44 protein-coding genes (1 of these 44 cut by a window edge) are annotated in these 57671 nt (G+C 71.4%); 21 read left to right on the top strand and 23 right to left on the bottom strand.

Features of this window, described 5'->3' with window-relative positions; genetic code table 11:
* Together recN and ACIBLA_RS14010 are read left to right on the top strand one after the other, a co-directional pair.
* A protein-coding gene (gene recN / locus ACIBLA_RS14015; RefSeq protein WP_399198676.1) for a DNA repair protein RecN crosses the window boundary here: on the top strand, positions 1-114 show its end. 1608 nt of this gene lie to the left of the window's left edge; 114 of the gene's 1722 nt are visible here — the last part of the coding sequence; the start codon falls outside the window, past its left edge; its stop codon occupies positions 112-114.
* A 179-nt stretch (positions 115-293) separates the two neighbouring features.
* Positions 294-1400 carry a glycosyltransferase family 4 protein gene (locus ACIBLA_RS14010; protein ID WP_363246815.1) on the top strand — a complete coding sequence of 369 codons (1107 nt, stop codon included), beginning with the start codon at positions 294-296 and terminating at the stop codon, positions 1398-1400.
* Positions 1401-1560: 160 nt separating this feature from the next.
* On the opposite strand, the gene ACIBLA_RS14005 is transcribed toward ACIBLA_RS14010, so the two are convergent.
* From ACIBLA_RS14005 to ACIBLA_RS13900, 22 genes are all read right to left on the bottom strand, one after another.
* Positions 1561-3177, bottom strand: a complete 1617-nt coding sequence (locus ACIBLA_RS14005; RefSeq protein WP_399198665.1) for a PucR family transcriptional regulator — start codon at positions 3175-3177, stop codon at positions 1561-1563.
* 93 nt (positions 3178-3270) lie between these two features.
* Complete coding sequence (locus ACIBLA_RS14000; RefSeq protein WP_363245682.1) at positions 3271-4155, bottom strand: peptidoglycan-binding protein; 885 nt, start codon at positions 4153-4155, stop codon at positions 3271-3273.
* Positions 4155-5717: a DUF6519 domain-containing protein gene (locus ACIBLA_RS13995; protein ID WP_399198664.1), complete on the bottom strand. Its 1563-nt coding sequence runs from the start codon at positions 5715-5717 to the stop codon at positions 4155-4157. The genes ACIBLA_RS14000 and ACIBLA_RS13995 overlap by 1 nt, the downstream gene beginning before the upstream one ends.
* A 54-nt stretch (positions 5718-5771) precedes the next feature.
* Positions 5772-7955 (bottom strand): hypothetical protein, encoded by a 2184-nt coding sequence (locus ACIBLA_RS13990; RefSeq protein ID WP_399198663.1) that lies wholly within the window; start codon positions 7953-7955, stop codon positions 5772-5774.
* The gene (locus tag ACIBLA_RS13985; protein WP_399198662.1) at positions 7955-11782 is read right to left on the bottom strand and encodes a putative baseplate assembly protein; all 3828 of its coding nucleotides are present in this window, start codon (positions 11780-11782) and stop codon (positions 7955-7957) included. The genes ACIBLA_RS13990 and ACIBLA_RS13985 overlap by 1 nt, the downstream gene beginning before the upstream one ends.
* Complete coding sequence (locus ACIBLA_RS13980) at positions 11779-14919, bottom strand: putative baseplate assembly protein (RefSeq protein ID WP_399198661.1); 3141 nt, start codon at positions 14917-14919, stop codon at positions 11779-11781. The genes ACIBLA_RS13985 and ACIBLA_RS13980 overlap by 4 nt, the downstream gene beginning before the upstream one ends.
* Positions 14916-15314 (bottom strand): GPW/gp25 family protein, encoded by a 399-nt coding sequence (locus tag ACIBLA_RS13975; protein ID WP_399198660.1) that lies wholly within the window; start codon positions 15312-15314, stop codon positions 14916-14918. Before ACIBLA_RS13975 ends, ACIBLA_RS13980 begins: the two co-directional genes overlap by 4 nt.
* Positions 15311-15655 (bottom strand): hypothetical protein, encoded by a 345-nt coding sequence (locus ACIBLA_RS13970; RefSeq protein ID WP_363245688.1) that lies wholly within the window; start codon positions 15653-15655, stop codon positions 15311-15313. The genes ACIBLA_RS13975 and ACIBLA_RS13970 overlap by 4 nt, the downstream gene beginning before the upstream one ends.
* Before the next feature lie 18 nt (positions 15656-15673).
* The gene (locus ACIBLA_RS13965) at positions 15674-16213 is read right to left on the bottom strand and encodes a phage baseplate assembly protein V (RefSeq protein WP_363245689.1); all 540 of its coding nucleotides are present in this window, start codon (positions 16211-16213) and stop codon (positions 15674-15676) included.
* Positions 16214-16274: 61 nt separating this feature from the next.
* Positions 16275-17414 carry a hypothetical protein gene (locus ACIBLA_RS13960; RefSeq protein WP_399198659.1) on the bottom strand — a complete coding sequence of 380 codons (1140 nt, stop codon included), beginning with the start codon at positions 17412-17414 and terminating at the stop codon, positions 16275-16277.
* Complete coding sequence (locus ACIBLA_RS13955; protein ID WP_363245691.1) at positions 17407-17778, bottom strand: hypothetical protein; 372 nt, start codon at positions 17776-17778, stop codon at positions 17407-17409. The genes ACIBLA_RS13960 and ACIBLA_RS13955 overlap by 8 nt, the downstream gene beginning before the upstream one ends.
* Positions 17779-17799: 21 nt before the next feature.
* Entirely contained in the window at positions 17800-18468 is a 669-nt protein-coding gene (locus ACIBLA_RS13950) for a hypothetical protein (protein ID WP_363245692.1), read from the bottom strand.
* A gap of 6 nt (positions 18469-18474) precedes the next feature.
* Positions 18475-19074 (bottom strand): HEAT repeat domain-containing protein, encoded by a 600-nt coding sequence (locus ACIBLA_RS13945; RefSeq protein WP_399198658.1) that lies wholly within the window; start codon positions 19072-19074, stop codon positions 18475-18477.
* A 2-nt stretch (positions 19075-19076) separates the two neighbouring features.
* The gene (locus ACIBLA_RS13940) at positions 19077-25571 is read right to left on the bottom strand and encodes a DUF4157 domain-containing protein (RefSeq protein WP_399198657.1); all 6495 of its coding nucleotides are present in this window, start codon (positions 25569-25571) and stop codon (positions 19077-19079) included.
* Positions 25568-25915, bottom strand: coding sequence for a hypothetical protein (locus tag ACIBLA_RS13935; RefSeq protein ID WP_399198655.1), 348 nt, complete (start codon positions 25913-25915; stop codon positions 25568-25570). Before ACIBLA_RS13935 ends, ACIBLA_RS13940 begins: the two co-directional genes overlap by 4 nt.
* Positions 25906-27879: an ATP-binding protein gene (locus tag ACIBLA_RS13930; protein ID WP_399198654.1), complete on the bottom strand. Its 1974-nt coding sequence runs from the start codon at positions 27877-27879 to the stop codon at positions 25906-25908. Before ACIBLA_RS13930 ends, ACIBLA_RS13935 begins: the two co-directional genes overlap by 10 nt.
* A 33-nt stretch (positions 27880-27912) precedes the next feature.
* Positions 27913-28773: a DUF4255 domain-containing protein gene (locus tag ACIBLA_RS13925; RefSeq protein ID WP_363245698.1), complete on the bottom strand. Its 861-nt coding sequence runs from the start codon at positions 28771-28773 to the stop codon at positions 27913-27915.
* 70 nt (positions 28774-28843) lie between these two features.
* A complete protein-coding gene (locus tag ACIBLA_RS13920) occupies positions 28844-29596 on the bottom strand; it encodes a hypothetical protein (RefSeq protein ID WP_399198653.1) in 753 nt (250 codons plus the stop codon).
* Entirely contained in the window at positions 29589-30323 is a 735-nt protein-coding gene (locus ACIBLA_RS13915; RefSeq protein WP_363245700.1) for a hypothetical protein, read from the bottom strand. The genes ACIBLA_RS13920 and ACIBLA_RS13915 overlap by 8 nt, the downstream gene beginning before the upstream one ends.
* A 178-nt stretch (positions 30324-30501) precedes the next feature.
* Complete coding sequence (locus tag ACIBLA_RS13910; protein ID WP_363245701.1) at positions 30502-31026, bottom strand: phage tail protein; 525 nt, start codon at positions 31024-31026, stop codon at positions 30502-30504.
* Between the two features lie 34 nt (positions 31027-31060).
* Positions 31061-32926, bottom strand: a complete 1866-nt coding sequence (locus ACIBLA_RS13905) for a phage tail sheath subtilisin-like domain-containing protein (protein WP_363245702.1) — start codon at positions 32924-32926, stop codon at positions 31061-31063.
* Positions 32927-33555: 629 nt separating this feature from the next.
* On the bottom strand, positions 33556-35364 hold the full coding sequence (locus tag ACIBLA_RS13900) for a glycoside hydrolase family 15 protein (RefSeq protein ID WP_363245720.1): 1809 nt from the start codon (positions 35362-35364) through the stop codon (positions 33556-33558).
* A 710-nt stretch (positions 35365-36074) separates the two neighbouring features.
* On the opposite strand from ACIBLA_RS13900, the gene ACIBLA_RS13895 reads away from it, so the two are divergent.
* The 14 genes from ACIBLA_RS13895 to ACIBLA_RS13830 all read left to right on the top strand — a co-directional run bounded on the left by ACIBLA_RS13895 (position 36075) and on the right by ACIBLA_RS13830 (position 52170).
* Positions 36075-37733, top strand: coding sequence for a CTP synthase (locus ACIBLA_RS13895; protein ID WP_363245703.1), 1659 nt, complete (start codon positions 36075-36077; stop codon positions 37731-37733).
* Positions 37734-37835: 102 nt separating this feature from the next.
* Positions 37836-38462: an NUDIX hydrolase gene (locus tag ACIBLA_RS13890; protein WP_363245704.1), complete on the top strand. Its 627-nt coding sequence runs from the start codon at positions 37836-37838 to the stop codon at positions 38460-38462.
* 935 nt (positions 38463-39397) lie between these two features.
* Positions 39398-41344 (top strand): tetratricopeptide repeat protein, encoded by a 1947-nt coding sequence (locus tag ACIBLA_RS13885; protein ID WP_399198675.1) that lies wholly within the window; start codon positions 39398-39400, stop codon positions 41342-41344.
* Positions 41345-41485: 141 nt separating this feature from the next.
* Positions 41486-42601: an alanine dehydrogenase gene (ald, locus tag ACIBLA_RS13880; RefSeq protein ID WP_363245722.1), complete on the top strand. Its 1116-nt coding sequence runs from the start codon at positions 41486-41488 to the stop codon at positions 42599-42601.
* Positions 42602-42970: 369 nt separating this feature from the next.
* Positions 42971-44095: a ParA family protein gene (locus ACIBLA_RS13875; protein ID WP_363245705.1), complete on the top strand. Its 1125-nt coding sequence runs from the start codon at positions 42971-42973 to the stop codon at positions 44093-44095.
* Positions 44092-44679, top strand: a complete 588-nt coding sequence (locus ACIBLA_RS13870) for a hypothetical protein (RefSeq protein ID WP_363245706.1) — start codon at positions 44092-44094, stop codon at positions 44677-44679. The genes ACIBLA_RS13875 and ACIBLA_RS13870 overlap by 4 nt, the downstream gene beginning before the upstream one ends.
* 51 nt (positions 44680-44730) lie before the next feature.
* On the top strand, positions 44731-45879 hold the full coding sequence (locus ACIBLA_RS13865; RefSeq protein ID WP_399198651.1) for a segregation and condensation protein A: 1149 nt from the start codon (positions 44731-44733) through the stop codon (positions 45877-45879).
* On the top strand, positions 45876-46511 hold the full coding sequence (gene scpB / locus ACIBLA_RS13860; RefSeq protein ID WP_363245708.1) for an SMC-Scp complex subunit ScpB: 636 nt from the start codon (positions 45876-45878) through the stop codon (positions 46509-46511). Before ACIBLA_RS13865 ends, scpB begins: the two co-directional genes overlap by 4 nt.
* Positions 46511-47689, top strand: a complete 1179-nt coding sequence (locus tag ACIBLA_RS13855; protein ID WP_399198650.1) for a pseudouridine synthase — start codon at positions 46511-46513, stop codon at positions 47687-47689. The genes scpB and ACIBLA_RS13855 overlap by 1 nt, the downstream gene beginning before the upstream one ends.
* Positions 47690-47794: 105 nt before the next feature.
* The gene (pnuC, locus tag ACIBLA_RS13850) at positions 47795-48448 is read left to right on the top strand and encodes a nicotinamide riboside transporter PnuC (protein ID WP_399198648.1); all 654 of its coding nucleotides are present in this window, start codon (positions 47795-47797) and stop codon (positions 48446-48448) included.
* Positions 48449-48464: 16 nt separating this feature from the next.
* Complete coding sequence (locus tag ACIBLA_RS13845) at positions 48465-49547, top strand: AAA family ATPase (RefSeq protein WP_399198647.1); 1083 nt, start codon at positions 48465-48467, stop codon at positions 49545-49547.
* Positions 49544-50305: an NUDIX hydrolase gene (locus ACIBLA_RS13840; RefSeq protein ID WP_399198646.1), complete on the top strand. Its 762-nt coding sequence runs from the start codon at positions 49544-49546 to the stop codon at positions 50303-50305. Before ACIBLA_RS13845 ends, ACIBLA_RS13840 begins: the two co-directional genes overlap by 4 nt.
* Positions 50302-51324, top strand: a complete 1023-nt coding sequence (locus ACIBLA_RS13835; protein ID WP_399198645.1) for an ADP-ribosylglycohydrolase family protein — start codon at positions 50302-50304, stop codon at positions 51322-51324. The genes ACIBLA_RS13840 and ACIBLA_RS13835 overlap by 4 nt, the downstream gene beginning before the upstream one ends.
* Positions 51325-51327: 3 nt before the next feature.
* Positions 51328-52170, top strand: coding sequence for a DNA polymerase beta superfamily protein (locus ACIBLA_RS13830; protein ID WP_363245715.1), 843 nt, complete (start codon positions 51328-51330; stop codon positions 52168-52170).
* On the opposite strand, the gene ACIBLA_RS13825 is transcribed toward ACIBLA_RS13830, so the two are convergent.
* Entirely contained in the window at positions 52102-52839 is a 738-nt protein-coding gene (locus ACIBLA_RS13825; RefSeq protein ID WP_363245716.1) for a DNA polymerase beta superfamily protein, read from the bottom strand. The two genes, ACIBLA_RS13830 and ACIBLA_RS13825, sit on opposite strands and share 69 nt — an antisense overlap.
* A gap of 136 nt (positions 52840-52975) precedes the next feature.
* On the opposite strand from ACIBLA_RS13825, the gene aroH reads away from it, so the two are divergent.
* The 5 genes from aroH to der all read left to right on the top strand — a co-directional run bounded on the left by aroH (position 52976) and on the right by der (position 57526).
* Positions 52976-53338 carry a chorismate mutase gene (gene aroH / locus ACIBLA_RS13820; RefSeq protein WP_363245723.1) on the top strand — a complete coding sequence of 121 codons (363 nt, stop codon included), beginning with the start codon at positions 52976-52978 and terminating at the stop codon, positions 53336-53338.
* On the top strand, positions 53335-54420 hold the full coding sequence (locus ACIBLA_RS13815) for a prephenate dehydrogenase (protein ID WP_363245717.1): 1086 nt from the start codon (positions 53335-53337) through the stop codon (positions 54418-54420). Before aroH ends, ACIBLA_RS13815 begins: the two co-directional genes overlap by 4 nt.
* Before the next feature lie 206 nt (positions 54421-54626).
* Complete coding sequence (gene cmk / locus ACIBLA_RS13810; protein ID WP_363245718.1) at positions 54627-55352, top strand: (d)CMP kinase; 726 nt, start codon at positions 54627-54629, stop codon at positions 55350-55352.
* Positions 55310-56008: a lysophospholipid acyltransferase family protein gene (locus ACIBLA_RS13805; RefSeq protein ID WP_399198644.1), complete on the top strand. Its 699-nt coding sequence runs from the start codon at positions 55310-55312 to the stop codon at positions 56006-56008. The genes cmk and ACIBLA_RS13805 overlap by 43 nt, the downstream gene beginning before the upstream one ends.
* 51 nt (positions 56009-56059) lie before the next feature.
* Complete coding sequence (gene der / locus ACIBLA_RS13800) at positions 56060-57526, top strand: ribosome biogenesis GTPase Der (RefSeq protein WP_399198643.1); 1467 nt, start codon at positions 56060-56062, stop codon at positions 57524-57526.
* Positions 57527-57671: the final 145 nt, after the last annotated feature.

Here is a 57671-nt window from a genome sequence, read left to right as displayed (position 1 = left end):
GAAGGCGAGGACCGGGTACGGGAGTTGTCCCGGATGCTGGCGGGCCAGGAGGACTCCGAGACGGCCCGCGCCCACGCGGAGGAGCTGCTGGCGACGGCCCGCGCGGACGTGTAGGACCGGGTGTCGCGGCGGCGGTACCGTGGTGGTGCGCGCCGCGAGGTCACTCGTGTGAGTGATCCTGCGCGGGGAGTCGCGACGACCGACACACCCGCGACGTCTCTCGGTGCCGGAAGGTCCGTACCGGCTGGCATCCTTGGCGCAGCACACACCACCGGAACAGGAGCCTTGGACACGTGACACAGCTGCGTACGGTCCAAGTGCTCGGCGGTGGCAGCGCGGGCAGCAGCGCGCACGTCAGATCGCTGGCGGCGGGGCTTGTCGCACGGGGCGTACGCGTCACCGTCTGCGCGCCGGACTCGCTGGAGCGGGTGTACGACTTCCGGGGCTCCGGCGCCGACCATGTGCCGGTGGCCCGGCGCGGTGACCCCGTCTCCCTCGGGGCGCTGCGGACCGCCTGCGCCGCCGCCGACGTGGTGCACGCGCACGGACTGCACGCCGCCGTACGTGCGGCCGTCGCCCTCGGCGGGCAGCGCGTGCCGCTCGTCGTCACGTGGCACACCCGCGTGCACGCGGACGGACCGCGCGGTCATCTGCTGCGGCTGCTGGAGCGAAGGGCGGTCCGGGCGGCGGCCGTTGTGCTCGGCGCCTCGTCCGAGCTGGTCGACCGGGCCCGTCTGCGCGGTGCCCGCGACGCGCGCCTCGCCCCGGTCGCGTTCCCGACACCGCGCCGGGCCCCGGTCTTCGGCGACGACGCCGAACACGACGCGGGGGACAAGGCCCGTGCCGAACTGGGCGCGGTGGGGCGGCCGTTGCTGATGGCGGTCGGCAGCCTCGTACCCGACCGGGGTTACGGCACCCTCCTGGACGCCGCGAGGCAGTGGCGGGCCCTCGACCCCGTACCGCTGCTGGTCATCGCGGGCGAGGGCCGCGAACGGGCCGCGCTCCAGGGGCGGATCGACACGGAGGGGCTGCCGGTCAGCCTCGTCGGCCGCCGCGACGACGTGACCGAACTGCTCGCCGCCGCGGACATCGCGCTGCTGCCCAGCCGCTGGGAGGCCCGGTCGCTGCTGGCCCAGGAGGCGCTGCGGCTCGGTGTCCCCCTGGTCGCCACGGCGGTCGGTGCCGTCCCCGAACTGGTCGGCGACGCGGCGGAGTTGATCCCGTACGGCGACGCCGCCGCCCTCGCGGACACGGTGACGCGCCTGCTGGCGGAACCCGACCGCCGCGCCGAACTCGCGACGGCCGGCCCGGTGCGCGCGGCGACATGGCCGACGGAGGACCACACGATCGCCCAAGTCCTGAGCGTCTACGACGAACTGACGCAGTCTCCGCTGCGGTGACGGGGCCTCCGGCGGATCGTCGAGCGGGGGATGGGGCTCGCGTGCTGTCCGGTCGACCCGACTCCGAACGGTTCCCCGCAGCGCGCCCTCACCGGTGCGGCCGATGCCGGCTTCCGGGCACGGGAGTCGCCCCCTGCGCGGCCGACATCCTCCGCCCGCCTCAGCGCACGTGCCGCCGCGCCCGCAGGGCCAGGCTGAGGGACAGGACCGTCCGCGGGTCGTCCAGGTTCGTGCCGAGCAGTTCGGAGATACGGGCCAGCCGGTTGTAGAGCGTCTGCCGGTTCAGATGCAGCTCGCGCGCCGTCTCCGCCTTGCGGCCCGCGTGGTCCAGGAATGTCGTCAGTGTCGGCAGCAACGGGGCGCGGGACGCGCGGTCGTGGGTGAGCAGCGGGCCGATCGCGCGGTGCACGAACGCCGACAGGTCCGGGTGGTCCCGCAGCCGCCACAGCAGCAGGTCGACATCCAGCCGCCCCGCGTCGTGCCACGGCCTCTCCGGCAGGCCGCCCGCCGCCGCCGCGGTCTCCGCCGCGTGGCGCAGCCCCGCGCCCGCCGCCGCCCAGCCGCCCGGCACGCCGACGACCACCACGGGGCGCCGGCCGCCGGCCCGTTCGACGCCCGCCCGCAGCGCCGCGGCCACCCGGTCGGCCACCGCCGAGCGTTCGGACTCGGAGCGCAGCCCGAGCAGCAGCGGGATCCGGCCCTCCGTAGGACGTACGCCCAGCAGCACCGGCACACCCACACACGCCAGCTCCTCCAGCACGGCCCGCACCAGTGGCGCCCAGTTGGCCGACGGAGCCGGCTCCGGGCCCAGCCGCATCACGACCGGCAGCAGCGGCCCCTCGCCCGGCCGGAAGCCCAGCACACCGGCCTGCGCGGGCGCGTCGGCCGCCGCGATGCGGCCCTCCGCGAGGTCGGTGAGGAAATCGCCCCGGCCCCGCGCGGCCAGCTCCTCCTCCTGGCGCGCCTGCATCAGGACCACCGCCAGGGTGCCCGCCGCCCGCTCGGCCGCCATCCGGTGCACCGGAAGCAGCGGGGCCGACACCGGAGGCAGTACGAGCTTGGCGCGTACGGCTCCGGCTCCGTGCCTGCCACCGGGCACGTCCACCAGCACCGTGCCCGCCGGCGGCCCCGCCTCACGGTCGGCCCGCTGCGCCCGCAGCCCCTCCCAGACCTGAAGCGGCTCAGCGGCCGTCGGTGGACCCGTCGCGCCGGCCGCCGCGTACAGCAACTGCCCGTCGGCGGTCTCCAGGAAGACCGGGTTACCGGCGAAGTCGGCGAGGATACGCAGCACCTGGGGGACGCCACCGCCCTGGAGCAGTGCGTCCGTGCACCGCCGGTGGACCTCCTCGGCCTGGCGCAGCAGCGCGTAGTGCCCGTTGACGATCTCGGTGTGGACCTCCTCGGTCACCGACACGAACGGCACCTCGCGGTGCAGCTGCACCAGCGGCAGCCCGGCCGCCCGCGCCGCTTCCACGACCGCGGCGGGCAGCCGCCCGAACCGCGGCCCCAGCTCCACCACGAGGGCCGCGATCCCGCGATCGGCCAGCCCGCGCACGAACGCGCGCTGTTCGGCGGGGCGGGTGCCCAGACCGATGCCCGTGGTGAGCAGCAGTTCGCCGCCCTTGAGGAGGGACGCGATGTTCGGCACCTCGCCCGCGTGCGCCCAGCGCACGGTGCGGTGCAGCCGGTCGGCCCCGGCGACGACCTCCGGGAGCCCGGCACGGAGCCCCGGCAGCTCCAGGGCCCGTCGCACGGTGATTCCGGCCTGATCGTCCATGGGCCGGACGCTACCCGGCCCGCGCGCCGGTGTCCCGCGCGGGCCGTCGGGCGGAGCCGGGAGCGGGGGAGGAGCCCGGCCGGGGACAGGCTCTCAACGCGGGACCTTCAGCTTGTCCCAGCTCGTCCTGCCCGGAATGCCGTCCGCGTCCTTGCCCTTGAAGCCGAGCTTCTGCTGCCAGGCCTGGTAGGACTTGCGGTCGGCGTCGGTCCACTCGGGGCCGGGCCCCTCCGCGTAACGGTCGCAGCCCTCGGCGACCAGCCGGCGGCCCATGGCGGTGATGACCGCGGACCTCTGGCCGGCGTGGAAGAAGCCGGCACCGGGAAACTTCACGTACGACGGTTTGGACGGCTTGGGGTCCGGGTCGGGCGCGGGGCCGGGCGCCTTTCCGTCCAGCCGGTCGGCGATCCGCTTGCGCATGCCGTCCATCGTGAAGCCGCGCGGGTCCACCTTGCCCGGCTGCCACTCCTTGTGGCCGATGACCGACCGCTCGCTCCAGCCGTGGTGACGGCAGATCGCGGCGGACGCCCTCTCGATGGCCTCCTTCTGCGCGGCGGGCCAGGGGTCCTTGCCGTCGCCGAGGTTGACGCACTCGAAGCCGTAGAAGTGCCGGTTGCCGTCGGTGTCGGACTCGTTGTCGGGCGGCAGTTTCGTCTCGTTGACGACGGCGCGCAGGACGTCGCTGTCGCCCAGCCCCGCATGGTTGGCCCGGCCGTTGCCGACCAGATGGACATGGCCCTTCTTGTCGATGACGCCGTGGCACAGCGGCCCCGGCAGTCCCGAGTAGCCGTTGTAGCAGATGTTCACGGAGGCGTCCGTGCCCGAGGTGACGGTGTGATGGATCATCACACCGTTCACCGGACCCCACGGACCTTTCGAATTGCGGTTGTGGGTACGCCAGTTGCGCACCTCGTGGACCGTCAGGCCCTCCGCGCGCAGGATCTTCACCAGTTGGGACGCGCTCAGAGGTGTGGCCATCACTCGTCTCCTTCCACGGCGGGCTCCGCTTCCGCGGCGGTCCGCGACTTTCCGTCCGAGGCCTCTTCGGCCGCGACTTCCTCGCTGCGTGCCTGTTCCTCCGCCGCCAGGGTCGCGTCGTCGGCGGCCGGGATGCCGCTCGCGAGCGGGGCGAAGGCCAGACGCAGATCGACAGCGCCCTCCTCGCCCTTGACCAGGGCCAGCGGGGCGAAGTGGCGGGCGATGCCGGCGGGCCCCTTGAGCAGCGCGCGGCGCGCCGGGTCCCTGGGCCATTCGACGCCGCCGGTGGCGGTGCGGGCCGGGATGAGCCAGTGGTCGCCGGTGCGGTAGGTGCCGTCCTTGGCGAAGTACACCTCGACGCCGTCCTCCAGCGGCAGCCATTCCCCCTCGGCGACGGGAACGGCGCCGCCCTTCAGAGCCGCCTTACGGCCCTTGCGCCTCGGGCCCTCGTGATGGTCCCAGCGGCGCAGGAACGGGTGCAGGTGCGGCAGCCGGCCGACGCCGGGTCCGGGCTCGGCGGACAGGCGGACGCCGCGGCCCGGCAGGTCCAGCTCCTCGACCCGCAGCAGGGGCAGGGCTTCCAGCCGGGAGGCGTAGGCGGTGTCCGTGAACTCGACGAGGTCGCCGACATCCAGGTCCAGTTTGTCGTCGTGGCCGAGGGACGCCAACCGCACCCAGGTGCCGTCGAGTTCGTCGACCGGGAAGACGACCGAACCGTTCTCGCGCGACCACTTGAAGGTGGCGTCCTTCGCCTCGCCGCCGGCATGGACCTCGACCCGGTACAGCTGGTTCTCCGTTCCGCGGTAGCGCGCGTCGGGCTTGACCAGGCACGGGTCCTCGTCCGCGTGGTCGGGCCGCTCGCTGCGGGCGGCCAGCCGGGCGGTGGCCGCCGCCTCGTTCCGAGCCCATTTCTCGAAAGCGTCGCGGACGGCGTCCCTCGACGGGTCGGTGTCCTCGATCGCCAGCTCCGCGAGGGACAGCGGCAGCACCTGCCAGACCACCTTGACGCGGGCCGCGGTGTCCGGCATCGACGCTCCGAGGGCGACCTCCCGCAGCGCCGGGTCCTCGGCCGCGTTCACCGACCGCTCCCACACGTTCAGGTAGACCACGAACGGCGACTGCGTGGGGGAGGGCAGCCGGTCTCCGGGCCTCTCCGGGTCGCGGTAGGCGTCAGGTTGGTCCCAGTAGGTCCAGTGGGTCGGCGGCGCGGCGGTGTCCTGATCCGCGTCCGAGGCGTCGGCGGCGTTGTCGTCCGGCACGGGCGTGCCGGGCGCCGGGCGGTCCGCGTCGGCCGCGATGCCGTCGACGTAGTAGCGGCCACCGTGGATGTGGAGGGTGTCGATGTCGTGCTTGCCGCCCTTGTACTCGATACGGAAGCCCGCCGCGCCGAGTGGCCCGCCGTGGCGGCCGATCAGGTCCGCGGCGAGGGTGCGGGCCTGGTGGAGCTGGATCGCGGTCTGCTCGTTGGCGTCGGCGTCGAGCTGGACGCGGCCCTGCTGGGCGACGACCGCGGAGTAGCGCAGCTCCGGTCGGAAGGTGAGACGGGAGAGGTCAGCGTGCATGAAAGGGGTCCCCCAGGTTCAGAAAGGTGCGGGTGGGTCGTACGGCGGCACTGTTCACGTCACGAAGAAGATTCCGGCGTCCGTACCAGCGGGCGTGTACTCCGCGAGCCGTGCGCGCAGACCGTCCTCGCGCTGTGGCCGGTACAGGTCGTGGAAGGCGCCCATCTCGGCACCGTCGTCCGCGCCGCGACGGATCCACTCGGGGCAGCGATCGGCCAACTGCCCGTACCAGGGCGTCCCGTAACGCACGGCGGCGAACAACGGCCGTACGCCGGGGGTGAGATCGGGCTGGCAGCGGTACCGTCGCGGCGTGCGTGAGCCGGCGGGGACGTAACTGTGGCGCAGACAGCCGATGCCGCGCCGCGCCACGTGGAGCCTTCCCGTGAACAGGGAGTTCTCGGCGATCGCCACGGCGTGCGTGTGGACTTCGCCGATGACGGTGGTGCGGTGCACATGCAGCACGGCGTGGGCGTGGCGGCAGTCGGGTGCGGAAAGCGCCTCGCGGTCGTGCCCGGTGGCGTCGAGGATGCTGTCGCGGAGGTGGATGTCGAGGGGGTCCTCGCTCACCTCGTCACCGATGACCTCGATGGTCCCGAGCACGCTGTGTTCGATCTGGAGGCAGGCGGTGGTGCGGTCCAGGACGATGCTGGGCTCCTCGGGCGAGTGCGGCTCGCACTCGGGCTCCAGGGACCAGCCGGGTACGAGCGTGGTGTGCCGGACGACGACGGCTGCCATCGGTCCGGTGACGTTGATGCCGCGCCCGGCGACCAGCAGCCCGTCGAGGACGACACGGGGCCGCTCGTGCGGGGCGCAGTCGTCCGCCACGGCGCGGATGTTGAGGGCGTCGGGCCGGTTGCTGTACCAGTCCAGCAGGCGGATCACCGGCCGCGTGCCCTCGGCCGCCCGCAGCTCCAGCCGGTCGCCGGGGTCGAGGTCGAAGTCCAGCTGCTCCTGGTAGGCACCACTGTGCGTGATCTCGATGATGCCGTCGGGCCCGGTACGGCCCGCCCGGCGGTCGTGCTGCCAGGCCCGGTACGCGTCCATGATCTGGCGGTACGGCTGCGCGGGGCCGACCCGGTAGAAGGCGGCGTCGGGCCGCTCCACGCGGTCGGGCCGCTCGTACTCGCCGCCGCCCATGTCGGCGCCGTACGCGTAGTGGTAGTCCACCCACACACCCTGCCGGGGCGCCGACCGCGCCCCGAACGCGATCCGCCCCAGCTCGGGATCGACGGCGACCTGACCGCGCTTGGGCCGGTAGCGCCAGTCGGAGAGGTCGGTGACCACGATGTCGGACGGCGGCACGGGCTTGTCCTCGCCGTCGCGCCGGATGACGAAGCTCTTGCCGGGGCCGTAGTGGTCCAGAAGCCGGTCGTGGAGCAGACGGCGGGTGATGAACGCCGGAACGTTGTCGGCGGTGGCGATATGGGTGGCGGACGGCTCCGGGACCGGCTTGGTCACCAGGGGGCTGTCATTGCCGAGGATCGAGAACGTGTAGAGGTTGCGGGCGCGGTCGACGCAGTACGCCGGGGAGGAGGTCAGGGAGTGGGCCCTGAGCCGCCAGACGAAGAGGGCGACCCCGGCCGGGGTCCAACCGCCCTGTGTGCGGCTGGAGTCGGCGCGGCGGACATCGACGGTACGGGCCGCGGTCTCGAACGGTCCGCCCGCGAGGGCGAGTGCGGAACCGTCGCGGAGGTCGACGAGACGGCCGCGGTCGCCGCGACGGGCTTGGGCTCCCGAGGTGCCGTACAGCTTCACCGGCTGGGTGTGGGACACGTGCCGGGACCGTTCGACGGCGCGTGCGGGCCAGCCGGTGACCTGCTCGGAGATCTCCTCCAGGAGATGGAGGGTGCCCTTGCGGCGGCGGTTGGCGACGGTGGCGGCCACGTCTGCGCGCGGGGCGACGGCCTCGGCCAGCTCGTCCCGGCCGCCGCCGTGCAGATCCGTGGTGAGGACGCGTTCGTAGCCCGGCAGGGTGCGGTAGCCCACGAGGTCGCCGAGGTACGGCAGCACCCAGGGGGCCGCGGTCTCCACGAACAGGTCCTCGTATCCCTGGGCCACGCCGTCGCGCACGCGGTCGAGTTGCTCGGAGACGACCGCGAGCAGGGCGCGCAGCGGTTCGCCCTCCTCGCTGTCACGCAGCAGGTGCCAGCGGGGCAGCAGGGCGGCCAGACCGTCGGGTTCCCTGGACGCCGCGGGGGACTCGGTCTCGAAGGGGACATCCGCCGAGTTCGCAGCCATCACTTGACCTCCGTCAGAATCAGTGTGTCCGCGGCCTTCGGCGACAGCAGCGCGAGCTGCGCCGGGCGAATGCCGCGGAAGACGAACAACGACCGGCCCTTCGCCAGGCGCCGGGTGTCGGTGATGTCGGGGTTGAGGCGCAGGAGTTCGGCGAGCGGGACGCCGTGCCGGGCGCTGATGGAGGACAGCGTCTCGCCTTCCTCGGCGCGTACGACGTGGGTCTTCTCGTCGTACGTCGCGGGGTGTGCCGGGACCGTCGGCCGCGCGGGTCCGGGGCGGGTGAGCAGCGCGGTGAGTTCCTCGGGCGTGGCGGACGCGGGGACGCCCGTGAAGATGTCGACGTCCACGTAGTCGACACCGGGCACGGTGTGAGCCGCTGCCAGGGCGTCGGAGAGCCGGGCCGGCTGCCCCAGCTCCCGCCCCTCGAAGCCGAGGCGGCGCAGCAGCGCCTGACGCAGCCGCGGTTCGACGATCTCCCAGGCGTGGTCCGGAGCCACCTTCACCTTGGCGGCGACGAGCAGCAGGACGAGTTCGCGCACGTCCACCCGGACGGGGAGGCCGGGGTCCCCGTACTCGGTGAGGGCGCCGCGCAGGGCGCGCAGCGTGGATGAGTTCTCGCCGTCGTCGGCGATCGGGACGTCGTCCGTTCCCGCGACCGTCACATGCAGCACACGCCGCCGTCCGTCGAAGAGTTCGCGGGCGGCGGCCCTGCCGATGCCGGCGCGGGAGCGGGCGAAGTCCTCGTAGTCGGCGGCGGATACGAGTCGGTCGAGGGCGGAGACGGCGAGTGGGATGGTTCGCCGGGTCAGGCCGGGGCCGTCCGCGTCCGCGCCGCCCGTGGCCGCGCGCGGGTTGGTGACGCGGGAGACACCGAGCGGCCGGGTGAGCGGCTGGGTGACGCGGTCGGCGGCGACGTTGGCCGCCTTGCCGGTGCCGAAGCGGTACCGGGCGCGGACGTTCTCGTGGCCGGTGGGCAGGCGGGCGCCGTGGATGCCGTCGCCGAAGGTGACGGTGGTACGTCCGTCGGCGGTGGAGCCGGTGATGTGGACGCGCTCGCGCGGGCCGCGTCCGGCGAGGCTGTCGACCTCGTGCCACAGGACGCCGTCCACCCGGATCTCCAGCACGGGTGTGGCGCCGAGGGGGTTGTCGTCGGCGAGCCAGGTGAGCGGGGACTGCCACAGAGCGAACGTCTGGTTGACGCGGTCCGAGTCGCCGCTGCCGATCGCCTCCTCCCGGCCCTCCCCGTGGGTGGCCTCGACGACGTTGCCGAGGATGCGGACGGTCTCGCGGCGGTAGCGGTGGGCGAGGTCGGCGGTCAGGGTCAGCCGGGTGTGGGTGTGGTCGCCCGGGAGCCGGGGGTCGACGGCCGGGTCGGCGGTGGCGATCGTCACGACCTCGGTGGCCGTCACCCCGGCCACCGACGGGATGTCGCTGCGCTCGCCGCCGATGATCAGGGTGCGTCCGGGCCGAAGTCCGTCGTACAGCTCGGCGAGTTCGATCTCGTTGCCGTGCACGTCCTCGCCGAGCGGTTCGTCCGCCAGACGCAGGGGCTCGCCCGCCGCGTGCACGGTGGTGTCGCGGATGTGGGAGAGCAGGACGTCGAACTCGTCCAGCCAGGGGTCGGCGAGTGTGAGTTCGGTGCCGCGGCCGGTGATGCCGTAGTTGGAGTAGGCGGCCGTGCGCGCGGCCACGACCTGCGTGGTGACGCAAGCGAGCTTCTTGTCGCCGGGGATGCCGTTCTCGGCGCCCTTGGCGGGGCGCTGGATCGCGACCCAGCTGCCGACGGTGATGCCGGTGTGCACTGTGTCGAGCTGGAGCACGCGGCGGTCGACGCCGTCGCGCCGGCTCGCGATGACCACCTCGACGTTGGGCTCGGTGCTGCCCGTCGAGTACCGGAGGCTGAACTCGTCCTCGCCGAGGTGGAGCGGCTTGGTGTCGCCCGGACGCAGGGGGACCGGGGCCTGGTCGCCGACGGTCACATGGACGAGCCCGTCGTCGCCGGGCCGTGACACGAACAGGTGGTACTCGGGGAGGCCCTGGCGGAGATGGGCGGTGACGCCGGGTTCCTGGGAGTCGGCGGGACGGCGGTTCAGCCAGTTCAGATCGCGGTCCTGGGCCACCCGCGTGGACAGCTCGACCTCACCCGTGCCGAGGCGGAAGACGACCGGCTGTGCCGTACGCAGATCCTCGGCGCGCTGGTCGGAGCTGCTGCCCTCGACGTACTGGAACTCCGCCCGGACCGGAGCCCTGCCCCCCGTGTCGAACACGACGCGCATGCTGACGAGGACCGCACCCGTGAGCGGCCAGTCCGCGGTGCGGATGACCCGGCCCCGGTCGTCCTGGACCGGCTTGAGCGGGGCCGTGGCGCCGAAGGGGGCGGCCGTGACACGCATCGCGAGCAGTTCGCGCAGGAGTTGCGGCGTACTCGGGGCCGCGGTGGTGCGCCAGGCCGGGTAGAGGCCGCTCAGGCCGGGGTTGAGGGCCGCGAGCAGCCGCGCGGTGTCCGTACCGGGAAGCTGGGCGCGGGTGCCGCCGCGTGGCGCGGGGGCGGCGGCGCGCAGAGCGGGCAGGACGTCGCTCAGGGCCCGGAGGGCGGCTTCGCGGGGTGCGAGGCCGGCCGCCGCTTCCGCGGCTTTCGTCTGTGGCTTCGAGGGCGCCCCGGTCCCGTTCGGATCTTCCGGCTCCTCCGGTTCGGACCGTGCCGGGGCCAGCTCCAGGGCCCGCTCGGCGAGTTCCGCGAGTACGGCCTCCAACTGCTCGAACCACGCGGCCACGTCCTCGTACGGTGTGGCCAGCACCTGGGCCTCACCGAGGCGGGCGACGGGCTCGGCGAGGCGGGCCGCGAGCCGTTCGGGGGACTCGACGGTGTCCAGGTCGGCGCGCAGCGGGGCCAGGACATGGTCCTCGAAGTCCTCGACGAGCTTGCTGACCGGGCGCGGGTTGGGGACCTCCGGAGTGGGGGGCTCGTCGCCCGGCTCTCCGGGCGCGGCCGGCTCCGCGGTCCAGCGCCGCACCTCATCGACGAGTTCCTTCAGCGTCGCCGGGGCCGACTTCGGCAGGGAGATCGCGGTGATCTCGTCCTCGCGGTCGACCCGCGCCTTCGCCACGGGCAGCAACTTCCGCTCACCGCCCGCGCGTTCACCGAACACGAAGAGGAGCTGGTCACCGGTCCGCAGCGAGTTGCCGGTGCCCGCGACGAACAGTTCCGAACGCTTCTCAAGATCCTGCGGGGTGACGAGGGAGGGGCGCCGGCGACGGACCTTCAGCTCGTTCCAGTCCCAGCGGGCCGTCAGGTCCCGGCCGGTCTCGAAGGTCTGGGACTCCTCGTCGGCGGAGGCCGGCACGCTGTGGCTGCGCGCCCCGCGCGGGATGACCACGGGAAGGCTCTCGGCGCGCGGGTCGCGTTCGAGGGTGTACGCGAGGTGGGTGGCGGCGGCCACGCCGGGGCGCGGCCGGTGGCCGACGAGCCGCCCGAGCAGCACCAGCGAACGGTGCTCGCCCGCGGTGCGGATGTAGGCCTCGTCCGCGATCCGTTCGGAGTGGAAGGTGAGCAGGTCGCCGAGGACGGCGGTGGCGTCGAGGAGGCCGATCGCCGGGTCGTCGGGCGTGCGGACCGTGAGCCTGCTCAGGGCGGGGTACGCGGGTGAGGCGAGCCGGTCGAGCAGAGCGGCCAGGAAGGAGCCGTACTCGCCCACGCGGTAGTCGAGGGCGGTGCGGCCGGGCGGGTTGTGGAGCGGGGCGGGCGCGAGACGCTCGTCGTGGCCGGCGCGGCAGGCGCCGCCACAGGTGCACCCGTCGGTCGCGGTGATCGGGTACGCGTCCGTCATCGGGCACCTCCCAGGGATATCGCCAGCCGGCCGTTCTCCGGCCGGTCGGGGTCGTTGTCGCAGGTGGCGATCGCCAGCGGGCCGAGCCGCAGCACACCGTCCTCCCTCTCTCCGCGGTCCTGCTCGAACAGCCGCCGCAGCCTGGTCACCCGGACGCTCTCCACACCCGCGACCCCCGCCGCGGCGGCGACCAGGCGGCTGAGCCGGACCGGTTCACCGAAGGTCAGCGCGTCCGGGTGGAAGAAGCCGAGCCGTCCGTCCGGCAGTCGGCCGCTGCCGAGCACGCGGTACAGCTCGGCGAGTATCTGCCCGTGCTGGTGGCCGGGCTTGGCACATACGGTGAGTGCGATGTCGAGCGGTACGAGACGCGCCGGGCCGACGACGAGGTCGTGGCCGATGCGCCGGTACGCCTCCAGGGCCTGTTCGACGGCGGAGAGCAGCTTCGCCGGCGGGCTGCCGGTGCCGAGGGCGTCGATCGCGATGTGCGCCTCCTGGACGCTGCCGGTCCAGCGGATCTCGGCGCCGGCCCGCTGCACTCCCGGCAGGGCGGAGGCGAGGGCCGCGTAGTCGTCGGCGGTGACGGCGCGCAGCCGGGTGCGGCGCAGGTCGAGGGGAGCCAACTGGCGTACCTGCTCGATGGGTTCGGGTTCCGTGCCACCGGTCGCGGGCAGCGGGTTGCGGACGACGGCGACGGGTGTCCCGCCGTCGTCACCGGCCCGCACCACCAGGTGGTTGACGGCTTCGGCACCGACATTGCCGGCGCTGCCGCCACCGAGCCGGTAGCGCGGGACCAGCCGGGCGCCCGGGGTCGGCTTCGCCCCGTGCCGGCCTTCGCCGAAGCGCAGGGCGAGGCGGCCGTCGTCCTCCAGTTCGCCGACGAAGTGCCGGTCGCGCGAGCCGCTGTCCAGCAGGTCGCGGCGCGGCTCCCAGACGGCTTCCTCGCCGTCTGCGGCGCCCTCGTGGAGGCGTACGGCGGGCAGCGCCCGGCGCGGGTCCTGGGCGAGCGCGGCACTCGCGGAGCCGCGGAGCACCGGCTCGTCGGGGTGCAGTCCGGCCGCGTACGCCGGACCCCAACTGTGCGCGATCTCCCAGGCGATGTGCCCGTCGAGGACGGTGCCCGCGCGGGCGCGTGCTGTCAGGATCTCGACGCGGCGCAGCTTGGCGTCCAGCAACTCATCGCTGCGCAGCAGGAGTTCACGGAGCGCGCGGACAGGGTGGCGGCGCAGTTCAAGGCGCTCAAGGACCTTCAGGCCGTAGATGACGGTGAGTTCGGCGATCTCGTCGTCGCCGAGCCCGTCGCGGTCGCGGGCGCTGCGCCAGAGGTCGACGAGCCGCTGCCGTATCCGCTCCGGGATGGCCGCGATCCGCTCGGCCTGCCCGGCGGAGACGATCCCCGGGTCGGGGAACGGCACGGCCTGCACGACCGGCACCCGGCCGAGGACGGGCCGGAAGCGGGGCTGAATCCCCGGATAGAGGGACTGGGCGAGCAGCGTGCGCAGGGCGGCGGCCTGGGCGTACGCGGTGCCGGGGACGACGCGTTCGTGCCGCTGCCCGGCCCACTCCAGGCCGATTCCGGCGCGGGTGCTCGCGGACAGACCGACGACGTCGAAGAGTTCGCGCACGTCGTCGGGGGTCAGTGCCTCGCCGGATTCCGTACGGTCCGTGAGGGAGTTGACGAGCCGTGCGGGAGCGTTGCCCTCCTCCCGGTCGTGGCAGCCGAAGGCGGGCGGGTCGCAGGGTGCGACAACGGCGGGTTCGGGCGGGACGGTCACGCTCTCGGGAAGTTCGCCGGACCACTGGAGGGTGCGGCCGTGATCGACGAGGACGACATTGCCGCGGGCGAGGCTCACGTCCTCGACCGGCAGACAGTCGCGTCCGCCGCGAGTGGTGAGGCAGAAGGGGAAGCGGAGCGCGTCCTCGGCGGCCCAGGTGACCTCCAGGACCGGCTGGTCCTCGATGCGGTCGACGGCCGGTGTGACGGAGGTGAGTCGTACGGCCTGGCGGTGGGCGGGATCGGCGTCGCCGGGGGTGCCGGTACGGGGCCCCTTGATCTCCTCCAGGACGAGCAGGTCGCCGGGGCCGAGGCCGAGCCGGCGCTCGCGGCAGGTCTCCGGGTCCTGCCACTCGTCGCGCAGGGTGGCGGATGTGGCGCCCTTCGGGAGGGTGCGTGTGTCGCCGCCCCAGGTCCACAGGCGGATCGCGTTGTGCGCGGTGCGCAGCTCAAGCGGGTCGGCGGGGGTGACCGGTTCGAAGACCTCCACGGAGCCGTGCTCGTCGAGGTCCGCGAGGTCGTGGTCGCCGATGACCGTGCCGGGCTCGGGCCGGTCGTGCGGGTCCAGGCTGCGGACGTCGACGGAGGCGAAGCGGTAGGTGCCAGGAGCGAGGGTCGTGTCGTCCGCGGTCTGCACGGTGACGTACGCACGGGCCGTGCACCCGTCGTGCATCGCGTAGTCGATGAGGCGGACATGACGCCGTACGGAGACCCGTCGGCGGGCGGTGTCGAGGTAGGCCTCGGTGGCCACCGCGTCCTGCTGGTAGCTGATCTGGTCGCCGGTGTACGCGAGGAGTTCGACCAGCGTCGTCCCGAGGTCGGCGGGGTTGCGTTCCACCCAGTCGGGCGTGGTGAGCGTGAGCCGGTCGAGGAGCAGCTTGCGGATGGTGTCGTAGTCGCGGGCCGTGTAGTCGATGACGGGCGCTTCGGGGAAGGCCGTTTCCCCGGAGGGTGCTTCCTTGCAGTCGAAGGGCGTCGGACAGTCGGGCCGGAAACGGAAAGGCGCGCTGTGGTAGCGCTGGTCGAAGCCGCGGAACGGCTCGGTGCCGGGGCGCCCGTACGGGTCGGTCTCCACGAGGGAGAGCCGGTAGCGGGAGGTGTCCCCGGTCTTGTCGAGGGTGACGTACAGCCGGTCGTCGAGCTCGGGGTCCTCCTCGCGCTCCACGCCGACGTCGAGGGCGGTGATGCCGGTGACGCGGCGGCCCCCGTCGACGCGGACGTTCTCGGGACACAGGCCGTGCGGGGCCTTGCCGAGGAACGTGACGGTGAGCAGCAGCCCGTCGTCGCTGACCTCGACGGCGTCGATGCCACCCAGCTGGGCGGCTCTGACCTTGGCCCGCCGGGAGGTGGTGGTACCGCTGGTCATGCGGCTGCCCTCCCTTCGAAGACGTCGTCGCGCCGGGCCCCGGTGGCGCGGACGACGTACGAGAGGTACACGCGGACGACGTGATCCTCGCTGACCACGTCAAGGGCCTCCACGTCGATGAGGTCGCCGAGCCAGCGCTGGAGGGCTGCCTGCACGGACAGTTCGAGGGTGCTGACCAGCTCGGGGCTGTTGGGTGCGAACACCAGGTCCAGCAGTCCGCAGCCGAAGTCGGGGCGCATCACGCGCTCGCCGGGGCTGGTGAACAGCAGTTGCTCGACCAGGTCGTGGACGTGATCGCCGTGGCCGGCGTGCGCCGTGCGTCCCCGGCGGTCGGCGTGGAAGGGAAACGCGATGTCGGTGCGGGGCGGCCGGGTTCCCCGGCTGGTGGGACTCATCGGACGGTGACCCTTCGCTGCGCGGCCGGGACGACGGGCGGTCCCTGCGGGACGAAGGCCGCGCTGAAGCACTGGGCCGCGGAGGTGTCGAGCAGCACGGGCACGCCGCCGGCCGTGACGCCGCTGCCGTCGGCGGTCCAGCGGACCGTGACGCACGGCATGGGCACACCGTCGACGGTGTGCGGGCAGCCGATGACCACGTAGCTGTGCGCGGCCGTGGCGACGAGGGCGCCCGCGAGGCGTACCCCGCCGGAGGGCGTGGTGGCGGTGGTGACCCGGCCGCCGTGCGGGCAGCCGATCACGGTGTCGGTGTCGAGCAGACTTCCGGATGTCCTGGACATGTTCTTCCTTCCCCCGTTCTATCGCTGGGACGTGACGGTCAACTGGCCCTCGTTCACGTCCACTTGGTTGCCGCGCAGGATGACCTCCGCACCGAGGCCGTTCGAGATCACGATGGTTTCCTTGGTGATCCGGATGTACGCCCCGCCCTGGGCCTGCAACAGAATTCCCTGCTCAGGGCCGGGCGTGTCGTTCATGACGAGCTTGTGCGCCTGCGGTGTCTGCACGACGACGGGCTTGTCGGCAGAGTTGGCCTGGAGCTCACGCCGCGCATCGGGCGGGAGCTCGTCGGCGGCCCCGTACCAGCACCCGGTCCACACGGGAAAGCTGGGATCCCCCTGCTCGAACTCCACCCACACGCCCGCGCCCGGCGCCGGCACCACGAACTGCCCCGACTCGGGCCCCGTGAACGGCAGGCAGGGCAGCGCCCAGGTGGACGGCTCGTCGCCGAGGACGTCCGGGACCTCGGCGGTGATACGTCCGATGCGCAGCGGGTCGTCGTTGCTGACGACCCGGCCGCGGAACTTCCCGAGAAACCGGTCCTTCGGTCCTGTGACCATGGTGCGGTGCTCCTGTGTCTCTCCGCGTCTTCTGACGAGCCGATGGGGCCGGCCTTGGGCCTCAGGGACGAACCGTGCCGCTCCGGGCGATCAGCCCCTCCCGTGACAGCGTGAAGTTCTGCCGGAACGAGCCGGGACTGAGGTTCGACGTCACGGACTTCACGTAGTAGTCCCCGTCGTACGCGACTCCCGCCCCCCGGACCCCCACCAACTCCCGTGGCCGCAGCAGGTACCCGTGCCGGTTCACGTCCAGGCTCCCGGACCCGGAGATCACATCCGCCGACAGCGCGGCCCGCGCCAGCGCCTCGGCTTCCGCCTGCCCCAGCTCCTTCTTGGCCGTACCGGAGATCGTCCGGCGCTTCAGCGCCGGTGTCGGCCGGCGGCCGAGCGGCGGCCTCAGCGGGTCGATGTCCGGCTGCGCCAGCAGCCGCGTATCGCGCGTCCGGGGATCCTGCACCCGCACCTGGGGTTCCTCGCGCGCCATGCCGTCGTAGGCGAACGTGAGCTGGTCGACGGTGGAGTTGGTCTCCATGTTCACGTTCAGCGCGTGCTGCCGCTGCCCGAGCCGCTGCTCCGGCCCCCAGTAGGCGAGGGACCGCCCCGGCACGGGTCCGGGCTCCAGGTAGAAGGTGAACCCGTTGGCCTGCGCCAGCTCGTTCAGATACTGCAGATCGGTCCCGGTCTGGTAGTGAACCCGCAGATCCTGCTGGGGCGGCTGCGCGATCTGCTCCCGGATCACCCGAGGCTGGATCCCGTAATCCGCGTACTGATTCAGAATCCGGGCCGCCCGCTGGGAAGGCGCCAGATTCGGAAACCGGTCCGTCCGCTCCTCCAGATCCATGAGCAGCGTCAGATCCTCCCCGGTCACGGTGAGCGTGGACTGCCCCGGCCGATTGCTCGCCCCCACCTCCTGACGGACGATCAGCCCGTCCAGCAGCACCCGAGGCGTCCCCTTCACCGACACGGTCACGATCACCCGGGTCTTGGGATCAAAGAACCCCTCAGGCAGCAGCCTCTTCGCGATCGCCCCGCTCTTGCTCAGATCGAAGGCCATCTGGAACCCGCTGCGTTCCCCCGCCGTCATCGTGATCTGGCACGACAGCAGTGCCTCCGCGACCTCCGCCGGCACGGGTCGGGTGAGCTTCGGCCCCATGTGCAGGGTGATGTGGACGGGCCCCCGCCCGATCGGCTCGTCAGGCATGGCCGGCCCCCGGGAACACCCCCGGCACCGGCACGGCGATGCGCTGCCCCGGCTCCGCCGTCAACTCGGCCGGATCGAGCACCGGGTTGGCGTCGGCGATCCGCCACCACTGCTCCGGATCCCCGAAGTACCACTGCCCGAGGTGGTCGGCCCGCTCCCCACTGCTGACGGTGTGCGTGGACGCGTCCTCGGTCGCATCGTGCTCCAGCGGCGGCAGCAACCGCCGCTTGACGTATCGGACCTCCGTCCCGTCGTTCTGCACATGCACCCCGATCTCGGCATCGTGGTACCGGCTCGACCGCGGGTACGGATGCGCCCCCGGTATGCCGTCCAGCGCGCTCTCGTACGGCTCAGTGCTGGCCATGCTTCTTGACTCCCCCCGCTCTTACCGACTGCCAACGCGGCGGCGTCCCCGCCCGAACCCGGATGCCCCGAGTCCGCCACCCCCGGCCATCCCGGCCAACCGCTCCTTCTGCGCCAGGTGCGCCAGATACAGCTCCGCCCCGCGATGCTCGGCCGGCAGGTCGCTCACCGACAGCACCTTCATCCCGATGTTGAGCGAGGCCCGCATCGGGTTGAGGTTCACATCGAACGCCGACTCACTGATCGACAGCTCAGTCAGCCGCACCGGCATCACTCGCTTGCTCCCCCAGGTGAAGAGGGTCAGCGGCATCTCGATGGGGCTGATCTCGATGGTCCCCTTCTTCGCCTCCCGCGTGGCCTCCCGTAGTTGAGCCGTCGTCGGATGCACCAACATCTCCAGCGCGGCAAGCTGCGGGTGAATCCCGTCCGGCGCCGCCAGCTCGAGCTGATCGGTCGAGTCGATCTCAGCGGTAAAGGTCCAGGTCTCCTCGGCGGGCCCCTTGAGCCGCAACGCCTCGTTCCGGTCCCCCTCCCCTTCCCCCTCACCTCCTGCGGCCTGCGGCGCGAGGGATCGTTCGAGGGTGTCCGGGTTGAACTGCAGCACGATGACCCGCTGCGGGGTGCCCAGTTCGGGGTCCACAACGACGATCCCGGACCGGATTGGCTTGGGTATGTCCGCGTACCGTGTCATGTCCAGCTACCTCGCTTCCCTCAGTCTCGACAGGATGGCAGCCGCTTCATCCCGAATGATGCCATTCGACTCCGCTTCAACAAGCGAAGCCAGCCTCTCTCGATATTCTGGCCAATCCGAATACCCCATGGCCCAGATCGCTGCGCGACGCACATCTGGCGATTCGCTCTGCGCAGCTCCCACCACTCGGTCAGCGATGGAACTATCCACCGCCAAAGGTGACACCACACCAAGAAGGCGAACAGCACGCACTCGATCAGCCACGTAGACACTTGAATCGAATTTGAGAACTGCTTCTCCCGCAGACCAACAGTCCAGGCCTGACACGATCACATCGAGGTAACTTTCTGACTCAAATTCAGACTGTCCGACCACGACAACATATCGCTCCCCCATAAAGTCATCCACGATGTAATGAAAGGCGAACCCCTCACCAATACGCCACTTCTTCTCGAAAAAAATCCCTTCTTCGGGATCTCTATTCACGACCCCAGCAACAGCCCAGTTACGGGAACCTGCAAAGTTATTGACATCCTCAATGGCGACGTGATCCTTGAGCGCAAGTCGCCGACTACTACTCCACTCCACACTCATAACGTCTGACATCCTCACACCTTCAGGCCGTAGATACGGTGTATTTTACCCCTAATCTCCCCGAACAGCTCCTTCTTCCCTTGCTCTTCCGTACCACCGCCAGAAAAGTCCAAATTAAGAGTACTCGCCCACGCTTTCAGGAAGTCCACCTCCCTTTGCGCCTCGCGCTGAGCACCTCGCGACATCTGCACCGCTCCCGGCTTATCTGCCTCTTTTTGAGCGACATCCGACCACGTACTTGATATATAGCTCTCTTCCCACCTCCCCATCTTCTGACGAGCATCCTTCTTCTGCTCATCAGAAACGTTATCCTTCTTTTTCGGTCTCCTATTTCGCCTCGCCTCCTGTATTTGCGCCTTGCTTACATTAAATTCGGCCTCGACATGCTTATTGAATGTGGGTCGTCGAGTCCGCGCTGTCATGGCTTGCATATCCGAGAAAGTAAGACCCTCCTCATGACTCAACTGGACCATAACGTCTGCCACCCGAGAAGGGGGAAGATCACTCTTCTGCAACCCCTTGAATATGTAGTGAAGATCGAGTTGCCGCGCCTCGCCCTGCGCACCATCTGGAGCCAAGGGGAGCTTATTGAGAGCATCATGGAGAGTAGCGATCCGTTCACCCGATGATCCCTGACCGGCCGCCTCAAGGGGGGCACTGTACGCCATTGCGCGATACACAAGATCACTGCTGGAGCGATTCTCTTCCACAGCGCCCAACGTCCTGAGAAACATAATCTGACTGGACGGAACGTTCGACGCGGCCGGATCCAATCTTCCACTCATATCGCTCAACATCGCCTGCGATACGTCGAGTTGATCCGAGCGATCTTTCCCTTCGAACATGTCCTCATATTCGTCACTCAGTAAATTCTCGGCGTTGCTGTCGAGCTGCGTCACTTTCCGGTTTCGAGGACTATCGACCCCCTGCTGAATCCGGGAACTCGCACCAGTCCCGCGGTCTGTTATATTCATCGTCTTCCCGTTCCCCAGCCTGACTTCCCTCAGCTTGCCAGGAAGACCTCCAGCCTGCGCCGACCCGGCAAAGGACATCTCATTACCGCCTGTCACTTCGACCTGAGATGCCGCCTTACTCCGGCGCTTGTGCTCCTGTACCTCAGCCGCCACTTCACGAATGAATAGAAGCAGTTCATCACGGTCTAGCTTGACACCGGCAACCGTTACTTCACTCGGATTAAGAACAGCTTCAATCTTAAATCGATCTGCCCCTTGAACGAACAGTCGAGTCAATCGATGCCAGATGCGCATTCCGGAAATCAGCGCATTGAGAACAGAGTGCTGAACACCCTTGTCGAGCGCCCTTTTGAGCTTGGGTCGGATACGGGCGACGATCTTTCGGAGGCGGGCAGCCTTGGATTCCGGTGAGTTTTCCTTCTTGCGGCGGTCGTCGCGTTGGCGGCGGCGCTCTTCGTGGCGACGCTGCTGCTGGCCGCGGAGTTGGTCGCGGCGGTTCTTGTACGCGCGGCGCATCCGGCGGGCGTCGTTGTCCAGCTTGCGGCCCGTCCTGCTCTTCTTGCCCTTGCTGCCCAGGGCCTTCTTCGCGCGGCGGTTGCGTTTGAGGGCGGCCTTGGTGGTCTTCTTGGAGCGCTTGTGGGAGCGGCCGGCCGGGGACGGCTTCCGGCGGGGCTTGTCTTTGTCCTCTTCCTTCTTGCGGTCCTTGTCCTTGTTGCGGGTGTCGTCGTCGCGGCGGTTGGTGTCGGAGTCCTTGTCCTTGCGGTTGTCGGACCCGGAGTTCTTGTCCTTGCCGTTGTCCTTGTTCTTCTGGCTGTCGTCGTCGGTGCGGTTGGTCGTGGAGGTGTTGTTCTGGGTGGACGTGGACTGACTGTTGTTGGCGGGCGGGTTGTTCTGGGGCTGGGAGTTGAGGTTCTGGTTGGCGTTGTCGGTCTGCTGCTGGGAGGCGTTGACCTCGTCGCCCTGGTCCCGCCGGTCGTCGTTGTCCGGGTTCGACGGTGACTTGTCCTTGAAGCCCTGGGCCACGCCCTTCAGGCGGTCCGTGACCTTGCCGACGTACTTGCCGATGCCGCTGACCAGCGCGTTGTAGACCATCTCGATCAGGGCGACGATGCCGGCGGCGACGGCCTTGGCGAAGGGACGGCCCGCGTTTCCGCTCTTGACGGCCTTCAGGTAGTCGATGACCAGGCCGAAGGCGCGGAGGATCTCGGAGAGGGTCTCGTACGCGGCCTTCAGAGCGTCGATGATGGCCATCACCCAGCCCGCACCGGGGATGAGTTTCGCGACGACCTTGGTGATGACCAGCTCGCCGATGATCAAGGGGAGTTGGGGCACGATGGCGGCCCAGGCCTCCTCGACGATCTCCTCGACCGTCATGCCGCCGCTGATCAGGAGATCGAAGGTCTCCTTGTCGATCCCCAGGATCTCCTGGATCTTGTCGTTGAACCACTGCTTGATCGCCGACTGGGCCTCCGGGACCAGGTGGTTCCGGGCGCCGTCCTCGGCGGAGCTGGCGGCGCCGCTGAGCCAGCCGCCGGGGTCGGCGATGATGTCGCCGGCGATCGTCATCCACTCGCCGAGGGCGTTGAGCAGGCCCATCGCGAGGTCCATCGCGCCCTTGAGGACACCCTTGACGGCGTCGACAGCCATCTCCAGGCCGGCCTTCAGGGCGTCCAGGATGTCGGTGAGGATCTGGCTGATCTGATCGAGGAGATCGTCGAGCATCTCCTTGAGCTCGTTGGCGAGATCGTTGATGAAGGCGATCGCGTCGGCGATGAGGCCGATGATGAGGTCGCGGATACGGTCGGCGATTTCCTCGATGGCTGCGAGGAGTTCACGGCCCAGTTCGACGATGGCCTCGACGAACTCCTCGAACATCTCGACGATCGAGTCGCGGACCTCCTCGATCCACCCGGTCACCGTCTCCTGGAAGTTCGTGATGAGGTCGACGACGGCCTGGCGCGCCCGCTCGAAGATGCCGACGATCGTGTTCTTGAGTTCTTCGAGCCACTGCTTGATCGCGTCGAAGGCCTTCGTTACCCAATTGCCGGAGTCGTCCTTCGCGTCGTCGCGCTCGGTCTCGGCCTCCTCGGATGCCTCGGTGCTCTCCTTCTCGATCTCCTCGTCGTCGTCCTTCTCCCGCTGCTCTACCTTGTCGTCGGTGTCCTTCTCCTCCTTGTCGATGTCCTCCCGGACCGCCTTGGACTTCTCGCCCTTCTTCGTGCCGATGTCATCGAGCTCGGCGTCCTGTTCCGTCCGCCAGTTCTCGCGGTCGGTGACGACCTCGGACTTCGCCCGCTCACGTTCGTCGGCCTGGCTCCGGGTGTTGGCGTCGACCTCGGCGCGGACGTCCTCCTCGTGCTTGCGCTGGGAGTCCTGGAAGTCCGTGTCCTTCTTCCCGCGTTCGGTGGCCAGGTCGTCCTGGCCCTTCTTGAACGCGGACTTGATCTTGGGGCCTTCCTCGTGCTCGGCCACCTCCGAGACGGCCTCCGGCGGGACGCCCTGGATCTGCGGGCCGCCACCGGACTTGGACGCGGCGCTCTTCTCCTTGCCCGCCTCGGGGACATCCGCGGTGAGGGTCTCGGGCGGGACGTCGGGATAGATCTGGTCCTCGCCGAGGGGCTGTTCCGAGTCGGCGCGGCCCTCCTCCTCGACCTGGCCGCTCTTCGAGTCGAGCTCGCCGCCCTGCTGCTCGGTGAGCCCGTCCGTCTCCCCCGCCATGCCGACACCGGGAGCCGTGCCCACCTGGGCCTGCTCCATCATCTCGTCCTCGGTGGGCAGGTCGAGGACCTTCTGGACAAGGGCGTCGGTGTCGATGACGTCACCGGCTCCGACGAGGTTGCTGCCCCAGTTGACGATGCCCGCGCCGATGGTGGTGGCGCCCGCGAGGATCTTGTCGCCGGTGCTCAGTTCGAAGTCCGCTCCCGGGAGTTCGCCCTCCGGGGCCTGGGCGCCCTCCACCTCGGCGTCCTCTGCCTCGGGGGAGTCGGTCGCACTGACGTCGCCGTCGGAGTACTCGCCGGGGGGCGCGGCGTCCGGGTCGCCGCTGAGGGTCTCCGGGGAGCCCGCCGGGCGGTCCATCGTGGGCGGGGAGTCGGCCAGGGCCTGCTGTTCGTTGCCGACGCTGGTGTTGACCGAGTTGTTCACTCCGTCCATCGCGGCCAGGGCCTGGTGCGGCTTCATTCCGGCGGCGGTGGACAGTCCGGATTCCGGATCGGAGGCGGAGAGGTCGGGGGCGGGGCCCTCCTTCTTCCGCTGTTTGCTCCGTGCCGCGGCACCCCCGCCTCCGCCCCCACCGCCTCTTCCGGGGGCGGTGGCCGGGGCGGCCTTCGCGGCGCGGGTGCCGACCGGGGCGTCTGATTCCTCCGTGGGTTCGGAGGTGTCCGACCGGCGTGGGGTGGGCCCCGGTTCGGGGGCAGCCGAGTCGGCGGGAGCGTCGGGAGTCGTGCCCGGTGCCGGGGCGTCGGCGGCAGGGGCCTCCGCGGTGTCCGGCTGGGTCGGGCCGGAGGTGGGCCCGTCCGGCTCCGCGGTGGCGGTCGCTTCGGCGGTGGGACGCGGCTGGCGGGGCCCGGGGACCGCAGCGGCCGTACGGCCGGCGGTGCCCGCGCCGCCGAGGGCCTTGGCCTGGTCCACGGAGGTGGACACGGTCTCCGGTGCCGAGGGTTCGGCCGTGGGTTGCGGGGCGGGGCCCTCTCCTCCGGCGGAGGTGTCGCTTCCCGGTTCCGCCGTTTCGGGGTCGGGGGTGGTCGGCTCCGGAGTGGTGTCCTGCGTTGTCGGGCTCGTGTCGCGGGCGCCGCCCTCGGTCCTGGGGGCCGGGGTGTCCTCGGGGGCCGGGCCGATCTCCTGGTCGAGAGGCCGATCGTCCTGCAGGTCACGGGTGGCCTGCTCGGCCGCTTCGTCCGGGAACGCGGCGTCGCTCACGTCCGCCTCGGCGTCCTCCTGGGCGGTTTCCGCCTCCCGCTGCTCCTCGACCTTGTCGGCCTTGGTGGGCGGCGGAGCCGGGAAGGTCGGGGCCTGCTGCTCGGTGCTGGAGCCCGGAGTCAGCTCGTCGGCGGTGGGGACGCCGGAGACGTCCAGGTCGGAGCTGGGGAGGAAGTCGTCGGGCTTGAGTTCGACGTCCCAGGCGCTGTTCTTCTTGGGCTCGGCGTCCTGGGCCCCTTCGGAGCCCGGGTCGGCGATGTCGGTCTCGGACAGCGCGTCCGGGTTGAGGCCGAGGGGGAGTTCGTCCTCGGCGGGCCCGTCGGACTCCTCGCCCTGGGCGCGCTCCTCGTCGCCGGTCGCGGCCTGGTCCTCGGCCTCCGTTTCCTTGCCCGGGGTGACGGATTCGGACGGGCCGTCCTTCGCCTTGTCCTCCGACTCCTGCTTCTGCTCCTCCTCGCGGGTCCTGCGCTCCTCGCGTTCGTCCTTGTCCCCAGCGGCGTCCTGCTCCTCGCTGGCCGCCTCGGACTCGGCGCTCTGCCCGGCGGACTGGCTCTCCTCAGCCCGACGCTGCCCCTGTGGAGAGGTGGAGGAGGCCGAGGACGGGGGCGCGGGGGCAGCGCCCCGCGCGGTGGCCTCGGCGGACTCCGGCTGCCGCTCCTCCTCTTCCCCGGGCTGTTGCTCCTTGTCCTGGGCCTGCTGCCCGTCCTTCTTCTTGGCGGGCTCCTCACGCTCGGGCCACTCCGGGCGGGCGGCGTCCGCCTCGCGGTAGTACTCGATCAGCTCCAGGGCGTCCGGCAGCGGCTCGGGTACGTCGGCGGGTTCGAGGTCGTGCGGGAGCGGGTCGGCCTCCTGCTCGGCCAGCCGCTCCAGCAGGCGGTCGTACTCACTGGAGAGCAGCCGTACTTCCAGCCGGTCGAGGACAAGCTCCTGCATGTACGGGGACATGCGGGACAGCTCGACGCGGACGCGGCCGGAGAGGTCGGCCGGGTCACCGCGCAGAGAGCGGAGGACACCGTTGGTCAGCCGGTCCACCAGGGTGACCGGGTCGAGGAGTTCGGCGCGGTTACGGTCGGCGTCGACGGTGGCGTAACGGAGCCAGCCGGGGGTGGCCTGGTCCGGCGCGATGTCGGGGGCCGGTTCCTCACCGCGTACGGTCTGCTGGGCGGTCTGTTCGGCCTCACGCTCGATGGGCTCGTGGGGCAGGCTGACCGCGCCCGGGTCGCGGCCCGCGCGCAGCGCGCCCAGGCCGTGCGGGTTCTGGACGGTGTGCAGGACCTCGTGGGCGAGCAGGCGCCGGCCCTCGGCCGTGCCGGGGGCATAGGCACCCTCCCGGAAGAAGATGTCCTGGCCGACGGCGACCGCGTCCGCGCCCAGCAGTCCGGTGAGCGCGCCCGCGTCCCGGTCGGTGTGCAGCCGTACCCGGCTGAGGTCCTGCCCGAGTTGCTCCTCCAGCTCCCGGCGCACGCCGGGGTCCAGCGGCAGGCCGGCTCCGCTGACGATGTCCTTCGGCTCCGGGGTGCGGGCCTTGGCGGCCCGCTCCTGCTCCCGGCGCTTGCGCCGCTTGGCGGCCTGCGCGGCCGAACGGCCGTTCTGGGCAGCGGCGTGAGTGCTGCTCATCGGCGCCCCCTGAGGTGGTCGGCGGCGCCCGGTTCCCGGCCCCGGCCGGAGAGGCCCGCGTGGACGGCCTGGGCGAGGGCCTGGCCGATCCGGGCGGGCGAGGCGGTGCGGGGCAGCGGCGCGAGCTGGGTGAGGACGTCGAGGGCACGGTCGGTGCCGTCCTCGGACAGCGGGACGCCATGGGTCTGTACCAGCCGGTTCAGTTCGGTCTGGAAGGCCGCCGAGACCAGGTCGGGGTCGGTGCCGTGGCCGAAGCCGTCGAGGGCCAGTTCGCCGATCTCCACCCGTACGGTGGTCGGCTGCTGCGGGCCGGGGCCGGGTGTCCGCGTCTCGTTCAGACCCATCCGTGGACCTCCGAGGGCGTCAGGGAGCGTTCCAGCTTCTGGTATTCGGTGCGGGCGGCGGCGAGCATGTGCCGCATCTGGAGCCGTTCGTCCTCCTCGGCGGCGAGGAAGGCGCCGGACAGCGCGATGTTGCGGATGGAGCCGCCGGCGACGGTGAGCCGGGCCAACTGCTCCGGGTCGAGGTCCTTCGTCGGGGCCTGGTCGGGCAGGACGCGGCGCCAGATCTCGGCGCGTTCGGCCGCGCCGGGGAAGGGGAAGTCGACGACGAAGCGGATGCGGCGCATGAAGGCCGGGTCGAGAGCCTTCTTCATGTTGGTGGTGAGGATGGCCAGACCCCGGTACGCCTCCATCCGCATCAGCAGGTAGCTGACCTCGAGGTTGGCGTAGCGGTCGTGGCTGTCCTTGACCTCGCTGCGGCGCCCGAAGAGGGCGTCCGCCTCGTCGAACAGGAGCAGGGCGCCGCCGCGGTCGGCGGCGTCGAAGACCTTGCGGAGGTTTTTCTCAGTCTCGCCGATGTATTTGCTGACCACCTGGGAGAGGTCGATGATGAACAGATCGAGGCCCAGCTCCTTGGCCATCACCTCGGCGGCCAGCGTCTTTCCCGTGCCGGATCCGCCCGCGAAGAGCGCGGTGACACCGAGGCCGCGGCGCAGTGTCCCGGCGAAGCCCCACTCCTGGTAGACGGTGGCGCGCCGGCGGACATGGGCGACGATCTCGCGCAGGACGCGGGTGTGCCGTTCGGCGAGGACGAGGTCGCCCCAGCCCGCCTCGGGTTCGATCCGCCGCCCCAGCTCGTCGAGGCCGATGCGGGCCTCGGTGAGCCCGGCCTGCCACAGCAGCTGGGCGGCGTCCAGTCCGTTCCCCCCGGCTCCGCCGGCGGGCAGGTCGCGGCGGACGGTGGCGGCGGCGGAGCGGACGAGGTGCGGGGGAAGCTGGAACTGAGCTGTCAGGGTGCGGAGTTGGGCCGGTAGCACGTCCGGTACATCGGCGAAGGCGTCCTGCCAGAGGGCGAGGTGCTCATCTTCGCTGAGAGCGGGGACGGGCACGCGCTCCCCGCGGGTGTGGGCGCTGGGAGCCGGCTCCTGGCTGGAGACGGCGAGCGGGACTCCGGCCGAGGCGATGAACGCATCGGTGGCGGCTGCCTGTTCGCGTTCGAGTCCGCCGGTCTCCAGGAGGAGCGCGGCGGGCAGGAGGATCGCCTCTCGCTGCCACAGGCGGGCGAAGCGGTCGCGTTCCGCCGGGTCGGTGGGTACGTCCTCGGCCGCCATCGTGTAGAGACCGAGGCCGATGCCGGTGGCGGCTGCCGCGGCGATGTCGGCGCGGCTGCGGACGTCGCCGCCGACGAGCTCGACGCGGAGCGGGGCGTCGGCCCGTGGCGCGGACCAGCCCGCCCCGACTCGTGCCGCGGCCCGTTCATAGGAGGCGGGAAGAGTGTCCGGCGCCGGGGTGCGGCGCAGCATGCCGTGCAGGCGGGCGTCGAGATAAGGGGAGCCGAGCAGGAAGTGGAGGATGCGCTCGTCGAGCCGGAGCCTGGTCGTGGTGAGCCGGGACTCGTCGTCCAGCTCGATCAGCCGCCAGCGACGCAGCGGGGCGACGGGGGTGAGGGCGCTCCAGTGTGGTTCGGTCAGGGCTGCCAGGGCCAGGGCGAAGGTGGGGTGAGCACGGTCCGGGTCCCCGGTGGCTGCGGCGCACCGGGTCGTGGTGCTGGGGTCGAGCTCGGCGGCGGCGGTGAGCAGGATGACGTCGCGTTCGAAGGAGCTCAGGCTGAAGCAGGCGGTGAGGGCTTCCAGAGCGGGCGGTGCGGGGGCGGCCGTCAGGGGCGCGCCGTCATCGTCGCCGTCGCTGTCGCCGCTGCGGGCGGCCAGCCGGTCGAGGCGCGCGAGGACGGCGCGCACGGCCCCGGTCAGAGCCGTGCCGTCCGCCCCGGGCCCGGTTGTCCGTGCGGTGCCCTGATGGGTGTTCATACCGTCGTCTCCCCCCGCTGTACGCACGGTGCTTCAGCTCTCCTGGTCCTTGGCCGCAGCGGATCCGGCGGCATCGGATCCGGCCGCATCGGATCCACTGGTCCCGGACGGCTTGCGGGAACGAGTCGGGCCGGCCTTCTTCCTGGCGGTGGCTGTCTTCGCGGCAGCCTTCCTCGCCGGTTGAGCCTTCCTCGCCGGCTGTGCTGTCTTCTCCGGTGGCGCCTTCTCGGCAGCGGTGGCCGCCGGAACAGGGCCCTGCGCTCCCGGCGGCACCGGGACGTCGAGGGCGCCGAAGGGCAGGGCGCGGACGGTGTGTTCCTCCACCGGCTTGGCCGGGACAGGCTTCTCCCTGCCCTCGATCAGCACCAGTGACCCCTGGTAGCCGACCGAGAGCGAGTACGGGGTCTGGTGGAGCATTCCCCAGAGCTTGGAGGTCTCGTCGATGTCCAGCTGAGTGGGGGTGAACCTCACCCGTTGCTCCGAGTCGCCCAGGTCGCTGCCGGCCAGGTACGGCCGTTCGCCTGCCGCCGCGATCACGTCAGCCGGGAGGACGGGGATTTCATGCAGTGTTCGCACGACGCAGCCGATCAGCCGCTGGCCGACCAGTTCGTTCTCCTCGCCATAGGCGCTGATCACGTAGTGCAGGTCGATGGCGGCTGCCGGGCGCTTGACCAGGGCGCCCTGGGAACTGCGGGTGGGCAGGTCGTTGTTGCGCAGGGAGGCGTTGGGGGTGACCTGGTAGAGAAAGACGGTGATGGTCGGGTCGGTGGGCGGCTCGGCCGGTGGCTTGCGGGTCTCCACGGAGACCGCCATGTCGATCTCGGGCCGCAGGCTGTTCTCGATCAACAGCGCCAGAGCCTGGGTGACATGGGCGATGGCGAGAGCGTTGCTCATGGTGTCGGTTCCTCGGTCCCTCTCGTCCTGCTCATCCGTCTCGTCCGTTCGGTATGGCGGTCCGTGCCGCTCACTCGCGTCCCCGTCCCAGGTACTCCGCCAGGCTCACCGTGGTCTCCGGCCGCCCAGTGGCCCGCTGCCGCTGTCGGCCGCCGCTCTGGGGCGTTCCGGCCGCCGTCACCTCAAGCCGCCCGATCTGCACCCGCACCACCCGCTCGGTCCCGCGCCCGGGGCGCCGGGCCGCGGCCTGCCGTACGGCGTCCCGGGCCTCCGCCGTGTCCGCGGCACTGGGCCGCAGGAGGGTGGACAGGGCGGGGGAATCCGCGTCCCTGCCCGGGGGGATGGGCACGGGCGCCGCGTGCGGGGAGGTGTCCCGCTGGGGGATCCCCCGTACTGCCGTGCGGCGCGCGGCGTCGGGGACCGGCCGCGGACCGGGCGTGAGCGGCGCGGCGGGCCGCAGCAGCGACACCTCCGGAACGGCGGGCGCGGCGGGGCGGGCTGCGGCGTCGTGCGGCGCCGGGGCCCGCTCCATCCGTACGACCGACCGCTCCCGCTCGGTGCGAACCTCGTGAACGGCCGGGTGCGCCGTGTTCTCCCGCGGCGCCGGAGAGGGAGTGGAGAGGGGCCGCAAGGGCTCGGCCTCGTCCGGATCGGGGGCCGTGCCCCGGACCGACTCGATCCGTTCGAACGGCCCCGCCAGCCGGGGCCGGACGCGTGCCACGCCGGGGCGCGGCGCGGCGGCCGGCGCGTGCCGGGCGAGCAGCCGGTCGAGGAAGTCGGGCGCCGGGAGGCCACCCGGCCGGTCTCCGGAACGGTCAGACATCCGCACACAGCTCCAGGTAGTAGCGGCGCCGCAGCGGGCTGAGCGCCAGGATCTCCGGCTCGCTCCAGCCGTACGCGGTGGCGAGCAGATGGACGTCCAGGAGCAAGTCACGTGCCCAGGCGTCCAGTTCGGTCCACAGGTAGGAGGCGATGTCCAGCTCGGCCCGGGTGGCCGCGCCGCACTCGGGGCAAGCGATGCTGAGCGTCACGTCGGCGCCCGGGTCCGCCGCCTCGACCGCCTCGGCGATCCGGCGCTGCACGGCGGCGGGCAGTTCCTCGGCCGTAACCGGGGCTCCGTCCCTCGCAGCCGTCACGAGGCATCGGACGAGCAGCGCCCCGCGCGGGTCGGCGGCCCGGGCCGCGGCTGTCAGGTCGGCGACGCCGGGCACCCGGAACTCGGCCTCCCAGCCGTGCTCGGTGATCCGCACCACCGGCTCGCCGCGTACGGCCAGGCTCTGGGCGAACTCCCCGGCGTCCAGCTCGAACTCCATGTCCTCGCCGCACGCGCCGCATTCCAGGCGCACCTGCATGCACTCGCCGAACAAGGCCCGGCGCAGCGCGAACAGGTCCGACTCGCGCTCGCCCACCGGCAGCGACAGAATCGCCTCCGGCTCGCCGCCCAGGTCCGGGCGGGCGGCGCGGTGCAGCAGCAGGGCACGCCCAGCCGGTGCCCGCCCGAGCCCGGCTTCCCAGGTGGCCAGGAAGTCGGCCGCCCGAGTGATCGCCATGTCCTCCCCCGATTCTCGCGTCTTTCGTCAGATCGTCTGCCGCCAGGGCCTGTTGGGAAGATCCTGAACGCCCCGCGACGCGCTCCCCGGGTAAGCCGGCTTCTCGCGAGCGGGCAGTGCCTCGACAGCGCCGCGGGACCTGCCCTCCGGCCGGAGGGCAGGCCTTCCGCAACAGGCCCTACGCCGGATTCAGGAACGAGGGCTCCTCCGGCTCGGGCACCTCGTAGTCCCGCTCCCAGCCCTCGCATTCGAGCTTCAGGCTCTGGATCGCCACCGCGTTGGCGTTGGCGTCCAGTTCCCCCAGCACCTGGTACTCACTGGGCCAGGTCCGGTACAGCTTGTGCGAGACGGCGACCTGGCCGGCCTCGTTGAGGACCTGGATCACGAGGTCCTTGCGGAAGTCGGCGAGGGACACCTCGGAGCCGAGGCCCGCCCCGACCTGCCAGACCTTGTTGGCCCAGCGGTCGAACTCGGGGTCGTGGGTGACCCCGCGCTCCAGCGTGACGCCCTCGAACTCGGAGCGTCCCGGTGACAGGCGCGGGGAGCTGGGGTCGCCGCCGTGGCGGTGTTTGACGACCTCCGTGGTCCGCTTGAGTGGACTGATCTTGCTGATGCCGGCGACCGTACGTCCGTCCCACAGGATCAGGAACTTGAAGTTCTTGTACGGGTCGAAGCGTTGGGCGTTGACCGTGAACTCAGCCATCGAATTCCTTCTGCTCTCCCTGGTTCCGGAGCCGCTAGAGAGCGAACTGCCCGGACGTCTGCTGGATCTTGACGACCACGAACTCGGCCGGACGGACCGGCGCGATGCCCACCAGGACGTTGACGACGCCGTTTGCCACGTCCTCGTCCGTCGTGGTCTCGCTGTCGCACTTGACGAAGTACGCCTCGCGCGGGGTGCTGCCCTTGAAAGCGCCCTGGCGGAAGAGCGTGTGCAGGTACGAGGAGGCGCCGAGGCGGATCTGCTGCCACAGACTCTCGTCGTTGGGCTCGAACACGACCCACTGCAGCCCGCGTTGGAGACTCTCCTCGACGTGCAGCGCGAGCCGCCGCACGGGCACGTACTTCCACGCGCTGTCGAGGGCGTCGGAGCCCTCCAGCGTGCGCGCGCCCCACACCAGCGGGCCGGCCAGCGGGAACGTGCGCAGGCAGTTCACGCCGAGCGGGTTGAGCAGCCCCGTCTCACGGTCCGTCAGGTCGACGGTCAGCGAGTGCACTCCGACGAGCTGTGCCTCCGTACCGGCCGGCGCCTTCCAGACACCGCGCTCGGAGTCGGTGCGCGCGATGACGCCGGCGACCGCGCCGGACGGCGGGAAGGCGCGCAGCCGCCCGGTGAGCGGGTCGGTGAGCTGCAGGTGCGGGAAGTACAGGCCGGCGTGGTTGCCGCGCACGACGTCGAAGGCGGACAGGCCCGCCCGCGCCGAGTCCACGCTCACCCAGGTGCTGGGCGCGTCGACCAGCAGGAATATCCGCCGCTCCTCGCAGAGCCGCTGAGCGGCGGACACGACGGTGAGCGTGTCCTCGGTCCGCTCGTACGACGCCACCTCCGGCAGCGACAGCAGGTTGACGTCGGCGACCCCGCGCAGCGCCTGGATGCCGGTCTTGTCGGCCTCGGAGCCGATGAGATCGCGCGGGCCGGGGGCCTCGCCGTCCTCGCCGCCCTCCAGCGGGAACACCGGCGGGTTGACCGAGGCCTCCAGGCCGAGGTCGTTGGCGCACTCGCCGAGGAAGCGGACGACGTCCTCGGGGTCGGTGGAGCCCGCGACGACCTGGATACGCCGGCCGAACGCGGTGACCTCGGCGCCCGCGAAGGCCCGCTTGCCCGGCGCGTCGGGCAGCGCCCGGAGCTTGCGCTCCAGATGCAGCGCCAACTCGGCGACGGATGACGGGGCTTCGCCGTCGCAGTCGGGGTCGTAGAGCGTGAACTCGCGCTCCACGTCACCGATCTTCACCGTCAGGTCGACGGCCAGGTCGGGCAGTTCGTGACCGAATGGTTTGGAGACGGTGCCGGACGGGTCGGGGCGCCCCTCGCCCACGGCGTCGACGCGGATGAGGCGCGACCCGGCGTTGATCACGGTGGGCGCGTGGCTCGCGCTGCCAGTGTCCATGGACAGGCCGGCGAAGCTCTCGCGGGCGTCGCCCTTGGCGTCGTACACCCGCAGGTTGAAGGTCTCGTCGGGGCAGGGCGTGTCGTAGTCGACGGCGACGCGAAGACCGTTGCCCCACACTCCGGGTTCCTTGGCGTGGACCTCCAGCACACGGCTCTCGCTGCGGCCCTCGGTGGACTCCAGGACGACACACGCGGCCTTGCCGCTGCGCGCCTTGGCGACCCGGACGATCACGGCGACGGAGCCGCCGTTGCCGAAGAACTGGTGCACCGCGTAGGCGAGCGGGCTCCGCGCGCTCAGCCCCCCGAAGCGCCGCTCGAACTCGGCGAATCCGGTGACGCGCACCGGCTCGTTCAGCGGCCCGCGCCGGGTGTGCCCCACGAACGCGGTCACCGAGGTGGTCACGGCGGAGATGGCGCGGGTGCTGCTGGGAAGTTCTTCGACGTAGACGCCCGGGTAAGTCGGCCTCGCGGCGCTCACGGCATTCGTCGGCATTCCCCCTCCTATCCCTTCTCAGGCACCGGGTGAAGGCACCGGGTGAAGGCATCAGGAGACGGCAGAGGAAGAGGTCTTGGGAAAGACGCGCGGAGGTGTTCCGACGTGCCCTGTCGCGTCGGTCCGCGTACCCGTATCAGTTCCCCCGTCAGTGCCCCGGACGGACGGCCGCCCGGGTCCAGCACACACTTGCTTGTGACTCCTGATGCTCAAGTACGCGTCCATCGTTGGGAGTTGGGCGTTATGGGAGCAAGGAGCGTTCACGCCAGGGGGGAAGGAGATCTGGTGAAGAGACCTGGGTTATCTGCACGCGATGCGTACGTGTCGCGGCGGGTGATTCACAAATCTCACACAGGGGATGGTGCAGTGGAAGGCAACCCAAGTCCGGACGTACGTCGCAATTCCGGCGCGGGTGCGCCGTTGCCCCGGTACGCCGGTGCTCCCGCCCGCGCGCTCTCGCGGAGACGTACGAGGAATGGCGTGGCTGATTCCACCGGGGTCGGGCCGTGGTCGGCCCGTGGCACCGACAGTCGAAACGCCGAGGGAACCGCGGATCACCGTGGACCGCGGGAGAGAGAAATCCCGGATGCGCTGTCCGATCGGACAGCACATCCGGGATTCCAGGAGCGTCAGCCTCCGTACGCCCCCGAAGCCGTCAGCCGCAACGCCGTGTCGATCAGCGGCACATGGCTGAACGCCTGCGGGAAGTTGCCGACCTGCCGCTGGAGCCGCGGGTCCCACTCCTCGGCGAGCAGCCCCAGGTCGTTACGGAGCGCCAGCAGCTTCTCGAACAGCTTGCGCGCCTCGTCGACGCGGCCGATCATCGCGAGGTCGTCGGCCAGCCAGAACGAGCAGGCCAGGAACGCGCCTTCGTCGCCCTCCAGACCGTCGACGCCCGCGTGCTCCCCCGAGGTCGGGTAGCGCAGGACGAAGCCGTCCTCCGTGGACAGCTCGCGCTGGATCGCCTCGATGGTGCCGATGACGCGCTTGTCGTCCGGCGGCAGGAAGCCCATCTGCGGGATGAGCAGGAGCGAGGCGTCGAGTTCCTTGGAGCCGTACGACTGCGTGAAGGTGTTGCGCTCCTTGTCGTAACCCTTCTCGCACACGTCGTGGTGGATGTCGTCGCGCATCTCGCGCCAGCGCTCCAGCGGGCCGTCCGCGTCGCCGGACTCGATCAGCTTGATCGTCCGGTCGACCGCGACCCAGGCCATCACCTTCGAGTGCACGAAGTGGCGGCGCGGGCCGCGCACCTCCCAGATGCCCTCGTCCGGCTGGTCCCAGTGGCGTTCCAGATACTCGATCAGCTTGAGCTGGAGCAGCGAGGCGTAGTCGTTGCGCGCCAGGCCCGTCATGTGCGCCAGATGCAGGGCCTCGGTGACCTCGCCGTACACGTCGAGCTGGAGTTGGTGCGCCGCGCCGTTGCCGACCCGGACGGGGCCCGAACCCTCGTACCCGGGCAGCCAGTCCAGCTCCGCCTCGCCCAGTTCGCGCTCACCCGCGATCCCGTACATGATCTGCAGATTCTCGGGGTCGCCCGCGACGGCGCGCAGCAGCCATTCGCGCCAGGCGCGGGCCTCTTCGCGGTAGCCGGTGCGCAGCAGCGAGGAGAGGGTGATGGCGGCGTCGCGCAGCCAGGTGTAGCGGTAGTCCCAGTTCCGTACGCCCCCGATCTCCTCGGGCAGCGATGTCGTGGGCGCGGCGACGATGCCGCCGGTCGGCGCGTACGTCAGGGCCTTGAGGGTGATCAGCGAGCGGACGACGGCCTCGCGGTAGGGACCGTGGTACGTGCAGTGCTCGACCCACTCGCGCCAGAAGTCCGAGGTCGCCTCCAGCGATCCCTCCGGGTCCGGCAGCGCGGGCGGCTGCCGGTGCGAGGGCTGCCAGCTGATGGTGAAGGCGACGCGGTCGCCGGGCGCCACGGTGAAGTCGGAGTACGTCGTCAGGTTCTTGCCGTACGTGTCCGCCTCGGTGTCGAGCCAGATCGAGTCCGGCCCGGCGACGGCGACGGTGCGGTTGTCCACCTGGTGCACCCAGGGCACCACCCGGCCGTAGCTGAAACGCATCCGCAGCGCGGAGCGCATCGGCACCCGGCCGCTGACGCCTTCCACGATCCGGATCAGCTGCGGCGCGCCGTCACGCGGAGGCATGAAATCAGTCACTCTGACCGTGCCGCGCGGCGTGTCCCACTCCGACTCCAGGATCAGGGAGTCGCCCACGTAGCGGCGCCGGTCGGCCCGCGGGGGCTCGGCTCCCGCCGGGGAGGCCGGTCCGAGCCGCCAGAAACCGTGTTCGTCGGTCCCCAGCAGCGCCGCGAACACGGCGTGCGAATCGAAGCGGGGCAGGCACAGCCAGTCGACTGTGCCGTCCCGGCAGACCAGGGCGGCGGTCTGCATGTCTCCGATGAGTGCGTAATCCTCGATGCGCCCGGCCACGTGCATCTCCAGTCGAACGGCCACGTTCGCCCCCACGGGGCGCTTACTGCGGTCAAGGGTCGTTGACGAGCTCTTTTTCCGGGAACACGGGCGGGGGTAGTGCCGTTAGCCGGCCGGACTCGGCAGCGAATGTCCGAGCAGGATACGACGCACCTCGGGGATCCGCGCAGGTGTCTCGGCAACACAAGTGAGCCGAACGAGTGGGCCAAGGGCGACGGAGTCCCGGCCGTCGCAGGTCCGATGACGTGCGGTAATGGGGCGACAACTGAGCGCAGGCGGTCCGGTGACCCTGAGGTGACCGGGCGGTGACCGTCCGCTGATCATGAAGCCTCGCGAGGTGATCAACTTGTGATCTTGGGCGGGGGTCGGACGCCCTCTCCGAGCCTGGCGGGATGGCCTGAAAACGCCCCTGATGAGGCCCTGGTGGCGATGTGGCCGGGGCGGCCGTCACGAGGTGATCCGGGAGGTCCGGTCCGGGTCTTCCGCGGTCGCACCCGGCGAGTGTTACCCAGGGTCCGCCGCGTGGTCGCCGGGAACGTCCCCCCGTCGTCGCTGATACCCTGGTGGCCCGTGGGCGGATGGCCCCCCAGCACTTCGCAGGGGCCCCGAACCGCAGCGACGACACCCCTCCAGATCCTCCGGTCCCACCGGTGATCCACCGGACAGGGGCGTCGGTACGCACCTCAGACCGCGACCACGGGAGCCCCCTCTTGGCCATGCCGAACCGATCCACGACCTCCTCGACGACCAAGCACATCTTCGTCACCGGGGGCGTCGCTTCCTCCCTCGGCAAGGGCCTGACCGCCTCCAGCCTGGGGGCCCTCCTCAAAGCGCGTGGCCTGCGGGTCACCATGCAGAAGCTCGACCCGTATCTGAACGTCGACCCCGGCACGATGAACCCCTTCCAGCACGGTGAGGTGTTCGTCACCAACGACGGCGCCGAGACCGACCTGGACATCGGGCACTACGAGCGCTTCCTGGACGTCGACCTCGACGGCTCGGCCAACGTCACCACCGGCCAGGTCTACTCGACGGTCATCGCCAAGGAGCGGCGCGGCGAATACCTCGGCGACACCGTCCAGGTCATTCCGCACATCACCAACGAGATCAAGCACCGCATCCGGCGCGCGGCGACCGACGACGTCGACGTCGTCATCACGGAGGTCGGCGGCACGGTCGGCGACATCGAGTCGCAGCCGTTCCTGGAGACCGTCCGCCAGGTCCGCCACGAGGTGGGCCGCGACAACGTCTTCGTCGTGCACATCTCGCTGCTCCCGTACATCGGCCCCTCCGGCGAGCTGAAGACCAAGCCGACGCAGCACTCGGTCGCCGCGCTGCGCAGCATCGGTATCCAGCCGGACGCGATCGTGCTGCGCGCCGACCGCGAGGTGCCGCTCTCCATCAAGCGCAAGATCTCGCTGATGTGCGACGTGGACGAGGCTGCCGTGGTCGCGGCGATCGACGCCAAGTCCATCTACGACATCCCGAAGGTGCTGCACACCGAGGGCCTGGACGCGTACGTCGTACGGAAGCTGGACCTGCCGTTCCGCGACGTGGACTGGACGGTCTGGGACGACCTGCTGGACCGGGTCCACAACCCCGACCACGAGGTCACCGTCGCGCTCGTCGGCAAGTACATCGACCTGCCCGACGCGTATCTGTCGGTGACGGAGGCGCTGCGGGCGGGCGGCTTCGCCAACAAGGCGCGCGTCAGGGTCAAGTGGGTCACCTCGGACGACTGCAAGACGCCCGCGGGCGCGGCGCGCCAGCTCGGGGACGTCGACGGGATCCTGATCCCCGGCGGATTCGGCGAGCGGGGGGTGACCGGCAAGGTCGGGGCGATCCAGTACGCCCGCGAACAAGGGATCCCATTGCTGGGGATCTGCCTCGGCCTCCAGTGCATCATCATCGAGGCCGCGCGCAACCTCCTGGACAACCCGGACGCCAACTCCACGGAGTTCGACGCCGCCACGGCGCACCCGGTGATCTCCACGATGGAGGAGCAGCTGGCGTACGTGGAAGGCGCCGGCGACCTGGGCGGCACGATGCGCCTGGGGCTCTACCCGGCGAAGCTCACGGAGGGCTCCATCGTGCGCGGCGTCTACGAGGACCAGCCGTACGTGGAGGAGCGCCACCGGCACCGCTACGAGGTCAACAACACGTACCGCGCGGAGCTCGAGAAGAAGGCGGGTCTCGTCTTCTCGGGCACGTCGCCCGACAACAAGCTCGTCGAGTACGTGGAGTACCCGCGCACCACGCACCCGTACCTCGTCGCCACCCAGGCGCACCCGGAGCTGCGGTCGCGTCCGACGAGGCCGCACCCGCTGTTCGCGGGCCTGGTCAAGGCCGCGGTGGAGCGTCAGCAGGGCGCGTAGTCCCTGGATCCGAAGCGATAACGTGGACCGAGGTACGGCCCTCCCGGCACCGGGATCCGTGCCTCGGTTTCCGCTGTGTGGGCGTGTGTGGAGGAAGTTTCGATGGCGATCAAGGACACCCCCGAGGAGTGGCGGATCACGGCCACGGCGACACCGTTCCGGGGCAACAAGACCAGCGTCCGTACGGACGACGTGGTGATGCCCGACGGCTCGGTCGTCCACCGCGACTACCAGGTCCATCCGGGTTCGGTCGCGATCCTCGCCCTGGACGGGTCGGACCGCGTACTGGTCCTGCGTCAGTACCGGCACCCCGTCCGCCAGAAGCTGTGGGAGATCCCGGCCGGGCTGCTCGACATCCCCGGCGAGAACCCGCTGCACGCGGCGCAGCGCGAGCTGTACGAGGAGGCGCACGTCAAGGCGGAGGACTGGCGGGTGCTGACGGACGTCTACACGACGCCGGGCGGCTGCGACGAGTCCGTGCGGATCTTCCTGGCGCGTGATCTGTCGGAGGCGGAGGGCGAGCGCTTCGAGGTCTCCGAGGAGGAGGCGGACATGGAGCAGGCGCGGGTGCCGCTGGCGGAGCTGGTACGGGGAGTGCTCGCGGGGGAGCTGCACAACAACGCGCTCGTCGTGGGTGTGATGTCGCTGACGGCGGCGCTGGCGGGGGACGGGCTGGACGCCCTGCGTCCGGCGGACGCGGAGTGGCCGGCGCGGCCGTTCGAGGCGTGAGGGATCAGTAGGACGAACTGCTGATCCGATTGGGGGATTTGTGGCCGCGCGCCGCCGGGTCCGTCGCGCAGCGTGAACTAGGCTCGAATCACCCGTGCGGACACCCGCCGGGACTCGTGCGCACCCCGCCGACGGGCAGGGGAAGGAGCGTGGCCGTGACGGACCAGGCGGTGGACGTGAACGGCGGCCCGGCTCCCATGGACCCGCCACCACCGGACCCCCCACGCCGCCGCCGGAGTACCACCGCGCGGGCGGCCCCTGACGTCCCGTCGACTCCGCCCGCGGGCGGGACGGCTGCCCGACGCAAGAAGCCCGCTCGCCGCGCCCCCGACTCGCCGCCGACCACCGAGTCCGAAGCCCGAACACCGGATCCCCCCGCACCACGCCCGGCCGCCCGCCCGCGCCGGACCGCTGCCCGCAAGACGGCGGCCGACGCCCCGGCCTCCGGCGCGCGCAAGAAGTCGTCCCCGCGCGGGTCGAGGACCGCTGCTGACGGTGGGTCGGAGACGGATGCCCCGGTTACGGCGCCCCTGGCCTCCGGCGGGCGTAAGAAGTCGGCGTCGCGTGCGTCGGGGGGCGGTGCCGAAGCGGATGCGAGGCGGGCGACCGGCGCCCGCAGGGCGGGCGGCGGGAGCGGGAAGTCGGGCGGCGCTCGAAAGGCCGAGGCGCACGCCGCCGCGCGGGTGGTCACGGGCCGGGCCTCGGCGACCGTGGCGCTGGGCGACGCGGGCGGGGCCGACGCATCGGCTCCGGCGGACGGCGCCGGCGAGGCGCCCGAACAGGTCGACGCGCATGTCGCCCCGCCGCCGGAGACCAGCCCGCCGGACACCCCCCGCCCCCTGGTGCCCCCCGCCCCGCGACCCCGTCGCCCCCGCCCGGCCCCGCAGAACCCCGACCCCGACCCCGACCCCGGATTCTTCGGGCGGCAGCGGGAGTTGAAGGCCCTGCACAGCGACATCGAGCGGGCCGGGCTCAATACCATCGCCGGGCGCAGGGACGCCCACACGCGGGTGTTGCTCATCGCCGGGCAGCGCGGTGCCGGGCGGACCGCGCTGGCGCGGGAGTTGGCGCGGCAGGTGGGGCGGCGGTATCCCGACGGCGTGTTGCACATCCGGCTCACCGAGCCCGGCGGGGAGCCTGTGCCCGTCGAGCGCACCGCGCGCGACCTCCTCGGCCGGTTCGGGATCGACGTTCCACCCGGCGCCGGTGAGGACGAGCTGTCCGACATGGTGCGCGAGGCGCTGGCCGTACGACGCGTCCTGCTGCTCCTCGACGACGCCCACGACGCCGAGCAGGTCGACCTCCTGCTCCCGGAGAACCCGGACTGTCTCGTCATCGCCGTCGCGTGCGGCCCGCTCACCGGTATCCCCGACGTCCGCCCCTGCACCATCGGCGGCCTGGACGCCAAGTCCGCCATCGAACTGCTCGGCGCCTTCACCGGATCCGTACGGATCACCGTCGACCCGCAGGCCGCCGAGTCCCTCGCCGAGGAGTGCGGCGGTCAGCCCACCGCGCTCGCCCTCGTCGGCGGCTGGCTGGCCGCCAACCCCATGATCTCCGTCGCCGATGTCGCCAAGCGGCTGCGCTCCCTCCCCGGAGATCCCGAACAGCCGCAGGGCGCCCGCGCGTTGGCGCGTGCCTTCCGGTTCGTGTACGAGGGGCTGCCGCACTCCACCGCCGGGATGCTGCGACTGCTCTCACTCGCCCCCGCCGGACTCGCCGACGCCCACACCGCTTCCGCGCTGGCCGGCTGCTCCGTCTCGGCCGCCGGGGCGGCGCTGGACGACCTCGCCGCGCTGAACCTGCTCCGCCCGGCGGGCGGGCAGTACGAGATTCCCGGCTCCCTCGCCCCGATGATGCGCGCGCTGATGGACGCGAAGGACCGGCCCGCCGAGGTGCAGCTCGCCAGGGCCCGGATGCTGGAGCGGACCGTACGGCTGCTCCAGTCCTGCCGCGCCGTCACCGAGCCCGACGGCTCCCCGGCCCGTAAGAAGCTCGCCGCGCTGCCCCGCGCCGTGCGCTTCCCGACCGCCCCGGCCGCCGCCGACTGGCTGGCGTCCCGCAGACCGGCCCTCCTCGCGTCCGCCCGGCTCGCCGTGGCCGACGGCGCGCTGGACACGCTCGCCCGCAGACTGGTCTCCGCCCTCGTCAGGGCACTCGCCGCACACCAGGGCACGGACGCCGCCGCGCCGGACCTGTACGGGCTCCACCAGCTCGTCCTCGGTGTCGCCGAGCGCCAGGGACTGCACCGCGAAGAGGGCGCCGCGCTCCTCAACATCGGCGACCTGGACGCCCGGTCGGGCCGTACGTACGACGCGCTGGCCCGCTACCGGTCCGCCCTGGACGCCGGAAGGGCCGCGAACGACCACTACGCCACCGGCCGCGCGATGGAATCCGTAGGCGGCGCCTACCAGGAACTCCAGGACTGGCACCGCGCCGCCGACTGGTACGGCCGCGCCCTCGCGCAGCGGCTCAGCCGGGAGGAGCGAGCGGACGAGGCGCGGCTGTACGGACGGCTCGGCACCGTCCACACCCACGCGGGCAGCTACGTCGAGGCGCTGCGCCACTGGCGTGCCGCGGCGGCGGGCCACCGCAGGCTCCAGGACCTCCCCGGCCAGGCCCGCGCGCTCATCGAGGTGGCCAGGGTCCAGGAGTACGCGGGCCGTCCCGAGGAGTCGCTGCACACCTGCCAGGAGGCCGTGGAGCTGGCCCGGCTGGCGGGCGACCCCCACCTCCAGGCCGCGCTGGAGCTGCGGCTCGCGGACACGCTGGACCGCCTCGGCGATCCGACGGCGGCCCGACTGCACCGCAACGCCTCCGATCGTCTGCTCGGAACTGACCCCTCCGCCTACGAAATCCGTAGCACCTCGGCTGAAGGTTGATGCTTTGCAAGGCTAGACAGCGGGAAGTCCTTCATTAGACTGGCTCTGTCGTAATCAGCAGCGATGCCTTCCGATGCGCCGCGCGCGTATGGGTTCGGGGGCATTGCCCGTGTAACCCCTGAGCCAAGGACCGTGATCACCGTGCTCGTCGGCATCCCCCGCGAGGTCAAGAACAACGAGTTCCGGGTGGCCATCACCCCCGCCGGAGTGCACGAGCTCGTGCGCCACGGTCATCAGGTCGTCATCGAGCGGAACGCCGGCGCCGGCTCCTCCATCACGGACGCCGAGTTCACCGCGGCCGGCGCCAGGATCCTGCCCACCGCCGACGAGGTCTGGGCCACCGCCGACCTCGTACTGAAGGTCAAGGAGCCCATCGCCGAGGAGTACCACCGCCTCCGCAAGGACCAGACCCTCTTCACGTATCTGCACCTCGCCGCCTCCCGCGAGTGCACGGACGCCCTCCTGAAGTCGCGCGCCACCGCCATCGCGTACGAGACGGTCGAGACCGCGAACCGCCGGCTCCCGCTGCTCGCCCCGATGTCCGAGGTCGCGGGCCGGCTGGCCCCCCAGGTCGGCGCCTACCACCTGATGCGCTCGGTCGGCGGCCGTGGCGTGCTCCCCGGCGGTGTCCCCGGTACGGCTCCGGGCCGCGCCGTCGTCATCGGCGGCGGTGTCTCCGGCTGGAACGCCACCCAGATCGCCGTCGGCATGGGCTTCCATGTGACGCTCCTCGACCGGGACATCGACAAGCTGCGCGAGGCCGACAGGATCTTCGGTACGAAGGTGCAGACGATCGTCTCCAACACGTACGAACTGGAGCGCGCGGTCGTCGAGGCCGACCTCGTCATCGGCGCCGTTCTGATCCCCGGAGCGAAGGCCCCGAAGTTGGTCACCAACGCGCTCGTGGCCAAGATGAAGCCCGGAAGTGTACTTGTCGACATTGCAATCGATCAGGGTGGCTGCTTCGAGGATTCGCACCCCACCACCCACGCCGAGCCGACCTTCCGGATCCACGACTCGGTCTTCTACTGCGTCGCCAACATGCCCGGTGCCGTGCCGAACACCTCCACCTACGCGCTGACCAACGCCACGCTTCCCTACATCGTGGCCCTCGCCAACCACGGCTGGACCGAGGCGCTGCGCCGGGACCCGGCGCTCGCCAAGGGCCTCAACACCCATGACGGGCAGGTCACTTACGGTTCCGTGGCCGAGGCGCACGGCCTTCCGTACACCGAACTGGCCACCGTTCTCGCCTGACCCGTCAACGGCGTCCGTCAACCTCACGCCCCCGGCCGGATCTTGCTCGGCAAGGTCCGGCCGGCTGTGTGTCCCGCCACGTCCGGGCCCGCGCTCAACTCGCCTCGAACGTAACCCTTTAACCCTTATCCACCCCTGTGAAACGCCTCGACGGAGGCTTGCACGCCCTTGACACAAGGGTGTTCGGTTGCCGACACATCGGGCCGGGTCCGGCGGATTGTGTTGCTGCGGAGTGGTGACACGCCATAGAGTCGCCAACCGTCGGCATGGTGCCACGCTGACCTATCGATAAGTTTCCTGGTCACGTCCAAGGAGGTAAGACGACTTGTGAATGAGTCGACATTTACTCCCGGGGGTGGTCAACCAGGAATGCCTGCGCTGAGCCACCAGAGCCCGTCGTCCGGGCTAGAGGCCGTCGGCTCCGTCGCTGTCCGCACCTTCACGACCCATCAGCACATGACGACAGCCCACCAGACGATGGACGGCCAACACGTGAACGCCATGGCCGGCAACGAGAGTGGCCGAGAGTCCACCCACTTCGCCGACTTCGACGCGGTGCCCGAGGGGCACTTCTACGACCCCGACGCCGAGTACGAGCCCGACCCCGAGTACGCGGCCACCCTCGCCCCCGACGCCGCACGCCAGCGCCGTGAGCGAATCGGCCCGACCGGGCGTCCCCTGCCGTACTTCCCGATCCCCGGCCCGGTCACCGACCACGGCCCCGCGAAGATCATCGCGATGTGCAACCAGAAGGGCGGCGTCGGCAAGACCACGTCGACCATCAACCTGGGCGCCGCGCTCGCGGAGTACGGCCGACGCGTCCTGCTCGTCGACTTCGACCCGCAGGGCGCCCTGTCCGTCGGTCTCGGCGTCAACCCGATGGAGCTGGACCTCACGGTCTACAACCTGCTCATGGAGCGGGGCATGTCGGCCGACGAGGTGCTTCTGAAGACCGCCGTGCCCAACATGGACCTGCTCCCGAGCAACATCGACCTCTCGGCCGCCGAGGTGCAGCTGGTGAGCGAGGTCGCCAGGGAGTCCACGCTCCAGCGGGCGCTCAAGCCGCTGATGCAGGACTACGACTACATCGTGATCGACTGCCAGCCCTCGCTCGGTCTGCTGACCGTGAACGCGCTGACCGCCGCCCACAAGGTGATCGTCCCGCTGGAGTGCGAGTTCTTCGCGCTGCGCGGTGTGGCCCTGCTCACCGAGACCATCGAGAAGGTCCAGGAGCGGCTCAACCCGGAGCTGGAGCTCGACGGCATCCTCGCCACGATGTACGACTCCCGCACGGTGCACTCCCGCGAGGTCCTGGCGCGGGTCGTCGAGGCCTTCGACGATCACGTGTACCACACGGTGATCGGCCGGACCGTGCGCTTCCCGGAGACCACGGTCGCCGGTGAGCCCATCACCACCTACGCCTCCAACTCCGTCGGCGCCGCCGCCTACCGCCAGCTCGCCAGGGAGGTGCTCGCCCGGTGTCACGCCGAGTGAGTCTGCCCGGGGCCGACGAGCTGTTCCGTACGACCGGGGGCATGGCGCTCCAGGCTTCCTCACCGGGGGACCGGCGGCGTACCGCGAACGGTGAGCCGCGGGTCCCGGCACCGGCCCAGGAGGGCGACCAGGGGGCCGAGCAGCCGGGAGCCGCGCAGACGGCGGCACCGGCACCGGCCCAGGAGCACTCGGCGACCGACGCGGACTCGTCGGCGACGTCCCGCAGCCGCGCGCCCGAGCAGGAGCAGCGGCGCCGGCCGAAGGGGGCGCAGGACGGCGGCGGCAGCAGTGGTGGAGCCGGTGGTACGCCCACCGTCGGCCAGCAGGGCGGCCAGCGCCGCCGAGGGGGCCGAGGAGCCAACCGCCGCCCCAGCGGGCGCGAACGGCACGACGAGAAGATCACGGTCTACGTCTCCGCCGAGGAGCTGATGGACCTGGAGCACGCGCGTCTGGTGCTGCGGGGCGAGCACGGGCTGGCCGTGGACCGGGGGCGGATCGTCCGCGAGGCGGTCGCCGTGGTCCTCGCCGACCTGGAGTCGCGCGGCGACGCGAGCATTCTCGTACGGCGCCTGCGCGGGCGCTGAAGGGTAGCCTCGGCGGGCCGAGCCCGCTCACCTCCCGCCCCCAGGACCGCCATGCCGCCGACCGACGACTCCACAGCCCGCCCGTCCCGCCGTGCGCTGGGCCGCGGGCCGGGGGCGGCGGGCGCGGCGCCGGAACGGCCGGTGGCGGAGGCGGTGTTGCCGGTGGTACCGACGTTGCCGGTGGTCGTGGAGCCCGCGGTGCCGGAGCCGGCGCCCGTGCCGGAGGCCGTACGGCTACCGGAGCCCGCAGCCGAGGCGGAGCCCGAGCCCGTACTCGTAGCCGAGCCCGATGCCGACCCCGAGCCTGACGCCGACGCCGAACCCGAGCCCGAGCCCGACGACGGGCGGTTCACCGTTCGGCTGGCGAACTTCGAGGGGCCGTTCGATCTGCTCCTCCAGCTCATCTCGAAGCACAAGATGGACGTCACCGAGGTCGCGCTCTCCAAGGTCACCGACGAGTTCATGGTGCACATCCGCGCCATGGGCCCCGACTGGGACCTCGACCAGACCACCGAGTTCCTGGTCGTCGCCGCCACGCTCCTCGACCTCAAGGCCGCGCGCCTGCTGCCGTCCGCCGAGGTGGAGGACGAGGGCGACCTGGCGCTGCTGGAGGCCAGGGACCTGCTCTTCGCCAGGCTGCTCCAGTACCGCGCGTACAAGCAGATCGCCGAGATCCTCAGCGACCGGCTGGACTCCGAGTCACGGCGCTACCCCCGTACCGTCGGGCTGGAGCCGCATCACGCCGCGCTGCTCCCCGAGGTCGTCATCAGCATCGGCCCCGAGGGTTTCGCGAAGCTCGCGGTCAAGGCGATGCAGCCCAAGCCCAAGCCGCAGGTCTACATCGACCACATCCACGCGCCGCTGGTCTCCGTCCAGGAGCAGGCGGGCATCGTCGTGGGGCTGCTGCGGGCCGCCGGTGAAGTGAGTTTCCTGACACTCACCGAGGACGCTCCGGACACGCTCACCGTCGTGGCGCGCTTTCTCGCGCTGCTGGAGCTGTACCGGGAGAAGGCCGTCGCCCTGGACCAGGACGAGGCCTTGGGACCGCTCATGGTGCGCTGGACGGGCGGGAACGACGACGAGCTGCCGCGGGTGACGGACGAGTTCGACCGCCCGCCCGACCCCGTGACGGACGGAAAGGACGCAGAGGACGCGAAGGACCCGAAGGACCCGAAGGACGCGAGCGAGGAGAAGGCGTGAACGAGCACCGGACGGTCGCCGACCTCGATCTGGGGCCCGCCCTGGAGGCGGTCCTCATGGTCGTCGACGAGCCCGCGACCGAGGAGCACCTGGCCAAGGTCCTGGACCGGCCGCGCCGGGCCGTCGCCGACGCGCTGCGCGAGCTGGCCGACGAGTACACCGTCCAGCGGCGCGGGTTCGAGCTGCGGCTCGTCGCGGGCGGCTGGCGTTTCTACTCGCGGCCGGAGTACGCGGAGGCCGTCGAGGGCTTCGTACTCGACGGCCAGCAGGCCCGGCTGACCCAGGCCGCGCTGGAGACCCTGGCGGTCGTGGCGTACCGCCAGCCGGTCAGCCGGTCGCGGGTCTCGGCCGTACGCGGAGTGAACTGTGACGGGGTCATGCGGACCCTCCTCCAGCGCGGTCTGGTCGAGGAGGCGGGAGCGGAACCCGAAACAGGTGCGATCCTGTACAGGACGACGAACTATTTCCTGGAGCGGATGGGCCTGCGCGGTCTGGACGAGCTACCGGAACTCGCGCCCTTCCTTCCGGAGGCGGACGCGATCGAGGCCGACACCCTGGAAGGCGTTCCGTCGTTCGATCCGGACGCACCGTACGCGCCGGAGACTCACGCAGACGACAAGACGGACATGTGATGCGAAGCAACGGCAGGAACAGCGGCAGCGGCAGCGGCAGCGGCAGCGGTAGCGGCAACCGGAGCGGTGGCGGCGGCCGGGGAGCCGCGGGCGGCAAGCCCCAGTCGCGGGCGGGCGGCGGTCGCGGCGGCAGCGGCGGCGCCCGCGGTGACAAGCAGCCGAAGCGTGAGGGCACGCCGCGTCCCGAGGAGCGCCGTTACGACGTCGGGCGCTCCGGCGGTCCCGGTGGCGGCCAGGGTGGTGGCCAGGGCGGCTCCGGCGGTGGCGGCCGTGGCGCGTCGGCTCGCGGCGGCGCCAAGGGCGGCCCCAAGGCCCCGAGCGCGGCGGCCCAGCGCCGTTTTCAGGGCAAGCCCGCCCGCCCGCGTGAGCTGGACGCCAAGATCGAGCAGCGCAACCGTGACCGGTACGCCGAAAAGCCGGAGATCAGGACCCCGAAGACCCATCCGGGCGCCGAGCAGGAGGGCGAGCGGCTGCAGAAGATCCTGGCGCGGGCGGGTATGGGTTCGCGCCGGGCCTGCGAGGAGCTGATCGAGCAGGCGCGCGTCGAGGTCAACGGTGAGATCGTCATGGAGCAGGGCATGCGGGTCGACCCGCAGCGGGACGAGATCAAGGTCGACGGGCTGACCGTGGCCACCCAGTCGTATCTCTTCTTCGCGCTGAACAAGCCCGCCGGTGTCGTCTCCACGATGGGCGACCCGGACGGCAGGCAGAACCTCGGCGACTACGTCACCAACCGCGAGACCCGGCTGTTCCATGTGGGCCGACTGGACACCGAGACCGAGGGCATCATCCTGCTCACCAACCACGGTGAGCTCGCCCACCGCCTCACGCACCCCAGGTACGGCGTGAAGAAGACGTATCTCGCCGCCGTCCAGGGCCCGTTGCCGCGCGATCTGGGCAAGCGGCTCAAGGACGGCATCCAGTTGGAGGACGGCTACGCCCGCGCCGACCACTTCCGTGTCGTGGAGAACACCGGGAAGAACTATCTGGTCGAGGTGGTCCTCCACGAGGGCCGCAAGCACATCGTGCGCCGCATGCTCTCCGAGGCGGGCTTCCCGGTGGACCGCCTGGTCCGGACGGCGTTCGGGCCGATCCCGCTGGGGGACCAGAAGTCCGGCTGGCTGCGCCGCCTCACCAACACCGAGGTCGGCATGCTGATGAAGGAAGTCGGCCTGTAGCCAGACCCGTTCGAAGGAAGCCCGTGGCCACAGGCCGCGGGCTTTTCCGCTTGTGGAGTGGGCCCGTTCACCTTTATAGTCAGTATGACCATTAAGGAGGCGGGCGTGAGCCTGGCGGATTTCATCGACCCTTTGCAGCAGCCGCTGGTGACCGTTCTCGACACCCCGGTGAGCTGGACCGAGGTGCTCGGCTTCGGCAGCGGCGCGCTCTGTGTCTGGCTCGTCGCCCGCCAGCACCTCGCCAACTGGCCGATCGGTATCGCCAACAACCTGTTCTTCATCCTGCTGTTCACCCAGGCCGGCCTGTACGCCGACGCCGGACTGCAGGTCGTCTTCATCGCCCTCGCCGTGTACGGCTGGTGGACCTGGACCCACGGGGGTGGCCCAGGCTCGTCATACCTCCCGGTGCGGCGCACGACGCGCACCGAGTGGGGCTGGCTGCTCGCGGCGGGGGCGATGGGAACTCTCGGGCTGACGCTGCTCCTCGACCACCAGACCTCCTCCACGGTGCCGTTCTGGGACGCCGTCACCACCGCGCTGTCGCTGATGGCCACATACGGGCAGTGTCGCAAGCGCCTGGAGTCGTGGTGGCTGTGGATCGCGGCCGACGTCGTCTACATCCCGCTCTACGCGCACAAGGACCTGTATCTGACGTCGATCCTGTACGTCGGCTTCCTGACGCTGTGCGTCATCGGACTGCGCAACTGGTCGCGGGACCTGGACCGGCGCCAGTCCGGACCGCTGGAGGTCGCGGCGTGAGCGAGAGGTGCGGGGCATGAGCGAGCGCTACGAACACGGCCTGGTGCTCGGCAAGTTCTACCCGCCGCACGCGGGCCACCACCATCTCGTACGGACCGCCCGCGACCGCTGCGAACGGCTCACGGTCCTCGTCTGCGCCGCCTCCGTGGAGTCGGTGCCGCTCGCCGACCGCGTCGCCTGGATGCGCGAGGTCCACCCGGACGTCCGGGTCGTGGGCGCCGTCGACGACACCCGCATGGATCTGAACGACCCCGCCATCTGGGACGCGCACATGGCGGTCTTCCGCGCGGCCGTCCCCGAGCCCGTGGAAGCCGTCTTCACCTCGGAGTCGTACGGCGGCGAACTCGCCCGCCGCTTCGGCGCCGAGTCCGTCCTCGTGGACCCGGACCGCACGCTCCACCCGGTGTCGGGCACGGCCGTCCGCAAGGACCCGGTCGGCTGCTGGGACCACCTCGCCCCGCCGGTCCGGGCCGCGCTCACCCGCCGCGTCGTGGTGCTCGGGGCCGAGTCCACCGGGACCACCACCCTCGCGCGGGCCCTCACCGAGCACTACCGGGCGCGCGGCGGTGTCTGGGCCCGTACTCTCTGCGTCGCCGAGTACGGACGGGAGTTCAGCGAGCGGAAGCTGGCCGACCTGCGCGGGCGATGGCCCGGCGCGCAGTGGGAGGACGTCGAATTCGCCACCGAGGACTTCCCGTTGATCGCCGAGCGGCAGAACGAGAGGGAGGAGGCCGCGGCCCGCGCCGGCTCACCCGTCCTCTTCTGCGACACCGACTCCTTCGCCACCACCGTCTGGCACGAGCGGTACGTGGGCGGCCGGAACCCGCACGTCGAGGAGGTCGCCGACCGTGTGCCGCACCACCTGTGGCTGCTGACCGGCCATGAGGGCGTGGCCTTCGAGGACGACGGGCTGCGGGACGGTGAGGAGCTGCGGCCCTGGATGACCGGCCGCTTCAGGGACGAACTGACGCGTACGGGGCGGACGTTCGTGACGCTCGAAGGGCCGCACGAGAAGCGGCTCGGCGAGGCCGTGGCCGCGGTGGACGCACTGCTGGGGCAGGGCTGGCACTTCGCCGCACCCCTGCCGGAGACCAGATGACCCCCCAACGGCCGGGCGTTCCCGAGAACTACGACCCCGCCGACTTCGTACCGTTCGCCGTCACCGTCGACCTCGCCGTCTTCACCGTCCGCGAGAACCGTCTCCATGTCCTCCTCGTCGAACGCGGCGAGGAGCCGTACCGGGGCCGGTGGGCACTGCCCGGCGGATTCGTACGGCCCCGGGAGTCCGCCGAAGAGGCGGCACGGCGTGAACTCGCCGAGGAGACCGGCCTGTCGGCGGACACCCTCGCCGGACTGCGGCCCGAGCAGCTGTGTACGTACAGCGACCCGGACCGCGACCCCCGGATGCGTGTCGTCTCCGTCGCGTACACCGCGCTCGTGCCCGACCTCCCCGAGCCGCGCGGCGGCGGCGACGCCGTGCGGGCCCGCTGGACCCGCTATGCCCCCCACGAGAACGACGTGCCCGGCCGACTCGCCTTCGACCACGGGCTGATCCTCGCCGACGGCCGGCGCCGTATCGGGGCCAAGCTCGAATACACCTGCCTCGCCACGGCGTTCTGCCCGCCCGAGTTCACCCTTGGGGAGCTGCGGCAGGTCTACGAGACGGTCTGGGGCGTCGCGCTCGACCCGCCCAACTTCCGCCGCAAGGTACTGACATCACCCGGCTTCGTCGAACCGGTGGAAGGCCCGCCGCGCCGCACCGGCGGACGGGGCAAACCGGCCGCCCTCTACCGCGCGGGCACCGCCACCGCGCTCCACCCGCCACTGCTTCGACCGGAAGGACGGACCACCCCATGAACTCCACGGAGAACGCCTCCAAAGGAGCCGCCACCGGCGCCATGACCGGGCTCGCGCTCGGTGACGCGCTCGGCTTCCCCACCGAGTTCAACGACGTGCCGTCGATCCTCGCCAAGTTCGGTCCGTGGCGGGAGATGCCGCTGCTGAAGCCCGCGATCGTCAGCGACGACACGCAGATGACGCTCGCGCTCGGCCGCGGTCTGCGCACCGCCATGGACCGGGGTCCGCTCGGACCGGAAGTCCTGGAGCCGCCGGTACGCGCGGAGTTCGTCGACTGGTACCACGACCCGCAGAACAACCGGGCCCCGGGCAACACCTGCCTGACGGCCTGTCACCTTCTGGACGGCGACCGCCCCTGGCAGCAGGCCAGCCAGATCGGCTCCAAGGGCTGCGGCGCCAACATGCGGGTCGCGCCCATCGGCCTCGCCCCTGGCCTGAGCACCGAACAGCGGTCGGGCGCCGCCCAGTTGCAGTCCGCCCTCACCCACGGCCACCCGACCGCCCTGGCCGCCTCCGACCTCACGGCGCATGCCGTGCATCTGCTGGCCCGGGGGGCCGAACCGCTGGGCCTGGTCGGCCTGCTGCGCTCGTACGCGTACGAGAACCGGTCCCGCTACCACCACGACTGGCTCGGCGACCTGTGGACCCACAGCCAGGACCCGACCCCCGAACACTTCATCGAGCGGGGCTGGGACGAGTGCCTGGGCGTGCTCGAACGCCTCCAACAGGCCCTGCGTGACCCGTCACCCGAGACCGACCCGTGCCTGGCGACCGGCGACGGCTGGATCGCCGAAGAGGCGTTCGCCACCGGGCTGCTCTGCTTCCTGATCTTCCCCGACGAGCCCGTCACCGCGCTGCGCCGGGCCGCCTGCACCAAGGGCGACTCGGACTCGATCGCCTGCCTGACGGGCGCCTTCGCGGGCGCGTACCTCGGGGCGGGCGCCTGGCCGAAGGAGTGGGCGGACCGGATCGAGTACCGCGAGGAGCTGCTGGAACTGGGGGCACTCTGGGACGCTTGATCCATGCGTATGGATGACGAACACACGGTGGACAACGGCCACTTCGCCCACTTCCTCGACGAGCCCGCCACCGAGCGCGCCCGCCGCCTGGAGCGGGCCGGGCTGCCGACGGCCGACCTCGGCCCGGTCCTCGCCGAGGAGTCGGATCCGCTGCTGTTCGCCACCGTCTCCGGCGCCCACCTCTACGGCTTTCCCTCCACCGACTCCGACGTCGACCTGCGCGGCGCCCATCTGCTGCCGGTGGCAGAACTCATCGGACTGCACGAGCCGGACGAGACCCGGTCGCGGATGTGGGACCACGACGGCGTGGAGATGGACCTCGTCAGCCATGACCTGCGGAAGTTCGTCCGCATGATGATGCGGCGCAACGGCTACGTACTGGAACAGCTGCACTCGCCGCTGATAGTCCACTCGACGGACGCGCATCGCGAACTGCTCGCGCTCGCGCCCGGCGTGCTCACCGGCCACCACGCCCACCACTACCGGGGATTCGCCGCGACCCAGTGGCGCCTCTTCGAGAAGACCGGCGAACTCAAGCCGCTGCTCTACACGTTCAGGGCGCTGCTCACCGGCGTCCATCTGATGCGCAGCGGCGAGGTGCAGGCCCATCTGCCCACGCTGCTCGCCGAGGTGAGCGCGCCCGACTATCTGCCCGACCTGATCGAGGCCAAGGCGGAGGCCGAACACGGTGCGGCGACGGGCCTCGCCCCGGCCCGGCTGCGGAGCGACGTGGACGCGCTCCACGAGGTCCTGGCCGAGGCCAGGGCCGAGACGCGGCTACCCGACTCCCCGGCCGGTTACGAGGCCCTTCACGACCTCGTCGTCCGCACCCGCCTGGAGCGCTGACGCCCGCCGCGCGCGGATCACGAAGGCCTCCACGCGCGCACGGTCGGGCCCGGCCGGCAGAGGCGTACCGGCGAGCGCGGCGTCCGCCTCCTCGCCGAGCCGGTTCATCCGCCGCTCCACCTCCGCCCACGGCACCTCGCCCCGCTTGACCGCGAGCAGCGGCTCGCGCTGCTCGCCGACATCGATGACCAGGCGCCCCGTACGCAGCAGGTCACGGCAGCAGCCGAGCAGCCGCAGCAGATGCATGGCGTGCTTCCAGCGGGGCGCCCCGTGCTGCCGGATGTCCGCCTCCAGCTTCTTGCGCTGGCCCATCGCGTAGCGGACGAAGGTCTCGTGGGCCTGCCGGGAGAGGAACGCGTCGCGAAGGCCGAGGAGTTCGCGGCCCGTGTCGTCGGCGTGCTCGACCAGCGGCGAGTGCAGACATTCGAGGACACCCGGATTGCTCCGCAGCGCGAGGTGGCAGAAACGCTCCAGCTCCCAGGAGAACTGCTCATCGGCCGGCCCGTCGACATGCGTCGGCGGCTTCTCGAAGCCCCAGTAGAGCGGCGTCGGCGCCTGGAACACACCCCGGCGGTCGGTGTCACTGCCCTCGGTCGCCAGACCGAAGGCGCGGGAGCCCATGACGCACGCGTAGACGGTGTGGTCGCGTACGAGGTCGTCGGGTCTCATACGCACGCAGAGTACGGGAGGCCCCGCCCCGGACACCTCCCGGTTGTCTCGCGCAACGGTCGCCCAGGCCGTACCGCCGCTCATCTGTCTAACCTGGACGGAGTACACGATCACTGAGCGGGACGAGGAGCACGACGTGCCGGTACGCGCTGTCCGAGGGGCCGTCCAACTGGAGCGGGACGAGCCGGGGCACATGGACGAGCAGGTCGCCCTGCTGCTCACCGCCATCCTGGAGCGCAACGGCCTCAAGGCGGACGACCTCATCAGCATCTGGTTCACGGCCACCCCCGACCTGCACAGCGACTTCCCGGCCGCCGCAGCGCGCGGCATCGGCATCGTGGACGTCCCGCTGATCTGCGCGCAGGAGCTGGACATCGAGGGCGCCATGCCGCGCGTCGTCCGTATCCTCGCCCATATCGAGTCCGACCTCCCCCGATCCGAGATCGCGCACGTCTACCTCGGCGCCGCGGCAGCCCTCCGCAAGGACATCGCCCAGTGAGAACCGCCCTCGTCATCGGCACCGGCCTGATCGGCACCTCGGCCGCGCTGACCCTCGCCGGCCGGGGCGTCACCGTCCACCTCGTGGACCACGACCCGGCCAGGACGCGTACGGCGGCGGCGCTCGGCGCCGGCACCGAGGAGCCGCCGCCCGGACCCGTCGACCTCGCGATCGTCGCCGTACCGCCCGCCCACACCGCCACCACGCTCGCCGCCGCCATGCGTGCGGGCAGCGCGCGCGGCTACCTGGACGTCGCCAGCGTCAAGGGCGGCCCCCGGCGCGAGCTGGAGGCGCTGGGCCTCGACCTGGGCGCGTACATCGGTACGCATCCGATGGCCGGCAAGGAGAGCTCAGGACCGCTCGCCGCGACCGCCGACCTCTTCGAGGGCCGCCCGTGGGTGCTGACCCCCATGCCCGGCACCGACACCGAGGTGCTGAACCTCGCACTCGAACTGGTCGCGCTCTGCCGCGCGGTGCCGGTGGTCATGGACGCCGACGCCCACGACCGGGCCGTCGCCCTCGTCTCGCACACCCCGCAGCTGATCTCGTCGATGGTCGCCGCCCGTCTGGAGGACGCCGACGAGGCGGCCGTACGGCTCTGCGGCCAGGGCATCCGCGACGTCACCCGCATCGCCGCCTCCGACCCCCGGATGTGGGTCGAGATCCTTACGGCGAATCCGGGGCCGGTCGCCGACGTGCTCGCGGGCGTGGCAGCCGACCTGGACGAGACCGTCGAGGCGCTGCGGGCGCTCCAGTCCGCCGACGAGGCGAAGCGGCGCGGCGGCACCGAGGGCATCGAGGACGTCCTGCGGCGCGGCAACGCGGGCCGCGTACGGGTGCCGGGCAAGCACGGCGCCGCCCCGGCGTCGTACGAGACGGTGGCCGTCCTGATCAGCGACCGGCCGGGCGAGCTGGCCCGTATCTTCGCGGACGCCGGGAGCGTCGGGGTCAACATCGAGGACGTCCGGATCGAGCACGCCACCGGGCAGGAGGCGGGCCTGGTGCAGCTGATGGTGGAGCCCGCCGCGGCCCCCGTCCTGAGCGCGGCACTGCGCGAGCGCGGCTGGTCGATCCGCCGCTGACGAAGCCCGCGCACCGGCCCGCGCACCCGGTCCGCAGGCCGGTGCGCGGGCGCCCTTTCGCGGGCGGGTCGGGGACGGCCCCAGCACTCGGTAACCTTGTGCGGGGGCGTACTGACGTCTGGGCGTTGGAAAACGACCCCCCGAACGTCCCGAGACTCATCCGCGACGCACGTCGCGTACGACTCCGCGCCCCGTGAACCAGGAAGGTGTCCGCCCCCGTGGAAACCGCTGCAACCGACGCCAGGACCGCCCCGGCCGCCGTGATCGTCGCCATCGACGGGCCCGCGGGTACCGGCAAGTCGAGCACGTCCCGGTCCGTGGCCACCCAGCTCGGACTGAGCTACCTGGACACGGGCGCGCAGTACCGGGCGATCACCTGGTGGATGATCAGCAACGGTGTCGACGTCCAGGACCCCACGGCCGTCGCCACGGCGGCCGACAAGCCGGTCATCGTGTCCGGCACCGACGCGGCGAACCCGACCATCACCGTCGACGGCGCGGACGCCTCGGGCCCCATCCGCACCCAGGAGGTCACGGCCAAGGTCAGCGCGGTCAGCGCCGTCCCCGAGGTACGGACCGTCATCACCCGGCTCCAGCGCTCCATCGCCGCCGGCGCCGTGAACGGCATCGTCGTCGAGGGCCGTGACATCGGCACGACCGTGCTGCCCGACGCCGACCTGAAGGTCTTCCTCACCGCCTCGCCCGAGGCGCGCGCCGCGCGCCGCAGCGGCGAACTCAAGGGCAAGGAGGCCTCGGACCTCGCCGCCACCAGGGAAGCGCTGGTCAAGCGGGACGCCATCGACTCCAGCCGTAAGACGTCCCCGCTGGCCAAGGCGGCCGACGCGGTCGAGGTGGACACCACCGACCTCACGCTCCAGCAGGTCATCGAGTGCGTCGTCACCCTGGTCGAGGAGAAGCGGGCGGCCCGGTGACCGCACCCTCCCCGAAAGGCGCGGCGGTCGGCCGCGGCATCGGCATCGGACTGATGTACGGCCTGTGGAAGCCACGGGTACTCGGCGCCTGGCGGGTCCCCGCGACCGGCCCGGTGATCCTCGCCGTCAACCACGCGCACAACATCGACGGGCCGATGCTGATGGGCACCGCGCCCAGGCCCGTGCACTTCCTGATCAAGAAAGAAGCCTTCATCGGTCCGCTCGACCCGTTCCTGCTGTCCATCGGACAGCTGAAGGTGGACCGTGAGACCACCGACCGCGCCGCCGTCACGGACGCGCTCGGCGTGCTCCAGAGCGGCGGGGTCCTGGGGATCTTCCCCGAGGGCAGCAGAGGAGAGGGCGACTTCGCCTCGCTGCGGTCCGGGCTCGCGTACTTCGCCGTACGCACCGGGGCGCCGATCGTCCCGGTGGCGGTGCTGGGGAGCACGGACCGGCGCGGGCGGCTGATATCGGCGCTGCCGCCGCTGCGCAGCCGTATCGACGTCGTCTTCGGGGAGGCGTTCGAGGCGGGTGACCGCAGCGGCCGGCGCACGCGGCGGGCGATGGACGACGCCACGCTGCGGATCCAGAAGCGGCTCACCGCCCATCTGGACAACGCCCGACGCCTCACCGGGCGCCGGGCAGGACTTGAGTAGTGCACCGCGCTGGCGCGGTGCACCGATCACGATGAACGAGGTACGGACTTCATGAACGACCAGATCGACTCCTCCTCCGGCGACGAGCACGGAGAGCTTGGCGACGCCGAGTACTCGGAGTTCATGGAGCTGGCCACCCACGAAGGCTTCGACCCCGAGGAGATCGAGGGCGCGATCGACGAGGCCGGGCACGGCCCGCTGCCCGTCCTCGCGGTCGTCGGCCGCCCCAATGTCGGCAAGTCGACCCTGGTGAACCGGATCATCGGCCGCCGTGAGGCCGTCGTCCAGGACAAGCCCGGCGTCACGCGCGACCGCGTCACCTACGAGGCCGAGTGGGCCGGGCGCCGCTTCAAGGTCGTCGACACCGGCGGCTGGGAGCAGGACGTCCTCGGTCTCGACGCGGCCGTCGCCGCCCAGGCCGAGTACGCGATCGAGGCCGCCGACGCGGTGGTCTTCGTCGTGGACTCCACGGTCGGCGCCACCGACACCGACGAGGCCGTCGTCAAGCTGCTGCGCCGCGCGGGCAAGCCCGTCGTGCTCTGCGCCAACAAGGTCGACGGCCAGAGCGGCGAGGCCGACGCCACCGCGCTGTGGTCGCTGGGCCTCGGCGAGCCGCACCCGGTCTCCTCGCTGCACGGCCGAGGCACCGGCGACATGCTCGACGCCGTCCTGGAGGCGCTGCCCGAGGCCCCCGAGCAGACCTTCGGCACCGCCGTCGGCGGCCCGCGCCGGATCGCGCTGATCGGCCGCCCGAACGTCGGCAAGTCCTCGCTGCTGAACAAGGTCGCGGGCGAGGAGCGCGTCGTCGTCAACGAGATCGCGGGCACCACCCGCGACCCCGTCGACGAACTCATCGAACTCGGCGGCACGGTCTGGAAGTTCGTGGACACGGCCGGCATCCGGCGCCGCGTCCACCTCCAGGAGGGCGCCGACTACTACGCCTCGCTCCGTACGGCCGCCGCCGTGGAGAAGGCCGAGGTCGCCGTCGTCCTGATCGACACCAGCGAGTCCATCAGTGTCCAGGACCAGCGCATCATCACGATGGCCGTCGACGCGGGCCGGGCCCTGGTCGTCGCGTTCAACAAGTGGGACACCCTCGACGAGGAGCGCCGCTACTACCTGGAACGCGAGATCGAGACCGAGCTGGGACAGATCGCCTGGGCGCCCCGTGTCAATGTCTCGGCGCGCACCGGACGCCACATGGAGCGTCTGGTCCCGGCGATCGAGACGGCGCTCTCGGGCTGGGAGACGCGCGTGCCGACCGGCAGGCTCAACGCCTTCCTCGGCGAACTCGTCGCCGCGCACCCGCACCCGATCCGGGGCGGCAAGCAGCCGCGGATCCTGTTCGGCACGCAGGCGGGCACCCGGCCGCCGCGGTTCGTGCTCTTCGCGTCCGGCTTCATCGAGGCGGGCTACCGGAGGTTCGTGGAGCGCAGGCTCCGCGAGGAGTTCGGCTTCGAGGGAACGCCGATCCACATCTCGGTACGGGTGCGGGAGAAGCGCGGCCGTAAGAAGTGACACGCGGTCGATGACGGAACAAGCCGGTGGGGGGGGGGGGGGGGGGGGCGGCCCCGCCCCCCCCCGGGGGGGGGGCCCCCCCCCCCCGGGGGCCCCGCCCCCCGCCCCCCCCCCGGGGCGCGACCACTGGGGGGGGGCCACCCCA

It is taken from the genome of Streptomyces sp. NPDC050433, assembly GCF_044458565.1.
In the GTDB taxonomy this organism is placed as follows: domain Bacteria; phylum Actinomycetota; class Actinomycetes; order Streptomycetales; family Streptomycetaceae; genus Streptomyces.
Note: the sequence above shows the minus strand (reverse complement) of the source record. Positions and strands in the feature narration are given on the sequence as shown.

What these genes read in the sequence shown, in the direction of transcription:
- ACIBLA_RS13895 (WP_363245703.1), top strand. Translation starts at nt 36,075, where the DNA reads ATGCCGAACCGATCCACGACCTCCTCGACGACCAAGCACATCTTCGTC.
- ACIBLA_RS13925 (WP_363245698.1), bottom strand. Translation starts at nt 28,773, where the DNA reads ATGAGCAACGCTCTCGCCATCGCCCATGTCACCCAGGCTCTGGCGCTG.
- ACIBLA_RS13840 (WP_399198646.1), top strand. Translation starts at nt 49,544, where the DNA reads ATGACCCCCCAACGGCCGGGCGTTCCCGAGAACTACGACCCCGCCGAC.
- ACIBLA_RS13855 (WP_399198650.1), top strand. Translation starts at nt 46,511, where the DNA reads ATGCGAAGCAACGGCAGGAACAGCGGCAGCGGCAGCGGCAGCGGCAGC.
- ACIBLA_RS13950 (WP_363245692.1), bottom strand. Translation starts at nt 18,468, where the DNA reads ATGACACGGTACGCGGACATACCCAAGCCAATCCGGTCCGGGATCGTC.
- ACIBLA_RS13930 (WP_399198654.1), bottom strand. Translation starts at nt 27,879, where the DNA reads ATGAACACCCATCAGGGCACCGCACGGACAACCGGGCCCGGGGCGGAC.
- ACIBLA_RS13945 (WP_399198658.1), bottom strand. Translation starts at nt 19,074, where the DNA reads ATGTCAGACGTTATGAGTGTGGAGTGGAGTAGTAGTCGGCGACTTGCG.
- ACIBLA_RS14005 (WP_399198665.1), bottom strand. Translation starts at nt 3,177, where the DNA reads ATGGACGATCAGGCCGGAATCACCGTGCGACGGGCCCTGGAGCTGCCG.
- ACIBLA_RS13935 (WP_399198655.1), bottom strand. Translation starts at nt 25,915, where the DNA reads ATGGGTCTGAACGAGACGCGGACACCCGGCCCCGGCCCGCAGCAGCCG.
- ACIBLA_RS13995 (WP_399198664.1), bottom strand. Translation starts at nt 5,717, where the DNA reads ATGCACGCTGACCTCTCCCGTCTCACCTTCCGACCGGAGCTGCGCTAC.
- ACIBLA_RS13960 (WP_399198659.1), bottom strand. Translation starts at nt 17,414, where the DNA reads ATGCCTGACGAGCCGATCGGGCGGGGGCCCGTCCACATCACCCTGCAC.
- ACIBLA_RS13910 (WP_363245701.1), bottom strand. Translation starts at nt 31,026, where the DNA reads ATGGCTGAGTTCACGGTCAACGCCCAACGCTTCGACCCGTACAAGAAC.
- ACIBLA_RS13845 (WP_399198647.1), top strand. Translation starts at nt 48,465, where the DNA reads ATGAGCGAGCGCTACGAACACGGCCTGGTGCTCGGCAAGTTCTACCCG.
- ACIBLA_RS13915 (WP_363245700.1), bottom strand. Translation starts at nt 30,323, where the DNA reads ATGGCGATCACTCGGGCGGCCGACTTCCTGGCCACCTGGGAAGCCGGG.
- ACIBLA_RS13940 (WP_399198657.1), bottom strand. Translation starts at nt 25,571, where the DNA reads ATGAGCAGCACTCACGCCGCTGCCCAGAACGGCCGTTCGGCCGCGCAG.
- der (WP_399198643.1), top strand. Translation starts at nt 56,060, where the DNA reads ATGAACGACCAGATCGACTCCTCCTCCGGCGACGAGCACGGAGAGCTT.
- ACIBLA_RS13980 (WP_399198661.1), bottom strand. Translation starts at nt 14,919, where the DNA reads ATGACCAGCGGTACCACCACCTCCCGGCGGGCCAAGGTCAGAGCCGCC.
- ACIBLA_RS13985 (WP_399198662.1), bottom strand. Translation starts at nt 11,782, where the DNA reads ATGACGGACGCGTACCCGATCACCGCGACCGACGGGTGCACCTGTGGC.
- ACIBLA_RS13905 (WP_363245702.1), bottom strand. Translation starts at nt 32,926, where the DNA reads ATGCCGACGAATGCCGTGAGCGCCGCGAGGCCGACTTACCCGGGCGTC.
- ACIBLA_RS13825 (WP_363245716.1), bottom strand. Translation starts at nt 52,839, where the DNA reads ATGAGACCCGACGACCTCGTACGCGACCACACCGTCTACGCGTGCGTC.
- ACIBLA_RS13970 (WP_363245688.1), bottom strand. Translation starts at nt 15,655, where the DNA reads ATGTCCAGGACATCCGGAAGTCTGCTCGACACCGACACCGTGATCGGC.
- ACIBLA_RS13955 (WP_363245691.1), bottom strand. Translation starts at nt 17,778, where the DNA reads ATGGCCAGCACTGAGCCGTACGAGAGCGCGCTGGACGGCATACCGGGG.
- ACIBLA_RS13875 (WP_363245705.1), top strand. Translation starts at nt 42,971, where the DNA reads ATGCCTGCGCTGAGCCACCAGAGCCCGTCGTCCGGGCTAGAGGCCGTC.
- ACIBLA_RS13990 (WP_399198663.1), bottom strand. Translation starts at nt 7,955, where the DNA reads ATGGCTGCGAACTCGGCGGATGTCCCCTTCGAGACCGAGTCCCCCGCG.
- ACIBLA_RS13865 (WP_399198651.1), top strand. Translation starts at nt 44,731, where the DNA reads ATGCCGCCGACCGACGACTCCACAGCCCGCCCGTCCCGCCGTGCGCTG.
- ACIBLA_RS13890 (WP_363245704.1), top strand. Translation starts at nt 37,836, where the DNA reads ATGGCGATCAAGGACACCCCCGAGGAGTGGCGGATCACGGCCACGGCG.
- ACIBLA_RS13830 (WP_363245715.1), top strand. Translation starts at nt 51,328, where the DNA reads ATGCGTATGGATGACGAACACACGGTGGACAACGGCCACTTCGCCCAC.
- ACIBLA_RS13835 (WP_399198645.1), top strand. Translation starts at nt 50,302, where the DNA reads ATGAACTCCACGGAGAACGCCTCCAAAGGAGCCGCCACCGGCGCCATG.
- ACIBLA_RS13900 (WP_363245720.1), bottom strand. Translation starts at nt 35,364, where the DNA reads ATGCACGTGGCCGGGCGCATCGAGGATTACGCACTCATCGGAGACATG.
- ACIBLA_RS13920 (WP_399198653.1), bottom strand. Translation starts at nt 29,596, where the DNA reads ATGTCTGACCGTTCCGGAGACCGGCCGGGTGGCCTCCCGGCGCCCGAC.
- ACIBLA_RS14000 (WP_363245682.1), bottom strand. Translation starts at nt 4,155, where the DNA reads ATGGCCACACCTCTGAGCGCGTCCCAACTGGTGAAGATCCTGCGCGCG.
- ACIBLA_RS13965 (WP_363245689.1), bottom strand. Translation starts at nt 16,213, where the DNA reads ATGGTCACAGGACCGAAGGACCGGTTTCTCGGGAAGTTCCGCGGCCGG.
- ACIBLA_RS13975 (WP_399198660.1), bottom strand. Translation starts at nt 15,314, where the DNA reads ATGAGTCCCACCAGCCGGGGAACCCGGCCGCCCCGCACCGACATCGCG.